Here is a 55,016-nt window from a genome sequence, read left to right as displayed (position 1 = left end):
TCGCCGGCAGCTGCGACGTCTTGACGCAGAGCAGCACGTAATCGACCTGGCCGATGTCGTCCGGGTCGTCCGACGCCCGAACGCCGGGCACGGACCAGTCGGTCGATCCGTTGGTGACGCGCAGTCCCGCTCGCCTGAGCGCAGCGAGGTTCTCGCCGCGGGCCAGGAAGCGCACGTCGTGCCCTGCCGCGGCGAGCCGGCCGCCGAAATAGCCGCCTACTGCGCCGGCTCCCACCACCGCAATGCTCGGGCCGCGTGGTTCCGTCATCGGGGCAGCCTCTCTCCCACTCGGACCGGGAGGGCTTGCAGGCCCCGGCTGAGCGAGCTGTCCGCGACCCAGGCGACCTTCTCCTGAGGCACCGCGAGGTCGAGCCCTGGCAGCCGGCGCAGCAGCGTGGAGAAGGCGACCTGGCCCTGGATCCGGGCCAGCGGGGCGCCGATGCAGAAGTGCGCGCCGTGGCCGAAGGACAGGTGGCGGTTCGGTGACCGGGTGACGTCGAAACGCTCCGGGTCGTCGTACACGTCGGGATCGTGACCCGCGGCGGACAGCGACAGGTGGACGAAGCTCCCCTTGGGGATGTCGACCCCCCCGAGGTGCATGTCCTCCGCGGCGGTCCGCAGCGAGGCCCAGCCGGCCGACCCTTCGAAGCGGAGGATCTCCTCGATCGCCGAGGGGATCAGCTCAGGGTCGGCGCGGAGCATGTCGAGCTGCTCGGGATGGCGGAGCAGCAGTGCCGTTCCGTTGCCGATCATGTTGGCCACCGTCTTGTGCCCGGCGATGATCAGCAGGAGGAGCGTGGACAGCAGCTCCTGGTCGCTGTACGAGCCCTCGTCCCTGGCCCGTATGATCAGGCTCAGCAGGTCGTCCCGCAGGTCCTTGCGGCGCTCGGCCGCGAGCTTGGTGAAGTAGTCCGAGAACTCCTCGCTCGCCGCCTTCAGTTCCCCGCTTCCGGTGCACGGACCCTGGCTGAGGACATGGCTCCACCGCAGGAACAGCGGCCTGTCCTCGACCGGTATCCCGAGGTACTCGCAGATGACGGTGAGCGGCAGCGGCAGCGCGAAGTCGGTCAGCAGGTCGACCTCGCCGGAGTCCGGGAAGGCGTCGATGAGATCGTTGACGATTTCCTCGATGCGCGGGCGGAGCCGTGCGACCGTGCCCGGCAGGAATGCGCGGCGGATGGGTTCCTTCAGCCGGGTGTGCCGGGGCCCGTCGGCGAACCCCAGGTTGCCGACCACGAGGAGGCTGTTGTCCACGGCCTTTTCCCGGAACTCGGCGGGGAGGTTCTCGACCTGCTTGGACAGCCGCGAGTCACCGAGTGCTTCCTCGACGACCTTGTTCGAGAGGACCGCGTACGCCTGGGCGCCGGGCGGAACGTTGATCCGGTGAACCGGACACTTGGAGCGGAGCTCCGCCGTGTTTCCGTGCGGAGAGGGTCCGGGATTGGTGAAGAACTCGGTGGGAATGACGTCCGGCATCTCGACTCCTAGGCTCCGCTGCCACCGGCTACGGCCGGCACTATCCAGATGACGTCGTCGTTCGCCACGGTCGTTTCGAGGCCCGCGAGCTCCCTGATGTCGCTGTCGTTCCGATAGACGTTGACGTAGCGCTTCACCGACCCTTCCTTGTCCATGAGTCGGTCGAGGACACCGGGACACTCCCGGTCCAGACCGACGAGCACCTCCCGGACGCTGTCACCCTCGACCGGCAGCTTCTTCCGTCCGCCGGTCAGCACGTGGAACGCTGCGGGCAGTTTGACATCGGCCATGATTCATACCTCCACGTTGAATTCGTCACGGATCGTCGCCGGAATCTGTATGGAAAGCCTGTCGCATTCCTCCGGTCCGGGCCTCCAGCCCGCTACCTGGTGCGCGATGCCACCACCGCTCTGATGGACGTACCAGATCACATTCACGGGCCAGCACGATTGACCGAAGAGGTAGTCGTCCATCTGCGTCGGATGCGCACTCAGCTCCTGGTACCGCTCGTGCGGCGGGCCGATTTCATGCCAGTTCGGATGTGAATGGATGGACCCCATCAGGTCCAGGCCTTTCGCAGACTGATGCTTGATCGCCTGCAGGACGCCCTTGTCGTCGGACCAGAATCCTCGCTTCGGGTTCCTGTACACATCACCGAACTGCGGGGCGATGGCGCCTTCGAATTCCGACATGACGCTCTCGTCGCTGTCGCGGACGTTCGGCACGAACTCGATGTCGCTGATCGTTATTTCGTCACCGTTCGCCTGCCCGAACAGCAGACCTGACGCACGCGGCAGATGGCTGGGTACTCCGTCGGTGTCGCGACTGTCCAGACACTTTTGGTATTCCTGCACAGCATCGCTGAGGAAACGTCTGGCAGGTTCGGTTTCAAATCGGACGGTCGCCGGCAGATCGCCGAACAGATCCTTTTCCATGCCTGTCACCTGCGCCTCACCCTCCGTTTGCCTCGGTGTCCCGTCGAACGGGACTGGAACCAAGCGTGTGCCGAGATCCTCGAAGGAATCTCAAAGGTGCCTGGAGGGGCGCTCGAGGAAAGGGAGACCCCGGCCCGGTGTCTCACCGGGCCGGGGGGCTGCTTCAGTAGTGACTGTTCATGGCGCTACGGACCTCGGCGAGCGTGGCGTCGGCCACCGCTCGCGCCCGCTCGTTGCCTTCGCGCAGCGTCTGGCGGAGGAAGGCGCGGTCCTGCGCGTACTCGGCCCGGCGGGCCCTGATCGGGGCCAGGTACTCATTGACCGCCTCGGTCACGGTCTTCTTCAGCGCGGCGGCTCCCGCGGAGCCGATGTCGTCGGCCACCTGCTGGGGGGTTCGGTTCTGACAGAGGGCTGCCAACAGGAGGAGGGAGGACACCTCGGGGCGGGTGGCCGGGTCGTAAGTGATGTGGCGCTCGGCGTCGGTCTTGGCGCCCTTGAGCAGGCGGGCGGTCTCGTCGGCGTCGGCGGACAGGCTGACGGCATTGCCGCGGCTCTTGCTCATCTTGGTGCCGTCCGTGCCGAGCAGGAGCGGTGCGCTCGACAGGAGGGCATCGGGCTGGGGGAAAACGGCGGTGCCGTTGCCGTAGCGGTCGTTGAAGCGGCGGGCGATCGTGCGGGTGAGTTCGAGGTGCGGGAGCTGGTCCTGGCCGACGGGGACCAGATTGCCCTTGCAGAAGAGGATGTCGGCGGCCTGGTGGACGGGGTAGGTGAACATGAGGCCGCTGACGGCGGACTGCCGCGAGTGGGTGATCTCGTCCTTGACGGTGGGGTTGCGGTTGAGCTCGGCGACCGAGACGAGGCTGAGGAAGGGCAGCATCAGCTGGTTGAGGGCGGGGATGGCGCTGTGCGTGAAGATCGTGGTGCGTGCCGGGTCCACGCCGATGGCGAGGTAGTCCAGGACGAGTTCCTCGACGTGCTCGGTCAGGTTGTCCGCCACATCGCGGTCGGTCAGGACCTGGTAGTCCGCGATGATCACGAACATCTCCACGCCCAGGTTCTGGAGACGTACGCGGTTGTGCAGTGTGCCGAAGTAGTGCCCCAGGTGCAGGCGGCCGGTGGGGCGGTCGCCGGTCAGCACGCGGAACTGTCCGGGATCCTTGAGGATCAGCTCTTCGAGCGCCGCGCTGCGGGCCTGCGCGGCAGATGTCCCGAGCGTGTCGGCGGGGGTGCCTGCGGCGGAGGCTTCGGGGCTCACGGTCACGGGGGTGGTGTTCACAAGGTCTCCTGGTGGTTGGTCTCACCGTCAAGGTGGCCCGAACCCTGGCTCCAGGGACTCAAAAGGCCATCCATCCGACGGCCCGGTCATGCGTGAAAGGCGGCCGCTCCTACCCGGAGCGCCACCAGCTCAGACATGACGAACGATGCATGCGCCCATCATAGGGTCAGCCCCCTTGAGCCAGAGGGCAGTTCGGCTCGAAGAGCCCCGCGTGTCTGCCCGTCCGGCCCCGGCCGCGACACCCCGTACGGCAGGGCCGAATTCGACGGCCGCATCGGCCAACCATGGTGTCTTGGGGTTCAGGCGCGAGTGCCTGCGAAGAGTTCGAGGTGGGCGCAGTTGGGGCAGCGGAAGGCGTCTATCTGCCAGGTGGGCTTCCCCCACCGCTTGGCGCCGCCGAAGGGACCCCGCTCCAAGGCGCCGGCGATCCAGCGGGCGTAACCGCGGGAGTTCTGGCCGGCGTCCTCGACGAAGCCGGGTTCCAGGCCGGTCGTGCCGCAATGGGTGCACCGCAGGTTGTTGCTCATCCGCGGAGTTTAGACACCCCCCAAAGGAGGCCGACTCGTGAGGAGGCCACAGATGTGAGAATCCCGCCGCAATCTCATCGAGGCGAGGGTGCGGCGGGATCTCCTTGGCGTCAGCCGGCGTGGACGTGGGGGCGGCGGGAGCGGTCCGGTTCGGCCTCTCGGATGACCTCGCGGGTGACGGGGGCGACCTCGCCCTGGCCGAAGAGGAAGAGCCGGAGGAAGTTGGCCATCGGGTTGCCCTCGGTCCACTCGAAGTAGATGTGGGGGCGCTGCCCGGTCTCGTCACGGACGTACAGGAGGAAGGCGGCCAGCGCGTTGGGGATGCTGGAGCTCTCCAGGGTCAGGACGCGGTAGCGATCGTGCAGGACCTCGCCACGCACGCGGAGCCCGGATTCGAACTCGGACGCGTCCAGGACGGTGACCTCGACGAACATGACGTCGTCTTCGGACGGGATGTCGTTGTCGGCGCGGATCTGCTGCTTCTTCTGCCGGTACTCGTCGAGGTCCCGGCTGTCGGGCTCGTTCGCGATGAAGCGGATCGTGCGGTTGGCGGTGTCCCGGATGAAACGTTCCGCCATGTCGTCGAGCTCCACGTGCGTGACGCGCAGTTCGAAGACTCGGGCGAGGCGGGACAGCAGGGAGAGGGCCATGATGCCCGCGATGAAGCAGGCGCCGATCTTCACGCCGTCGGGGCGTTCGACGACGTTGATCGCGGTGGTGTAGAGCAGCACGGCGGAGATCGCGGCGAAGGCGACGGTCCAGCCGCGCTGGCCGGCGCGGCGGGCCGCGATGGTGACGGCGACGCCGGCGGAGGTGAAGAGCACGAGGACACCGGTGGCGTATGCGCCGCCCTGGGCGTCGACGTCGGCGTTGAACAGCCAGGTGACGAGGAAGGCTATGAGGGTGAACACGATCACCATCGGCCGCAGGGCGCGGGCCCAGTGCGGGGCCATGCCGTAGCGGGGCAGGTAGCGCGGCATCAGGTTGAGCAGGCCGGCCATGGCCGAGGAGCCCGCGAACCACAGGATCAGGATGGTCGCCTTCTTGGTGTCGCGGATCCGGCCGGCGGGATTGGCTTCGGTGTCGTCCGGGTCTCCTTGGACGTGCGGCATGACCGCGACACCAGTCTCGAACCCGGACATGCCGAGGGCGAGCTTGGGGAAGACGAGGAGGGCGATGGCGACCATCATGATCGGGTTGCCGTGCTCGGCGGTCAGCGCCTGCGTCCAGTCGCCGATGACGTGCGGCTCGGAGAGCACCTGCCACAGGCCGACCGCGATGACGACGACGTTCAGCGAAGCCGATAAATTCTGCACGCGCGGGGCGCAATCCTGACGCGTCCTTAACGCGTCCGCGGACGGGGACGCGGGCGCGGAACCGGACGCGGACGCGAAACCGGAAGCTGGGAGCCCGGCCGGGTCCTCCGCTGGGATCAGTCCCGGGCGGAGCCCTTCGGTGCGGTGCGGGCGGCGGCGTGCTCGGGGGGGTTGGGGGGTTCCCCGCGGCGGACCGAGCCGGGGGCGCGGGCGGCCGCGTGGTCGGCGACGGCGGCGGAGGTCAGCTGCCACGGAACGCTGGTCACCATCACTCCGGGGGTGAAGAGCAGTCGGCTCTTGAGCCAGAGGGCGGACTGGTTGTGGAGGAGGTTCTCCCACCAGTGACCGACGACGTACTCGGGGATGAAGACCGCGACGACGTCGCGGGGGCCGGCCCGCCGCATGGAGCGTACGTACTCCACGACGGGCTTGGTGATTTCGCGGTAGGGGGATTCGAGGACCTTCAGCGGTACTTCGATCTCGAAGTCCTCCCACTGCCTGCGCAGGCGGTCCAGGCTCTCGCGGTCCACGGCGACGGTGAGGGCCTCCAGCTGGTCCGGCCGGAAGGCACGGGCGTAGGCCAGGGCCCGCAGGGTCGGCTTGTGGACGGTGGAGACCAGGACGATCGCAAGTACGCGGGACGGCAGCTTGCCCTCGGCGCGGGGGTCGGTGACGGCGAGTTCGGCGGCGGTTTGGTCGTAGTGGCGGCGGATGCCGCGCATCATCAGCCACAGCAGGACCGCGGCGAGCACGGCCAGCCAGGCGCCCTGGGTGAACTTGGTGGCGAGCACGATCACCAGGACAAGGCCGGTGATGCAGGCGCCGGTGGCGTTGATGACGCGGGCCAGCTGGTGGCGGCGGCGCACGGCCGGGTCGGTCTCGGTGCGCAGTTCGCGGTTCCAGTGCCGGACCATGCCGGTCTGGGAGAGCGTGAAGGAGGTGAAGACGCCGAGGATATAGAGGTGGATGAGGCTGGTGACGTTGGCCTTGTATCCCCACAGCAGCAGGCCGGCGACGATGGCCAGGGCGAGGATGCCGTTGGAGAACGCGAGCCGGTCCCCGCGGTTGTGCAGCTGGCGCGGCAGGTAGCGGTGCTGGGCGAGGATCGAGGCGAGCAGCGGGAAGCCGTTGAAGGCGGTGTTCGCGGCCAGGATGAGGACCAGGGCGGTGACGGCCTGGATGAAGTAGAAGCCGACGCTGTCGGTGCCGCCGAAGACGGCTGCGGCCAGCTGGGCGATGACGGTGCGCTGGGTGTAGCTCTCACAGCCGGTCAGACCGGTGAGCCGGCAGGCGTCCTCGGCGATGTGCACCTTGGCGGTGATCGCGAGCGTGGTGACACCGACGAACATGGTGATCGCGATGATGCCCATCGCGGCCATGGTGGCCGCCGCGTTCTTCGACTTGGGCTTGCGGAAGGCCGGTACCCCGTTGGAGATCGCCTCCACACCCGTCAGGGCCGTACAGCCGCTGGAGAACGCGCGCAGCACGAGCATGACCAGGGCCAGGCCCATCAGATCCGCGTCGCCCTCCTCCGGGGTGATGCCGTACGCGGCACTCTCGGCCAATGGCGCGTCGCCGAGGAGATAGCGCAGCAGACCGGTGCCGACCATGACCAGTACGCCGCCGATGAACAGGTACGTGGGGGCGGCGAAGGCCTGCCCCGACTCGCGCACGCCGCGCAGGTTCATCGCCGTCAGCAGGGCCACGAAGCCGAGCGCCATTACGACCCTGTAGTCGGCCAGCGAGGGCAGCGCCGAGATGATGTTGTCCACGCCGGAGGCGACCGAGACGGCCACGGTCATCACGTAGTCGACCAGCAGCGAGGCGGCGACCACCAGGCCGGACGAAGGCCCGAGGTTGGTCGAGGCCACCTCGTACGAACCGCCCCCGCTCGGGTAGGCGTTGACCACCTGGCGGTACGACAGGACCACCACGGTCATCAGCGCGACGACCGCGGCCGCGATCCACGGTGTGAAGTGGAGATACGCCAGGCCGCCGAGGGTGAGGACCAGCAGGATCTCCTGCGTGGCGTACGCAACCGAGGACAGCGGGTCCGAGGCGAAGATCGGCAGCGCGAGACGCTTGGGCAGCAGCGTCTCGCCCAGTTCCTCGCTGCGCATGGCCCGTCCGATGACGAGGCGCTTGAGGATCTCGGTCACGTTCGGCACGGTGTGACCGTAACCCCGCCATCTGAAGATCAGCAGTGAAGCGGGCATTCGGCGTAGCGGGCGCCGAGACCGCGTTCACGGCACGTCAGGATCACATCGAGATCCGCGGCAGCGGCCCGCCGTGTCCCTAGCCAAGGTCTCCGGTCTGGAGTAAGAGCGACCAGACGGCGTAACGACGGCGAGTCACAATCCGTCACCCGACTTACCTTCGTGAGGAGGCCCAGGGAGGCACTGATGACCGATCATCCGAACATCGCCGTGTTCCACCGTGTCATGACCGCATTCTCGGCGGGCGACATGGATGCGTTGGCCGAGTTGTTCCATCCCGACGTGGTGTGGCATGTCGGGGGCAGGAACCCCCTGGCGGGCGAGTATCGAGGACGCGAGGAAACGTTCGCCCGGTTCGGGCGCGAGTTCGAGTTGACGGGTGGCACCTACCGCCCGGAGCTCCACGACGTACTCGCCAACGATGACCACACGGTCGCCCTGCTCCACGTCACGGCGTCACGCGAGGGGAAGAGGCTTGACATGGACTACGCCCTCGTCCTCCACATCGACGACGGCCGGATCACCGAGGGCTGGGTGGTGACGACCGACCCGGCGGCGCACGACGAATTCTGGTCGTAGCGGTTCGGTCAGCCATGACGGCAGCGTAGCCACCGAGGTCGGATCCGGCTTCGAGGCCATCCACGACGGCAGCCTCGAAGCCCTGCTCAAGGCCGCGCCGACGCCACTGACGCGCCCCCGGTTCGATGCCTGGGAACGCATGGTCTACCTCCACCACGCGCCCCGCCGTCACCGGCCGGCCGCCACGCGGCATCGCCGTACGCCCGCCCACGCACGGAGACGGCGCGGCACTGGCCGCCCTCGGTCCCTAACGTCGAGTCATGCGTCCAGTCGTGCGCGGATGAACAGGGGCCATCGCCCAGTGGCGGCATCGAAGACGCCACCATGGCCACACATGGCACCACACGGCGCCACATGGCGCCACAATGACTTGCAATGGCGCCATGATGGTGCCACTATGACTCCCATGGACCTGACCCCCTACGTCGATCACCTCCGCAGTGAGCTCGCGGTCGCCGCGAGCGCCGGCGGGGACGAAGCACGCGCCCTGGCCGAGCGGCTGACCGCGCCTCTGGAGTCGGCCGCCCGGCTGACCCTCCTGAACGCGCTCTCTGCCGCCTCGGACGAGATCACCCGCGAACTGGCACCAGGCTCGGTGGACGTGCGGCTGCGGGGGCTCGACCCCGAGTTCGTCGTGACGGCGCCACCCGCCCCGGAGGCGCCCGGCGAGGGGGCGGCCCAGGTGACGGCCGCGGTGGCACCATCAGTGGCACCGATGGCGCCAATCGCCGCCGACGGCGACGAGGGGGGCACGGCCCGCATCAACTTCCGGCTGCCGGCACACCTCAAGGCCCGGGTGGAGGACGCGGCCGGCCAGGAGGGCCTGTCCGTGAACGCCTGGCTCGTACGGGCGGTGGCCATCGCCCTGGAGCCGGGCGGCGGCGGACCGGCCCAGCCGGCCACCCGTGCCCCGCGCCACGGCCAGGGCTACCGGGGCTGGGTCCGCTAGCCGGAGCCCCTCACTCCCTCACCACGCACTGCCGCCCCACCTGCGGAAACACACTCCAGAGTCAAGAGGACGGGACAGCCATGCCTTCTTACGAAACCCCCGAACCCATCACCGCGGTCCTCGAGTTCGAGGTCGGCAACGTCCGGATCACCGCGAGCAAGCGCCAGGACACGGTCATCGAGGTGCTGCCGAGCAATGGCACCGATGACGCCGACGTACGGGTGGTCCAGCAGACGAACGTCACATACGCCAACGGCACGCTCACCGTCAAGGGACCCAAGAAGCGTGGCTTGTTCGGCAAGCACGGATCGATCGACGTGACCGTCGAACTTCCCGCCGGATCGCACATCCGCAGCACCTCCCCCATGGGTGACTACATCTGCGAGGGACCGCTCGGCGAGTGCCGCGTCAAGACCTCGCTCGGCGACATCCGGCTCGACGAGGCGGGCAGCACGAACCTGCGCACCAGCCACGGCGACATCCGCGTCGACCGGGCGGAAGGCAACGCCGAGATCTACGGCGCTGGCCGGATCGACATGGGCGAGATCGTGGGAGCCGCCACCGTCAAGAACGGCAACGGCGAGACCACGATCGGCGAGATCACCGGTGACCTGAAGGTCAACTCCTCCAACGGCCGCATCACCGTCGGCGTCGCTCACGCCTCGGTCGAGGCCAAGTCCGCCAACGGCGCCATCAGCGTCAACGACGTGGCCCGGGGCGTGATCCAGCTTCAGACCGCCGTCGGCGACCTGGAGATCGGCATCCGCGAGTCCACCGCGGCCTGGCTGGACGTCAACTCCAAGTTCGGCACGGTCCGCAACGCGCTCGGGGCCGCCGAAGGCCCCGGCGCCTCCGACCAGACCGTCGAGATCCATGCCCGTACCGGCGTCGGCGACATCGTGATCCGTCGCGCCTGACCTCCCCGGAAGGGAGAGCGGAACCCATGACCGCGATACCGGCTGCCAAAGCCACCGCAACGGCCCCGCCCGCCATCTCCGCCCTCGGCCTGCGCAAGTCGTACGGCGACAAGGTCGTCCTGAACGGCATCGACCTGAGCATCTCCGAGGGCACGATCTTCGCCCTCCTGGGCCCCAACGGAGCCGGCAAGACCACCACCGTCGAGATCCTGTCGACGCTCATCGCGCCCGACGCCGGGCAGGCACGGGTCGCCGGCCACGACCTCGCCGAGCGGCCCGACGGCGTACGCGCCGCCATCGGTGTCACCGGCCAGTTCGCCGCCGTCGACAGCCTGCTCACCGCGGAGGAGAACCTGCTCCTCATGGCAGACCTCCAGCATCTGCCCCGGCGCGAGGGCCGCCGCCGGGCGGCGGAGCTCCTGGAACGCTTCGAGCTCTCCGAGGCCGCCCGCAAGCCCGTCTCCACCTTCTCCGGCGGCATGCGCCGCAAACTCGACCTGGCGATGACCCTGGTCGGCGACCCGAGGATCATCTTCCTCGACGAACCGACCACCGGCCTCGATCCCCGTAGCCGCCGCACCATGTGGGAGATCATCCGCGGGCTCGTCGCCGACGACGGGGTCACCATCTTCCTCACCACGCAGTACCTGGAAGAAGCCGACCAGCTCGCCGACCGCATCGCCGTCCTCGACCGGGGACGGCTGGTCGCCGAAGGCACCGCGGACGAGCTCAAGCGTCTCATCCCCGGCGGCCACATCCAGCTGGGCTTCTCGGACCTCGCCGAACTCGACGTCGCCGCCCGCCGCTTCGGCGCCGCGGCACGCGACCCCGAGGAACTCACGCTGCGCATCCCCAGCGACGGCAGCATCCCGACCCTGCGGGCCGTGCTCGACGTCCTCGACGACGCGGCGATCCGGGCCGAGTCGCTGACCGTGCACACCCCCGACCTCGACGACGTGTTCCTCAGGCTCACCGGCCACGGAACCCCCGACACCACCACGGAGATGGCCCGATGAGCACGCTCACGTACGCCGTCAGCGACTCCATGACCATGCTGCGGCGCAACCTCAAGCACGCCCTGCGCTATCCGACGATGACCCTCTCCGTCGTCGCCATGCCGGTGATGATGCTGCTGCTGTTCAACTACGCCTTCGGAGGCGCCCTCGGCGCCGGCATCTCCGGCGCTCCCACCGGCGGCGGCACGTACATCGACTACGTCGCGCCCGGCATCATCCTCATGGCCGCGACCGCCGGGGCGGTCGCCACGGCCGTCGGCGTCTGCGTCGACATGACCGAGGGGATCGTGAACCGCTTCCGTACGATGTCGATCTCGCGCGCCGCGTTCCTGACCGGGCACGTCGTCGGCAGTGTCATCCAGACACTGGTCGCCATCGCCCTGGTGATCGGCGTCGCGCTCGCCATCGGCTTCCGCCCCGACGCCTCCCCCGTCGAGTGGCTCGCGGCGGTGGGCCTGCTGACCCTGCTCACCCTGGCGCTGACCTGGGTGTCCGCAGGCATCGGCCTGGTGGCCAGGACGCCCGAGTCGGCGAGCAACACGCCCCTGCCGCTGACCTTCCTGCCCTTCCTGGGCAGCGCCATCGTCCCGACCGACTCGATGCCGACCGGCCTGCGCTGGTTCGCCGAGTACCAGCCCTTCACCCCGGTCATCGAGACCCTGCGTGGCCTGCTGATGGGCACGGAGATCGGCAACAGCGGGTACGCCGCGCTCGCCTGGTGCATCGGCCTCACCCTCGTCGGCTACGTCTGGGCGCGTTCTTCCTTCGGCCGTACGGCCAAGCGGTAACGGCCGCTCCTCTCAAGCCACACCACGGGACATCTTGGCTTCGGGCACGGGATCCACCAGTGCCTGGGCCAGCAACTGGCCCGCGTCGAGATGACGGTGGCCCTGCCCGCGCTGCTCGACCGGTTCCCCACGCTGCGCCTTGACGTGCCGGCCGAGGCAGTACCACTGCGGACCAACATGAACATCTACGGCGTGCACCGGTTGCCGGTCACCTGGGACGAGGGCTGATCCCATGGACGTCCGTGTCGACCGCGACCGCGACCGGTGCCTCGGTGCCGGAATGTGCGCCCTGACCGCCCCGGAGGTCTTCGACCAGGACGAGGACGAAGGCCTGGTCGTCCTGCTGAACGCCCGGCCGCCGCAGGAGCACCTCGCGGCAGTCCGCCTCGCTGCCGGAGTGTGCCCGGCCTCGGTCATCACCAGCACGGAGCGGGGATCCTCCACCACCTCGTAGAGTCGGCCTGGCCGTCCTCGTGGCCGCCGCCCTCGCCTTCCTCGGACTGCGCGAGGAAGCGGCCCGCCACCCAGCCCACACCCAAGCCACCGCCCACAACGACGGCCACGCCCACTGACACGAGACCTTGACCCTCGTGTGTTGCAGAGCGTGACGGAGCGGCTCGGGATGCGGTCAGGCGTCGGCGCGGACGAATACGGGCTTGAGGTGTTTCTCGGGCAGCGCTTCCGGAAGCTGCTCCCAGTCCAGGACGTGGGAGACGACCCGCGCGGGGCTTACGGTGCCGGTGCGGGCGAGGTCGAGGGCGTCGGGGATGTGGGCCCGGACGTTGTCGCGGGCGATACGCAGGGTGACGCCGGTGAGGTACATGTCGAGCAGGGGCAGTTCGCCGGGCCGGAAGTGGTTGCCCGCGGACTCGCAGATCCCTTCCGGGGCAAGGGACTTGACGGCGAGGGCGAGCTGGTCGACCCGGCCGGTGGCCTCGACGGCCAGGTCGAAGCCATGCCGGACGGGCTCGATCGCCGATTAAGTCCTGTCGCGAAGGCGGCGGATCGTCAGGCTGGAACACACGGCGCGTAGCGGACGTACAAGCAGGCCTGCGGCGGCGCGGGCGGCAAGCAGCGCAAGAGCGAGCAGTACGAAGGCGGTGCCACCGCCCAGGCCGGGACGATCGGACAGCGCGGTGCCGGCGAGGCTGGTGAACAAGGCGACGACGATCAGCATCGAGGCGAAGACGGTGAGCGGGACCCCAGCGTCCCGAGAGCGGCGGACCCGGACCCGGCGTCGGATTCCCACGCGTCGTGCTCGACGAAGCCGCACAGGACGATCAGCCGGTACGCGACCACCACGGCAAGCGCGATGGTGAAGCTCCCGGCGGGGAATTCCAGGGCGGTCTCGATGAACTCGTGCACTGTTCCCGCCCCTTCGTTCTTGGCTGCCTGTCGGGCCGGGGCGTCGGGGTGGGTGCCGGCGCCGGGGGCGTTTCCGCTTCCCGGCACCGGGACCATCCCCCGTGTCCCCCCGCACCCATCCTGGCAAGAGGGCACAGCCTTCGGCATTGCCGGACAGCGGCAGTCTTCACGGCATCTTGATGCCGAGTGCGGACTGAACGTGATGGTCTGCCACCCTTGACGGCTGTACGTCAAGAACGCGCAAGCAGCGCATCAAATCCAGGAGACTCCGTGGCAGGGCGGGACATACCCGAGGACCATCTCGACGGCTTCGTCCGGATCCTGGCCGAGGTCTGCGAGACCGGCCGTCGACTCACCCGCGAAGAACTGGAGTCGCGCCGGGCGGTGGGCGAGAGGGCTGCCGAGGCCGGATTCGGGCTGCGGGCACTGGTCCGACAGCACCTGTCGACCACCCGTACCGCCTGCCCCGACTTGCCCCGCGCACCCCTCGACCGGGTGCTCGCCGCCGTCGAGCAGGTCGTCGACGCCCTCGCCGAAGGGCACGAGCGGGCGCAGTTGGTGGCCGTACGGAAGGAGGAGGCGGCCCGGAGGGAGTTCATCGACGATCTCTTGTACGGCCGCAGCGATCCCGGCCGCCTTGCCGAACGCGCCGAGCGGTTCGGGCTGCTGCTCTCGCACACGCACGCGGTCGCGGTCGCCGAGGGGGCGCAGGCGTACGACGACATCCACCCGGCGGTCCAGCGCGTGGAACGGGCCCTGGTGGGACGCTTCGGGAACCGGCGGATCCTGCTCACCACGAAGGAAGGCCGCCTCATCTGCGTGGCACCGGCCGACCAGGACGACGTCCTCATGTACTTCGCCAAACAGGCGCACGCCGGCACCGACGGCGGCCGGGTGGCCATCGGCCGTCCGCACGCGGGCGCGGGCGGGGTCGTCCATTCCTACGAGGAGGCGCTGAACGCGCTCGAACTGGCCGACCGCATGCACATCGAGGACCCGGTGCTCCGCGCCTCCGATCTGCTGGTGTATCCGGTCCTGACGCGGGACCGGCAAGCCATGGCCGATCTGGTCCTGAGCACGCTGGGGCCGTTGACGCAGGCGCGTGGCGGGGCCGGCCCGATGCTGGAGACGCTGATCGCGTACTTCGACTCCGGCTGCAATGCGACCGAGGCGGCGCGGCGGCTGAGCCTGAGCGTGCGGGCCTTCACCTACCGCCTGGAGCGCATCCACCAGTTCACGGGCGCCAACCCCGCCGACCCGGCCCACCGCTACACGCTCCAGACCGCCGTCATCGGCGCCCGGCTCTTCGACTGGCCTGCCAAGGATCTGTGACACGCCAGCGTGGTGCGGGCGGCCTTGGCGATTGACTCGCGAATCCGTTGCCGGACTCCGGCAACGGCGGGGCCGGATTTCCGGTCATCAAGGTCCTGTCAATGACGCATCAAGAACACATAAGATCGGTTGCGGTGTGCCGGGAAGCCTGGTCGGCGAACAAGGGATAGGTCTCTTTTTCCGATCGGGGGCGTTCGTCATGGTGCTTGTCGCGGTTTTCGGTGTGGCCCTGCTGGTCGCGGTGCTGCTGTCCGGGCTCGCCGCCCGCACGGTCCTTTCCACCTCCTTCCTCTTCCTCGTCGGCGGCGCCCTGGTCAGCGATGGGTTCCTCGGGCTGATCCACATCACCCCGGACAGCGACATCGTCGCCGTCACCGCCGACCTCGCCCTGTTCGCGGTGCTGTTCACCGATGGCATGCACGTCTCCTTCCCCGCCCTGCGCAGCGCCTGGAAGAACCCGGCACGCGCACTGGGGCTGGGGATGCCGCTCGCGTTCGTGTTCATGGCGCTGGTCACGCACTACCTGGTGGGGCTGGACTGGACGACCTCCTTCCTCGTGGGCGCGGTACTCGCGCCGACCGACCCCGTGTTCGCCTCGGCGATCGTCGGGCGCAAGGAGGTCCCGGCCCGGCTGCGGCAGCTGCTGAACGTGGAGAGCGGCATCAACGACGGCCTCGCGCTGCCCGTCGTGCTGCTCCTGATCGCGGCCGCCGGCCCGGCCGCGGGTTCGGCCGGTTCAGCTGCCGGTTCGGCCGAGGCATCGGCGTCGAAGATCGTGCTTGAGCTGGCTCTCGGGCTCGCGTTCGGTGTCGTGCTGCCGCTGCTGGTCAGCGGGCTCGTACGGTTCCGGCTGCTGGGGGCCGAGCCGAAGCTCCAGCCTCTGCTGCCGCTGGCGACCGGCGTGATCCTCTACGCGGCCTGCCACCTCACCCACGCCAACCCCTACCTCGCCGCGTTCTCGGCGGGCGCGGTGCTGGCCTCCGTATCGCCCGAGTCCAAGCACGCGTTCGAGCCGCTCGGGGAAGCCCTCGCCGAGCTGGCCAAGTTCGCGGCCCTACTGGTCTTCGGGGCGCTCCTGACTCCGCGGCTGTTCGGCGACCTGCCGCTCGGCGGGTACGTGGCCGTGATTCTGGCGATCGCGCTGATCCGGCCGGCGTCGCTGCTGCTGTCGCTCATCGGGACGCACTTCGACCGCCGGGAGAAGCTGGCTGCGGCCTGGTTCGGGCCCAAGGGGTTCGCCTCGGTGGTATACGGGCTGCTGGTACTCCAGTCCGGCATCCCGCAGGCCGAGCAGGCCTACACCCTGATCGCGGTGTGCATCGCGTTCTCGATCATCGCGCACAGCAGCACAGACGTTCCGGTCGCCCGTATGTTCCGCGTCAACGACCTGGTCGGCATCCCGGACGCGGACGAGGCTGAGCACCACACCGAACCCCAGGCGAAGGGAACAGCCCATGCGCGCACGTGACCTGGCAGTCCAGTACGAGAGCGTCACCACCGACACCGATGCCCTGGATGCAGCCCGGCTGATGGCCGAGCACCGGCTGCCAGGGCTGCTGGTCCTGGACGGGCGGGGCGCCCCGAAAGCGATCCTGCCCGCCTCCCAGATGATCCGGGTCCTGGTGCCGGAGTACGTCCTCGAGGACCCGACCCTGGCAGCGGTCATCGACGAACGCCATGCCGACGGGCTGTGCGCGGCCCTGCGCGGACGCACCGTCGGCGAGTGCCTGCCGGCCAAGTCCCCGCAGCCACCCGTGGCTGCGCCCGACGACACCGCGCTGGAGGTGGCGACCCTCATGGCGCAGCAGCGCAGCCCGCTGGTCGCCGTGGTCGAGCAGGACAAAGAGGGCCCACGGCTCCTCGGGGTCATCACGGCCACGCATCTCCTCGACCGGCTTCTCGACGTCACTCCGCCGACACCCTGACCCCCGTACGACTGGAGCCCCGTGAACGACTGGCACAGCTGGGCGGCGATCGCCGTCTTCCTCGGCACTTACGCCCTGATCATCAGCGAGAAGATCCACCGGGTCGCCGCCGCCCTCGGCGGCGCCGGCCTGATGCTGGCGATCGGTGCGACCGACGACGTCTCGGCGTTCTACTCCGAGAACTCCGGCGTCGACTGGAACGTCATCTTCCTGCTCCTGGGCATGATGATGATCGTCGGCGTGCTGAAGAAGACCGGCATGTTCGAGTACCTGGCCATCTGGTCCGTCAAGAAGGCCAAGGCCAGGCCCTTCCGGGTCATGGTCATGCTCATCGTCATCACCGCGATGGCCTCGGCCCTGCTCGACAACGTCACCACCGTGCTGCTCGTCGTCCCGGTCACCCTGCTGGTCTGCGAACGCCTGAACCTGCCCGCCGCGCCGTTCCTGATCGCCGAGGTGCTGGCCTCCAACATCGGCGGTGCCTCCACCCTCGTCGGTGACCCGCCGAACATCATCATCGCCAGCCGCGCCGGCCTGACCTTCAACGACTTCCTCGTCCACCTCGCACCCCTGTGCGCGGTGCTCGTGGTCGTCCTCATCGGGCTGTGCCGCTGGCTGTTCCGCAAGTCCTTCGTCTACGACGAGACCTGCGCCGCCGAGATCACGGAACTGGAGGAGAGGGAGGCCATCAAGGACCCACGGCTCCTCGTCCAGGGCCTGATCGTCCTCGCCCTCGTCGTCGCCGGATTCGTCCTCCACCCCGTCCTGCATTACGAACCCAGCATCGTCGCCCTCCTCGGCGCCGGTCTCCTCGTCGCCATCTCCACCGTGGAGACCCGCGATGTGCTGGCCGAGGTCGAATGGCCCACGCTCGCCTTCTTCGCCGGCCTGTTCATCATGATCGGCGGCCTCATCGACACCGGTGTCATCAATGAGGTCTCCGACGCTCTGGCGAGCGCCATCGGCGGCCAGGAGCTGAGCGGCTCCATGCTCATGCTCGGCGCCTCCACCGTGCTCTCCGGGGTGGTCGACAACATCCCGTACGTCGCGACGATGGCTCCCATCACCAGCGACCTCGTCCGGTCGATGGGCGGCGACAGCGACCACGTCATGTGGTGGGCCCTGGCGTTGGGCGCCGACCTCGGCGGCAACGCCACCGCCATCGGCGCTTCCGCCAACGTCGTCGTCCTCGGCATCGCCGAACGTAACCGCCAGCCCATCACCTTCTGGCAGTTCACCAAATACGGCCTGGTCGTCACGGCCGCAACCACCGCCATCGCGGCCCTCTACATCTGGCTGCGCTACTTCGCCCTCGCGTAAGCCACCTCACGAAAGGAACCATCCGTGCAGTACGACGACGATGAGCCGATCTTCAAGCGCAGCAAGTGGTCGAGGCGCTATTACTACAACCCCGCCAACCCGGTGGGACGAGCACTGATCGTCATCAGCCTGCTCTTCGCCGGAACCATACTGTTGCTCATGGCCAACCGGGCGGGCCCCTTCAAACCGGAGCCCACGCCCGAGCCGTGGAATCCCCCCGCCTACGACTACTCCTGGCCGTCTCCGTCCACGACTCCCGCATCGCCGTAGGCGACGTCTTGGCTCCAGGACCTACCGATCGTCAGGGTGGCCCTCAGGTCTCAGGACCCTGAGGTACGCACTCGTCCGCGCCCGAGCAGCTCTGCCAGGCCACGGCGCGTGGCGGCCAGGACCAAGCGGTCCTGGGGCTTGAGGACGTAGCCGGGGTGGAGGTCCCACACGAGGGCGGGCTGCTGCGCGGCATCGTCGCCGCCCGGGGCCATCGCGAGGTCCGGGCGGCGATCGTCCGGGGACGTGGTGTCCAGGGCGATGACCCGCCAGGCGCCGGGACGGACGGACTCGGCGATGGTGCGGCCCTCCAGTGCCGAATGCCCCGCCACTTCGACGGCCGCGAACAGCAGCACCTTGCACCCCGCGGCCCCGAAGTCGTCAGTTTGATCTCGGTGTGGCAGACCACCTGATCCAGCCCCAGGGCCCGGACGGCCCGTACGGCCGTGTCCGCGGCCTCCCGGGCCAGGGGGCGTTGATGCCCGCGGGGAACATGTGGCCGGTCTCGATGAAGGCCGGCGCCCCGCCGATGCTCTTGTCCGTGATCCCGACCACGTGCGTCGTACCGCCGTACGAGACGGTCTCGACGCTGACCTCGGGACCGTCGAGGAGCTCCTCGATCAGGACGACAGGTGTTCGCTCCTGCTCCCGGGCGTTGACGGGGAAGTCGGCCAACGCCTGGCAGGCTTCGCCCAGTTCACGCTCGTCGCCGACCTCCCGGACCAGCATCCCCGCGCACAGGTCCACCGGCTTGACGACCAGCGGGTGGCCGATCACCAGGGCAGCGGCCTCCGCCTCCGCGATGTCCGCGCAGAGCGCGAAACGCGGGCCGGGCACCCCGGCCGCCGCCAGCACCTGGCGAGTCGCGTCCTTGCGGCAAGCGGCCTCGACCGCCTCCGGCGCGACACCGGGCAGACCCAGCCGTTCGGCGACGCGAGCCACCACCGGCAGGTAGTAGTCGCAGGAGGAGACCACGCCGTCGAAGCCGAGCCCCCTGCAGCCGCTCCAGGTGCGGCAGCAGCGCGTCCGCGTCATTGGTGTCCCTTCGGCGGTGCCGGCCTGAGCCATGACACAGCAGGAGGGGAGGGCGGGGGTGCTCGGAGCACCCCCGCCCTCCCCTCCTGCTGTGTCAGGCCGATGCGCGTGGTCAGCGGCCGGCGTACGGCAGCAGGGCCATCTCTCGTGCGTTCTTGATCGCGGCGGCGAGCTTTCGCTGCTGCTGGGCCGTGATCCGCGTGACGCGCCGGCTGCGGATCTTGCCGCGGTCGGAGATGAACTTGCGCAGCAGGTCGGTGTCCTTGTAGTCGATGTACGTAATCCCGGCTACGTCGAGCGGGTTGGGGCGGGACTTGACGGGCTTGCGGGGCTCGTGGCGTCGGGCCATGGATGCTTCTCCTTGGATGAACGTTTCCGTCACGGTTTTGCCTGCGCTGTAGGGCTCAGGCCGGGTCGAGGAGGGAGTCGAAGGCGGCGGGTAGGCGCTTCCAGGCTTCGCGCCCGGAGGTGTATTCCGCGTCCGTCAGCAGACAGGAGTCGAGGAGTCGTTCCAGCCCGTCGCGGTCGAGGCCCGGCGAGGTGAAGACGAGGTGCTGGCAGCAGTCGCCGTGGTCGGGATGCCAGTCGAGCGCGGCCGCCGCCCTGCGCATCGGCGGGACCATCTCCCAGGCGGCGTCGGGCAGGGACGCCAGCCACGGGCCGGCGCTCTCCACGCACAGCGCACCGCCCGCCGCGTCCCACGCGAGCAGGGTGTCAGGGCGATCGGCGAGCCAGAAGCGCCCGCGGCTGCGGGCGGCGGCGCAGCACAGGTTCTCCAGCGCCCGGTACAGCCGTTCGGGGTGGAAGGGGCGGTGGCGGCGCCAGACGAGTGTGGTGACGCCCGCCTCGTCCGCTTCCTGGGGCAGGAGCGCGCAGGCCGGATGCTGGGCGGCCGCAGCCACCTCGACGTCGAAGCCGTCGAACGCGACCTGCGCGAGCTCGCCGGAACCGACGGGCACGCGACGGGCGGTGGGGTGCAGCTGCGCGAGGAGGGCGTGGTCCTCCTCGTCGGCGTCGTCGTCGCTGTCCACGACGGCGACGACGGGCGCGTACTCCAGCTGGCGGGCCCAAGTGTCACCGACGGTCCGCTGATCGGTGGGAGCCGCGGCAAGCCCGGCCTCGGCCAGGTCGTCGCCGTTGGCGAGGTAGGGCAGTACGAGCGCGGGGTCCACGGCGGTGATCACGTTCGTCAGCGTCAGGGCCTCTCCGCCGTGCCCGGCGATCACCTCCGCCATGGCCTTCGGCTCGACCGAATCCCACAGCTCGACCACGGCCAGCCGGGTCAGGCCGCTGCCGGCCAGCCGCTCCAGTTCCGGAACGAGGTCTTCGCGCAGTGCACAGCACGCGCAGTCGTTGACCAACGGCGTCTCACCGTGCGAGAGGTCGCCGGAGGCGTCGCGGACGAGGCGGCGGACGGCGCCGTCGGCGGCCCCTGTGAGGTCGTGGTGGAGCGCCACACTCCCGGGGACGGCCCGCAGGAGGTGGTCGACGACCTGCCTGCGGGCATCGGCATGAATGCCGGCGACGATCACGACGGGGAGCTTGTGCTCTTCCTCCATCACCGGGCTCCGTAACGGCGCTCGAATCGCTCGACGCGGCCGGCGGTGTCCAGAACCCGGGCGGTGCCTGTGTAGAAGGGGTGGCTGGCGGAGGAGATCTCCACGTCCACGACCGGGTAGGTGTTGCCGTCCTCCCATTCGACGGTCTTGTCGCTGGTCATCGTGGAGCGGGTGAGGAACGCGGTGCCGGAGGCGGAATCGCGGAACACGACGGGGCCGTAGGCGGGGTGGATGCCGGGCTTCATGGCAGGGACCTCTCGAAGGGCTCGGGGAAGGGGAAGGGGAAGGGGCAGGGCAGGGCAGGGCTCAGCGCTCTTCGCGGAAGTCGACGTGGCGGCGCAGGACGGGGTCGTACTTGCGCAGCACCAGCCGGTCGGGGTTGTTCCGCCGGTTCTTGCGGGTGACGTAGGTGAATCCGGTGCCCTCGGTGGAGCGGAGCTTGATGATCGGGCGGAGTTCGTTGCGTGCCATGCGGCTAGTATATGACAATGGTTTCCATTTCCAATACGGTCGACCGCACCGAGAGGCGATACCACCCATGTCAGCCCACTGCCAACTGACCGGCGCCAAGCCGGGATTCGGCAACACCATCTCCCACTCCCACCGGCGCACCTCGCGCCGCTTCGACCCGAACACCCAGCGCAGGCGCTACTGGCTGCCCAGCGAAGGCCGCCACATCCGCCTGACCCTGAGCACCAAGGCGATCAAGACCGTGGACGCCATCGGCATCGAGGCGGCCGTGGCCCGGATCCGCGCACGAGGGGGGAAGGCCTGATGGCGAAGAAAAGCAAGATCGCGCAGAACGAGAAGCGCAAGGCGACCGTCGAGCGGTACGCCGCGCGTCGGGCCGAACTGAAGGAGACCATCCGCCGCCCGTCCTCCACGGCAGCCGAACGGGAGACCGCGCTGGCCGAGCTCCGCCGACAGCCGCGCGACGCCAGCGCCACGCGGGTACGCAACCGCGACAGCACGGACGGCCGCCCCCGCGGCTACCTGCGCAAGTTCGGGCTCTCCCGGGTACGGGCACGACAGCAGGCGCACGCGGGATTCCTGCCCGGAGTAACCAAGTCCTCCTGGTAACCGGGGTAACCGAACGATCTCGCCCACGGCGACCGCCTCGCGCTGCTGCGCGAGGCGGTCTTCGGGCACGTCGGCACGGCCCCACCGAAGGAACGTCTAATGACATTCATTTTCATGTAGAGTCCTCCCGTCACCCCTCACCACCGATTCAGGAGGACCCCCGTGGCCGTACCCAAGCGGAAGCTGTCCCGTAGCAACACCCGCCACCGCCGCGCGCAGTGGAAGGCCACCACCCCGCAGCTCGTACCGATCACGGTCGACGGCTCCGTGTACCAGGTCCCCCAGCGCCTGGTGAAGGCGTACGAACGCGGCCTGCTCCGCCCCGAGAGCTGATCCGGCATGACGAACGACGCACGACTGCCCGTAACGGTCCTCTCCGGATTCCTGGGCGCGGGCAAGACCACCCTGCTCAATCACGTCCTGACCAATCGCGAGGGCCTGCGGGTCGCCGTGATCGTCAACGACATGAGCGAGATCAATATCGACGCCGCGCTCGTGCGCGGCGGCGAAGCCGCCCTGTCGCGGACCGAGGAACGCCTGGTCGAGATGACCAACGGCTGCATCTGCTGCACCCTGCGCGACGATCTCCTGGAAGAGGTCGACCGCCTCGCCCGCGAGGACCGCTTCGACTACCTCCTCATCGAGTCGAGCGGCATCTCCGAACCGATGCCGGTCGCCGCCACCTTCGCCTTCCCCCGCAACGACGGCGCCACGCTCGGCGACCTTGCCCGCCTCGACACCATGGTCACCGTGGTCGACGCCGCCAATTTCCTCCCCGAACTCACAGGTGGGGACGGCCTCGCGGAACGCGGCCTGGACCAGTACGAGGACGACGAGCGCACCGTCAGCGACCTGCTCATGGACCAGATCGAATTCGCCGACGTCATCGTCCTCAACAAGCTCGACCTCGTCGGCAGCGGAACGGCCGTCCGCCTGCGGGCGGCGCTCAGCCGGCTCAACCCGGCCGCCCGCATCGTGCCCGCCACCCGCGGGCGCGTACAGCTCGGCGACGTCCTCGGCACCGGCCTCTTCGACCTCGAACGCGCCCAGCAGGCACCTGGCTGGGTCATGGAACTCAACGGCGACCATGTGCCGGAGACCGAGGAATACGGCATCTCCAGCATCGTCTTCCGCTCCGACCGGCCCTTCCACCCAGGCCGCCTGTGGACGTTCGTCACCAAGGGCATGGACAGCGGCACCTACGGCCAGATCCTGCGATCCAAGGGCTTCTTCTGGCTGGCCAGCCGCCCGACCGTGACCGGGCTGTGGTCCCAGGCCGGGGCCGTCGCACGCTTCGAACCCTCCGGAGCCCGCACCCCGTACGACCTCCAGGGCCAGGAACTGGTCTTCATCGGCACCGGCCTGCGCCCCGAAGCCCTGCGGGCCGCGCTCACCGCATGCCTGCTGGCCGAGGGGGAATCCGCACCCTCGCACGACCCGTTCCCCACCTGGGAGACGTACGGCATCGACGCCACCTGCGAACACGAGGAGCCGGCACTCGCCGGGGCGCAGGCTTGACCATCCCCGCAGCGCGGTGGTCAAGTGTCTCAACCCCGGCCCTCCCCAGCCGCCTCCTGGGAGGGCCGGGAAGTTGCACCGCCGCTCGGCCGGGCCGCCTACCCAGTGCCACGGCACTAGCCTTCAGTGCACACGTCCACGTTCCATTCGTGCGGCAGTGCCTCATCGCAGAAGACGCAGACAAAGTCCTCCTCCCGCACAATGTTGAGGTGACGGCAGGCCGGACAGCGACGGAACACCACCTCGTGGGTGAAGCCGACGGGGTGCTCGATCCCGGCTGCGTCCAAGGCGTCTGCGACGGCCGGCCACGAGCTGAGGTCCGGGCAATATCCGGTCGACTGGTTGCTGACCTCGCTGACCATCCACTGCCCGGACTCCTCTCGGAAGCTCATCTCCCCGGCCCCCAGAACCGTTCCTCCACCGGCACACACCACGTGCTCGCTCCGGCGCGGCGCCAGCCGCAGCACACCGGCGGCGTCGATGACGAACGTGACAGGCGAGACCGCCTCCCCGGCGAGCCGCGTCTACCGCCGCCCGTTCGAAGAGGAGAACCTGGAGGCGAACGCGGGACGGCATCCCCCGGCATCTACGAGCGCCCCGCGGACTTGATCAGCTCCGGGCGCAACTGACGGACGGAGGAGCAGTGGAGCCGACCCTTTTGGTCGCCGCGATCGTCCTGGCAGGCCTCGTGATCAGGACGGCGCTCGCGGAGCTCAGGGAACCCGGCAGCGCCAGGTACCAGTGGGCGTTCCTCAGCGATGCCCGCGCCCTTTGGACCGGCGCCGTCATCGGGCTCGTACTCGGCTTGCTGGGATGGCAGCACGCCGGCGGTGAAGGCATCGTCTGGGCGGCCATCGCCGCGCTCCTGGCCGCTTTCGTCGCGGGCAGCGGCCGAGGCTCACGTTGAGCCCTCCTCCGGTTCGACCGGCGCGAAAGCGTACGCAGGGCAACGGTGATCACGATGGGCGACGTTATGTGATCGTGAACAAATACACTGTCGTCAGCGCTCATGAGACAGTCGTAGTGTCTGCGCGGCCCTGCGTCACCGGCCGGGCACCGCCAGGGGGTGCCGCCGCTGAGCGCCGTCACTCGTAGACACCGACCGGCAGCCGATCCGCACCGATATGACCGATGAGGGGGCCTTGAGTGGGAACTGCAAGCACCGAGCCGGAGTCCCGCCAGCCTGTGATGGCGGACGTGGCGCGGGTCGCCGGCGTGTCCCACCAGACCGTGTCGCGGGTGCTGAACGGGGCACCGCACGTCCGGCCCGACACCCGGGACCGGGTGCTCGCCGCCATCCGGGAACTGGACTACCGCCCCAACTCGGCAGCCCGCGCACTGGTCACCCGGCGCTCCCAGACCCTCGGCGTCGTCAGTTTCGGCAGCGCCCTCTACGGGCCCGCGTCGATGCTGGACGGGATCGAGCAGGCCGCGCGCAGTGCGGGGTACTTCGTCAGCGTCGCGAGCCTGCGTTCGCTGGACAGCCGCTCGGTCCAGGAGGCGGTGGACCGGCTCCGCGACCAGGGTGTGGAGGGCATCGTCGTCATCGCGCCGCAGATCTCGGCGGTGAGCGCGGTGGCCAAGCTGTCCAGCGCGGTGCCCGTGGTCGCCGTCGGGTCGGGCAGCCAGTCCCGGGTACCGATGGTCGCCGTCGACAACGAGTCGGGCGCGCTGGCCGCCACCCGGCATCTGCTCGACCTCGGGCACGCCACGGTGCACCACGTCGCCGGCCCCTCCGGCTGGCTGGAGACCAAGACCCGGCAGGACGGCTGGCGCAGGGCCCTGGAGGCCCGCGGTGCCGAGGTGCCGCCGGTGCAGAGCGGCGACTGGAGCGCGCGGTCCGGATACGAGGCCGGTCTGCGGATCGCTGAGGATCCGCTGGTCACCGCGGTGTTCTGCGCCAACGACCACATGGCTCTCGGCCTGCTCCGGGCGTTCCATGAGGCGGGCCGGGCGATCCCGGGCGACATCAGTGTGGTCGGGTTCGACGACATTCCGGAGGCCGCGTACTTCGCGCCGCCGCTGACCACCGTGCGTCAGGACTTCGGTGAGTTGGGGCGCCGCGCTCTTGAGCTGCTGGTGGAGGAGCTGGCCGGCGTTGACCATGCCCGCAGCCATGTGCTGATCTCGCCGGAGATGGTGCTGCGCCGCAGCGCGGGCCCGGCGGCTCGCCGGTAGCCGGCTGCGCGCGGACGCACCGAGCGACGCTCTGACACGAGGCAAGTCGCGGGCCGTCGACCTGGGTTGGGGCCCGACCCGCGCCGCCGCCCAGGGTCGGGCTGGGACGGCGCGGGAACGTGGTCAAGATTGGGTAACGGCGCGCCGGGCCCCTTGTCCGCTGAATTGTGAGCGCTAACAATCACACTCAAGCGAAACGGCAACCGCAACGGCACGGCCACATCCCGTTCACACGGACCACTGCGGACCGCACCGCCGCCTGCACCACGCCACACCGGGGGCCCACCGCCCCCGGTGGTGTCCAACCGCCTCCCGCGCCCGCCGGCCGGCTCCACTGTCGATCGACCTGCGGTCAGTCGGCCTCCGGTCGACCCGTACGCAGTCGATCCGTCCGCGCCAGGAGCGGCCTCCCCACCCCGAGAGGAATCCCAAGATGTCCAAGAGAGCTGCGGCGACCCTGGTCGCCGGCGCGATGGTCGCCGTTCTGTCCGCCTGCGGTACCGGGAGCGGCGGCTCGACCGACGGCAAGGGCTCCGGCCACAAGCTCACCGTGGGCTTCTCGCAGGTCGGCGCGGAGAGCGGGTGGCGCACGGCCAACACCAAGTCCGTGCAGGACGCGGCCAAGAAGGCCGGGATCACGCTCAAGTTCTCCGATGCCCAGCAGAAGCAGGAGAACCAGATCAAGGCCATCCGCTCGTTCATCCAGCAGAAGGTGGACGTGATCGCCTTCTCGCCGGTGGTCGAGTCGGGCTGGGACACCGTACTCAAGGAGGCCAAGGCCGCCCACATCCCGGTCGTCCTGACGGACCGCGCGGTCGACTCCGAGGACGAGTCGCTCTATGCCACCTTCCTCGGTTCGGACTTCGTCGAGGAGGGCAAGAAGGCCGGCGACTGGCTGGTGAAGGAGTACCAGGGCAAGAGCGACGCGGTGAACATCGTGGAGTTGCAGGGCACCACCGGCTCCGCCCCCGCCAACGACCGCAAGTCCGGCTTCGCCGACGTCATCAAGACCGACGCCAAGTTCAAGATCACGGCCTCCCAGACCGGTGACTTCACACGCGCCAAGGGCAAGGAGGTCATGCAGGCCTTCCTGAAGTCCCAGCCGAAGATCGACGTGCTCTACGCGCACAACGACGACATGACCCTCGGCGCCATCCAGGCCATCGAGGAGGCCGGCAAGAAGCCCGGCACAGACATCAAGATCATCTCGGTGGACGGCGTCAAGGACGCCTTCACCGCGATGAGCCAGGGCAAGATCAACGTCCTCGTCGAGTGCAACCCCCTCCTCGGCGACCAGCTGATGGAGCTGGTCAAGAAGGTCGACGCCGGTGAGCAGGTGCCGCGCCGGATCAAGACCGAGGAGGGCGTCTTCACCCAGGACCAGGCTGCGGCCGCCCTGCCGAACCGCCAGTACTGACCGGCCCGGTGACCAGGGGCTGCTCGGCCCGCCCCGAGCCGGGCGCCCCGGGTCCCGACCATGAGAGGAGGGGCGGATGCCTGCGCACCACGAGCAGCGACCGGTCCTGGAAGTGCACGGGATCCGCAAGGAGTTCCCGGGCGTGGTGGCACTGGACGGGGTCGACTTCCGGCTCTTCCCCGGCGAAGTGCACGCGCTGATGGGTGAGAACGGCGCCGGCAAGTCCACCCTGATCAAGGTTCTCACCGGCGTCTACGAGCCGGACGGGGGCGAGGTCGTGCTGAACGGTCGGCCCGTGCGCATCGCCGGCCCGCCGCAGGCGCAGCAGGCCGGGATCAGCACGGTGTACCAAGAGGTGAACCTCTGTCCGAACCTGTCGGTGGCGGAGAACATCCTCATCGGCCGGGAACCGCGCCGGTTCGGCCTCATCCACTGGTCCGAGCTCCGCTCCCGTGCGGCACGCCTGGTCGCCGACCTCGATCTCGATATCGACGTCACCGCCCCGCTGAACAGCTACTCGATCGCCGTTCAGCAGTTGGTCGCGATCGTCCGCGCGATGGACGTCTCGGCCAAGGTGCTGATCCTGGACGAGCCGACCTCCAGCCTCGACCGCGACGAGGTGCGGCAACTCTTCACCGTGATACGCCGATTGCGCGGCCAGGGGGTGGCGATCCTCTTCGTCTCCCACTTCCTGGACCAGATCTACGAGATCTGCGACCGGATGACCATCCTGCGCAACGGCAGGCTGGAGGGCGAGTACGCGACTAGCGAGCTCAGCCAGGCCGACCTGGTCGCCCGCATGATCGGCGGTGAACTGGCGAGCCTGGAAGAGCTGTCGGGCCGCCACGAAACCGCCACCCGGACCAGCACCCAGACCGCCTCCCAGACCGGCACCACCCCGTTCCTGCGGGCCGAGGGCCTGGCTCGCAGCGGCGCGATCGAGCCGTACGACCTGGCCATCCGGCCCGGTGAAGTCGTCGGCCTGGCCGGCCTGTTGGGGTCAGGGCGGACGGAAGCGGCCCGCCTGCTGTTCGGCGCCGACCGCAGCACCCAGGGCTCGGTGCGGATCGAGGACGCCGCCGCCACGCTGCGCACCCCGGGCGCCGCGATCTCGTACGGGATCGCCTTCTGCTCGGAGGACCGTAAGAACGAGGGACTGGTCGGCGAGTTGACGGTGCGCGAGAACATCATCCTGGCCCTCCAGGCGGCCCGCGGCTGGGCGCGTCCGCTCCCCCGCGCCAAGCAGGACGAGATCGCGCTGCGCTGGATCCAATCGCTGGACATCCGCCCGGACAACCCCGAGGCGCTGGTGCGCGATCTCAGCGGAGGAAACCAGCAGAAGGTGCTGCTGGCACGCTGGCTGCTCACCGACCCGAAGCTGTTGATCCTGGACGAGCCGACCCGGGGCATCGACATCGGCGCCAAGGCCGAGATCCAGAAGCTGGTGGCCGAGTTGGCCCAGGAGGGCATGTCGGTGCTGTTCATCTCGGCCGAGCTGGAGGAAGTGCTGCGGCTCAGTCACCGGGTGGCCGTGCTGCGGGACCGCCGGCTGGTCGCCGAGCTGCCGAACGACGGCTCGCTCACCCCCGAGCGCATCATGGCGACGATCGCGAGCGGAGCCCGGTCATGACCAAGCACCGCCTCTTCTGGCCCGCCGTGGTGCTCGCGGCCCTGCTGCTGGCCAACGTGGTGTTCACTCCGGACTTCTTCGCCGTCCGGATCAAGGGCGGGCACCTGTACGGGAGTCTGATCGACATCCTGCACTTCGGCGCCCCACTGATCCTCGTGGCGCTGGGCATGACGCTGGTCATCGCGACCAGTGGCATCGACCTCTCGGTCGGCTCCACCGTCGCCATCGCGGGCGCGCTGGCCTGCCTCCACATCAGTGAGGCGGCCGACCCGGCGAGCCCCGGCACGGTGTTCGGTGCGGTTGCGATCGCGCTGGCGGTAGCCCTCGTCCTGGGGGTGGCCAACGGCGTACTGGTGGCCAGGGTCGGTGTCCAGCCGATCATCGCCACTCTCATCCTGATGGTGGCCGGGCGCGGCGTCGCCCAGCTGGTGACGGACGGCCAGATCGTCACCGTCACCAGTGAGCCCTACAAGCTGATCGGCGGCGGCTACTGGCTGACCATGCCGTTCGCGATCCTGCTCGCGGGCGCGGTCGTCCTGCTGACCTGGCTCCTGACCCGCCGTACCGCGCTCGGACTGCTGCTGGAGTCGGTCGGCGGCAACCCGGTGGCCAGCCGCCTGGTCGGCATCCGGGCGATGGGCCTGATCGGCCTGGTGTACGTGTTCAGCGCACTGTGCGCCGCGGTCGCGGGGCTCATGATCAGCTCGAACGTCTCCAGTGCGGACGGCAACAACGCCGGGCTCTGGATCGAGCTGGACGCCATCCTGGCCGTGGTGGTCGGCGGCACCTCACTGACCGGCGGGCGTTTCTCGCTCGGCGGTACGGTGATCGGCGCGCTGATCATCCAGACCCTGTCCACCACCGTCTACACCATCGGCATCCCACCGGAGACCACCTTGGTCTTCAAAGCCTTCGTGGTGATCGTGGTCTGCCTGATCCAGTCACCCGCCTTCCGGGCCAAGGCCGCCCGCCGGCGGGCCCGGTCCGGGCGCGGCACGAGTCCGCAGCCGGTGACGCCCGAGCACATGGAGGTGGGGGCGTGAGCGCGATCGCGGCGGCCCGTGGCCGCGCGTACATCCCACTGCTGGTCACGTCGGCCCTGCTGGTCTCGATGTTCGGCGCCGGTTCCGTCCAGTACGAGGGCTTCTTCTCCGGGCAGGTGCTGCTCAACCTGCTCATCGACAACGCCTTCCTGCTGGTGGTCGCGGTCGGGATGACCTTCGTGGTGCTGACCGGGGGGATCGACCTGTCGGTCGGCGCGATGGTCGCCCTGTCGACGATGATCTCGGCCTGGCTGGTGGAACAGCACGGCTGGCCGCCACTGCTGGTGATCCCGCTGGTCCTGGCGGTGGGGACGGGCGCCGGGCTCGCGATGGGGTGGGTGATCCACTCGTTCGAGATCCAGCCGTTCATCGTGACGCTCGCCGGGATGTTCCTGGCCCGCGGCCTCTGCTACACGATCAGCATCGACTCGATCTCCCTCACCGACCCGACCTATACGGCCTTCGCCCAGACGAGGATTCCACTGCCCGGTGACCTGTTCGTCTCGCCGAGCGTGCTGATCGCGGTGGCCGTGCTGGTGATCGCCTTCGTGGTCCTGCACCACACCCGGCTGGGCCGGAAGGTGTACGCGCTGGGCGGCAGCGAGCAATCGGCCCTGTTGATGGGCCTGCCGGTCCGGCGGACGAAGATCACCGTCTACGCGGTCAGCGGCTTCTGCTCGGCGCTCGGAGGGGTGCTGCTGACCTTCTACATGCTCTCCGGCTACGGGCTGCACGCGGTGGGCCTGGAGCTGGACGCCATCGCCGCCGTGGTGATCGGCGGGACGCTGCTGACCGGAGGCTCGGGGTACCTGCTCGGCACCGCGCTGGGAGTGCTGGTACTGGGCCTGATCCAGACCGTCATCAGCTTCCAGGGCACGCTCAGCTCGTGGTGGACCAGGATCGTGGTCGGCGCCCTGCTGTTCGCCTTCATCCTGCTCCAGCGTCTGATCGCCGGCCGCCGGAAGGTCTGATTCCCTGGCGGGCGGCACGCCCTTGACATGCCAATTGTTAACGCTAACAATCACCCGACGGTGCCCTGCGGCGCCCCTTCGCCCTCCTGGGGCTCCGTACGAAGGATGTGAAGTGACCGTGACTCCTCCCACCCAGACCACGGAGAGCTATGTCGTCGGTGTCGACTTCGGCACTCTCTCCGGCCGGGCCGTGGTGGTCCGCGTACGCGACGGTGAGGAGCTCGCCGCCGCCGTCCACGCGTACCCGCACGGCGTCATCGAGCACGAACTCCCCACCACCGGCCGGCCCCTGCCGCCCGACTGGGCCCTCCAGCACCCCGATGACTGGCGCGAGGTGCTGCGTACCGCCGTCCCCGCCGCAGTGGCCGCGAGCGGCATAGACCCGGCCGCCGTCATCGGCATCGCCACCGACTTCACCGCCTGCACCGTCCTCCCCGTACGGGCCGACGGCACCCCGCTCGCCGAGACCGCCCTGGGCGTGCGCCCGCACGCCTGGCCCAAGCTCTGGAAGCACCACGCCGCCCAGAGCCAGGCCGACCGGATCAACCACCTCGCCCACCAGCGCGGCGAGAAGTGGATCTCCCGGTACGGCGGCAGGATCTCCGCCGAGTGGCAGTACGCCAAGGCGCTCCAAGTGCTGGAGGAGGACCCGGCGACCTACGCCGCCACCGAGCGCTGGATCGAGGCCGCCGACTGGATCGTCTGGCAGCTCGCAGGCGTCGAGACCCGCAACACCTGCACGGCGGGATACAAGGGCATCCACCAGGACGGCCAGTACCCCAGCGAGGACTACCTCGCCGCCCTGCACCCCGGCTTCGCCGACTTCGCGCGTACCCGGCTGGAGCATCCGCTGTCGCCGCTGGGCACGCGGGCCGGCTCCCTCACCGCCGAGGCGGCCGCCTGGACGGGACTGCCCGAGGGCATCGCCGTCGCCGCCGGCAACGTCGACGCCCACGTGGCGGCCCCCGCCGCCCAGGCCGTCGAGAACGGGCAGCTCCTCGCCATCATGGGCACTTCCACCTGCCACGTCGTGAACGGCCCCGTCCTCGCCGACGTCCCCGGCATCTGCGGAGTCGTCGACGGCGGCATCGTCGAGGGCGCCTACGGGTACGAGGCGGGGCAGAGCGCGGTCGGTGACATCTTCGCCTGGTGGCTGCGCCAGGGCGTGCCGGCCGACTACCGGGGCGAGGCCGCGGCCACCGGCGAGGACCTGCACCAGCTGCTGTCCCGCAAGATCGCCGACCAGCCCGTCGGCGGCCACGGCCTGGTCGCCCTCGACTGGATGAACGGCAACCGCTCCACCCTGGTCGACCACCACCTCTCCGGCGTCATCGTCGGCCTCACCCTCGCCACCCGCCCCGAGGAGATCTACCGAGCCCTGCTGGAGGCCACCGCCTTCGGCACCCGCACCATCGTCGACGCCCTGGAGCAGGGCGGCGTCCCCGTCACCGAGTTCATCGTGACCGGCGGGCTGAAGAAGAACCCCCTGCTCATGCAGATCTACGCCGATGTGCTGCGCCGCCCCGTCTCCCTCGCCGAGTCCGCCCAGGGCCCGGCCCTCGGCTCGGCCATCCACGCCGCCGTCGCCGCCGGAGCCCACCCGGACGTACGCACCGCGACCGCGGCCATGGGCCGGGTACGGCGCGGCGCCTACCAGCCGGACACCGCGCGCGCCGACGCGTACGACTCCCTCTACTCCGAGTACCGCGCCCTGCACGACCACTTCGGCACCGGGCCCGACAAGCTCCTCCACCGTCTTCGCGCCATCCGCAACGCGGCGCTCACCGCCCGGCACGCCGACCCGGAGGCCGCCCCGGTCGCGGCCCAGAAGAGCGAGGTCTGACCATGAGTTCACCGATCGATCTGCTGCGCCGCCAGGTCAGCGACCTCCACCAGGAGCTGGTCCGCTACGACCTCGTCGTCTGGACGGCCGGCAACGTCTCGGCCCGCGTCCCCGGCGAGGACCTGCTGGTGATCAAGCCGAGCGGCGTCTCGTACGACGAGCTGACGCCCGGGAACATGATCCTTTGCGACCTGGACGGCAAGGTCGTCGAGGGCGACCAGTCCCCGTCCTCGGACACCGCCGCGCACGCCTACGTCTACCGCCACATGCCCGAGGTCGGCGGAGTGGTCCACACCCACTCGACGTACGCGAGCGCCTGGGCCGCGCGCGCTGAGGCGGTGCCCTGCGTACTGACCGCCATGGCCGACGAGTTCGGCGCCGAGATCCCCGTCGGCCCGTTCGCCCTGATCGGCGACGACTCCATCGGCCGGGGCATCGTCGAGACCCTCCGGGGCCACCGCTCGCCGGCCGTCCTGATGAAGAGCCACGGCGTCTTCACCATCGGCAAGGACGCCAGGGCCGCCGTCAAGGCCGCCGTGATGTGCGAGGACGTCGCCCGCACCGTCCACATCTCCCGCCAGCTCGGCGAGCCCCTGCCGATAGCGCAGGACGACATCGACCGCCTCAACCACCGCTACCAGAACGTGTACGGCCAGCAGCCCGCTGCCCGCTAAGGAGACACACGCCCCCATGAAGGCACTGAAGGCACTAGAGGGCCGCGAAGTCTGGTTCCTGACAGGCAGTCAGGGACTGTACGGCGAAGAGACCTTGCGTCAGGTCGCCGAGCAGTCCCGCCGGATCGCCGACGCACTCGGCGACTGCGACATCCCGGTGAACATCGTCTGGAAGCCCGTACTCACCGACGCCGGCGCGATCCGGCGGGTCTGCCTCGACGCCAACGCCGACGACGCCTGCATCGGCCTGATCGCCTGGATGCACACCTTCTCCCCGGCGAAGATGTGGATCGCGGGCCTGGACGCACTGCGCAAGCCGCTGCTCCACCTGCACACCCAGGCCAACGTCGCACTGCCATGGGCGTCGATCGACATGGACTTCATGAACCTGAACCAAGCGGCCCACGGGGACCGCGAGTTCGGCTACATTCAGTCCCGGATCGGCGTCGCCCGCAAGACCGTCGCCGGACACGTCAGCGACCCCTCGGTCGCCGCCCGGATCGCCTCCTGGGCCCGGGCCGCGGCCGGCCGCGCCGAGCTGCGGAGCCTCAGGCTGGCGCGCTTCGGCGACAACATGCGCGACGTCGCCGTGACCGAGGGCGACAAGGTCGAGGCCCAGCTCCGCTTCGGCGTCTCGGTCAACACCTACGGCGTCAACGACCTGGTCGAGGCCGTCGACGCGGCCACCGACGCCGACGTGACCGAACTGGTCAAGGAGTACGAGGACACCTACCGCCTCGCGCCCGAGCTCCGCGCGGACGGGGACCGGCACGACTCACTGCGCTACGCCGCGCGGATCGAACTCGGCCTGCGCGGCTTCCTGGCGGACGGCGGCTTCAACGCCTTCACGACCAACTTCGAAGACCTCGGCGGCCTTCGCCAGCTGCCCGGCCTGGCGGTACAGCGGCTGATGGCCGACGGCTACGGGTTCGGCGGCGAGGGCGACTGGAAGACCTCCGTCCTGCTGCGCACGCTCAAGGTGATGTCCGCCGGGCTGCCGGGGGGCACGTCCTTCATGGAGGACTACACCTACCACCTGGAGCCGGGGCGGGAGTTGATCCTCGGCGCGCACATGCTGGAGGTCTGCCCGACCATCGCATCGGACGTGCCGTCCTGCGAGGTCCACCCGTTGGGCATCGGCGGCCGCGAGGACCCGGTCCGCCTCGTCTTCGACGCCCGGACCGGTCCCGCGGTCGTCGTCGGGCTCGCCGACATGGGCGACCGGTTCCGCCTCGTGGCCAACGAGATCGACGTGGTCGAGCCCGTCGAGCCGCTGCCCAACCTCCCCGTCGCGCGGGCGGTCTGGCAGCCGCGACCGAACCTGCGCACCTCGACCGAGGCCTGGCTGACCGCCGGCGCGCCCCACCACACCGTGCTGTCCAGCGCGATCGGGTCCGAGGAGCTGGGTGACCTCGCCGACATCCTCGCCACCGAGCTGCTGGTCATCGACGCGGACACCACGATCCGTCAGTTCACCAAGGAGATCCGCTGGAACCAGGCGTACCACCGGCTGGCCCAGGGCTTCTGACGCCATCCATTTGACGGGCGGCGTCCGGGCTGTCGCCGCCGCAGGCGCCGCCCTCCCCGTCCCCCGAATCGGAGTGACGCAAAGCCATGACCGACGCGCCCACCCGCCTCGACGGCGGATCGCTGACGATCCGCCGTGAGCCGTACGCGACCCTCCCGGACGGGCGAGTCGTCGACCGCTGGGTCTTCGGCGCCGAGCGCGCCGTCACGGCGGAGTGCTCAGCCTCGGTGCCCGGCTCCAGGCTCTGTACGCCCCGGACCGGGACGGGCAGCGCGCCGACATCGTGCTGGGCGTGGCGGGCGTGGCGGACATGCTCGGCGAGGCGAAGTACTTCGGGGCCACGATCGGGCGCTACGCGAACCGCATCGCGGGCGGTGAACTGCCCGTCGACGGAGCCGTCCACCGGCTCCTGACCCAAGCGAACGGCAACACCCTGCACGGCGGCCCCGAAGGCTTCGACGCGCGCGTCTGGGACGCCACCGAGATACGCGAGCCGGACCGCGTCGGCGTCCGCCTCACACTGCACAGCCCGGACGGCGACCAGGGCTTCCCCGGCGGACTGAGCCTCAGCGTGACCTACCTGCTGGACGGCGCCGGATCGCTCACCGTCGCGTACGCGGCCACCACCGACGCGCCCACGGTGGTCAACCTGACCAACCACGCCTACTTCAACCTGGCCGGCGAGGGCAGCGGGTCGATCCTCGACCACGTACTCCAGATCCGGGCGGACCAGTACACGCCCGTGGACGGCCAGCTGATCCCGTACGGCCCGCACTTCCCGGTCGAGGGCACCCCGTTCGACCTCACCGAGCCGCGCGAGGTGGGCGAGCGGATCACGGCCGGCCACCCGCAGCTGCGACTGGCCGGCGGCGGCTTCGACCACAACTGGGTGCTCCGCCCGCACCCAGGCGTGGGCCCCCGCCCGGTGGCGGTGCTGCGGCACCCGGCGAGCGGGCGGCGGCTGGAGTGCCTGACCACCGAGCCCGGTCTGCAGATCTACACCGGGCAGCTCTTCGACGGCTCGGTGACGGGCCCCGGCGGGGCAGCCTACGGAGCCTTCGCCGGCATCGCGCTGGAGACCCAGCACTTCCCCGACTCCCCGCACCACCCCGCTTACCGTTCCTAAGGACTGAGCGGGAGTGAGTCCTGTTGCCAGGACCTGTGCTCAGCCGCGTGCCCCGGACGGTCTTGGGCACACTGGTTCCCCGCGTTCGCTCCGCATCCGGTCCCGGCGGATCGTGTCCGCGGTCCGGGGATGTGGGGGCGGGGTTCCTCACGTCCAAGGGTTTCCGGTCGGGCCTGGACGGTCCGATGCCCACGACGATCGCTCTGGTCGTCGTGGGGCGGTGCCGTCCGTCGCCTGATCGGGTGCCCTTGGGCGCGCCTGCCGATCGCGATGCTCGCGGCATCGTGACGGGTGGTCTTACGGTTCTTGCTGGTGAGGTGCTTTTGCCAGTGCTGGGCTCCCCACTTGGAGGTGTAGGCCGGGTCCACGGCGATGATGGCGATGCAGGTCTGGTCGGCCATGGAGGTCAGGCGAGCGCGCAGCTTCCCGGTGGGGATGCCGGAGATCAGCTGCCGGAAGCGCTTCTTGCGGCCGTGCTTCTCGCGGGTCTTCTCCGCGGCGAAGTCCAGGTCTTCGACCGCGATCGCTGTGACGCCGCAGGTCTTGGCCCAGTGCAGCAGCCCGGTCAGGGCATGGCGGACCTGGGCGTCGCGGTGGCCGGCGGTGCCGGTGAGGTCGAAGTGGAAGCGGCGCGGTGCACCGGTCGGGTTGCCGTGCCGGTCGAGGCGCCAGGCGGCGAGGTGGTCGGCGTTGGTGTCGACGCCGATCACACCGTGCGCGAGGGCCGATTCGATCGGGATGCTCTGGGTGGGCGGGTATTGCCAGGAGGCGGTCAGGTACCAGCGGTCCCGACCGGTGTCGTAGTGGATGCGGTAGGCGACGGCCCGGTTGGCTTCCACACGGTCGGCCCACTCCGCGCCCCGATGGGGGAAGCTGGAGGCGGACGTCACCAACCTGGCGGACTCGCAGTTCCGCACCGTGCCCGGGCTGTCCGGCAGCGGCACCGTCTCGCTGGAGTCCGCCAACTTCCCCGGCTACTACCTGCACAGCAGGAACGGCGCGGTCTGGGTCGAGAGGAACGACGGCACGACCGCCTTCAAGGACAGTGCCAGCTTCTACCAGCGCGCCGGCCTCGCGGACCCGGCGGGCGTCTCCTACGAGTCGTACGGCACGGCGGGCCAGTACCTTCTGCACTACGACTTCCAGCTCGACGTACAGCCCGTCGGCACGACCCTGGCCAAGGGCGACGCCACCTTCCACCAGCAGTGACAACCGGGTCCGGCCGCACCCCCGCGGGGCGCGGCCGGACCCGGGCGGAACAGGCTCAGGAACCGGCCTTGCGCTTGTTGTAGACGTCGAATCCGACCGCGGCCAGCAGCACCAGGCCCTTGATGACCTGCTGGTAGTCGGTGCCGATGCCGACCAGCGACATGCCGTTGTTGAGCACGCCGAGCACCAGGCCGCCGATGATGGCGCCGAGCACGGTGCCGACGCCGCCGGAGGCCGAGGCGCCACCGATGAACGCGGCGGCGATCGCCTCCAGTTCGAAGTTGATGCCGGCCTGCGGCGTGCCCGCGTTGAGGCGCGCCGCGAAGACCATGCCGGCCAGCGCGGCCAGCACGCCCATGTTGACGAAGGCGAGGAAGACGACCCGCTTGCTCTTGACGCCGGACAGCTTCGCCGCGGCCTCGTTGCCGCCGATCGCGTAGGTGTGGCGGCCCAGGACGGAGTTGCGCATGAGGTAGCCGAAGGCGACCAGCAGCACGCCCAGGATCAGCAGCACGATCGGGAAGCCGTGGTAGCTCGCCAGCAGCAGGGTGAACACCAGCACCGCGGCGGCGACGGCGCCCAGCTTGGCCAGGAAGAAGCCCAGCGGGAGCAGCTCCAGGCCGTAGCGGGCGGCCTGCCGGCGGCCCCTGACCTCCTGGAGGACGGCCACCACGAGCACGGCGAGCCCCAGCAGCAGGGTGAGGTTGTGGTAGTCGGTCCGCGGGCCGACCTCCGGGAGGAAGCCGCTGCTGATCTCCTGGAAGCCCTTGGGGAAGGGCGCCACCGACTGGCCCTGCAACACGATCTGCGTCCCGCCGCGGAACAGCAGCATGCCGGCCAGCGTGACGATGAAGGACGGGATGCCGACGTACGCGATCCAGAACCCCTGCCAGGCACCGGCGGCCGCGCCGATCAGCAGGGCGGCGGCCAGCGCGAGCGGCCACGGCACGTCGTGCCTGACCATCATCACGGCCGCGGCGGCGCCGACGAAGGCGGCCAGCGAGCCGACGGAGAGGTCGATGTGCCCGGCGATGATCACGATCATCATGCCGATGGCCAGGATCAGGATGTAGCTGTTCTGCTGGATCAGATTCGTGACGTTGAGCGGCTGGAGCAGGATGCCGTCGGTCCATATCTGGAACACCGCGACGATCAGCGCCAGCGCGACCAGCATGCCGTACTGGCGTATGTTGCCGCGCAGCGCCCGCACCAGCAGGGGGCCGACGCCGCCACGGCCTCCGGGCTTGGCGGGCAGGGCCGTCTTGAGGTCCGTGCTGCCCGGAGTGTCCGTGGTGTCCGTGGTCTCTGTCTGGGCCATGCCTTACACCTGCTCGTTCTCGGTCGCAGCGCTCACGGTCATGAGGCGCATGAGTGATTCCTGGGTCGCGTCCCCGCGGTCAACCTCACCGGTGAGCCGGCCCTCGGTCATCGTGTAGATGCGGTCGCACATGCCGAGCAGCTCGGGGAGTTCGGAGGAGATGATCAGAACTGCCTTACCCTCGGCCGCGAGTTCGGCGATCACCGTGTAGATCTCGGCCTTGGCGCCGATGTCGATGCCCCGGGTGGGTTCGTCGAGGATCAGTACGTCGGGCTCGGAGAAGATCCACTTGCTGAGGACGACCTTCTGCTGGTTGCCTCCGCTGAGTTTCCCGGTCTCCGCGAACACCGAGGGCGCCTTGATGTTCATGGTCGTGCGGAAGGACTCGGCGACTCGGGTCTCCTCGTGCTCGTTGACCCAGCCGCGCCGTGCGACCTTGCCGAGCGCGCTCAGCGAGATGTTGCGGCTGATGTCGTCCATAAGGTTCAGTCCGAGGTGTTTGCGGTCCTCGGTGACGTACGCGATGCCGTGGCCGATCGCCTCCGGGACGGTGCGGGTGCGGATCTCCTTGCCGTCCAGCAGGACCCGGCCCCCCGCATAGCGCCCGTACGAGCGGCCGAAGACGCTCATCGCGAGCTCGGTGCGGCCCGCCCCCATCAGGCCGGCGATACCGACGATCTCGCCGCGCCGCACCTCCAGCGACACGCCGTCGACGACCTTGCGCTGATGGTCGATCGGATGGTGGACGGTCCATTCCTCGACGGCGAAGGCGACCTCGCCCACCTCGGGGGTGCGCTCCGGGTAGCGGTGCTCCAGATCGCGGCCGACCATGCCCCGGATGATCCGGTCCTCGGAGATGCCCTGGGCGTCGACCGCGATGGTCTCGATGGTCCGGCCGTCGCGCAGGATGGTGACGGAGTCGGCGACCTGGGCGATCTCGCCCAGCTTGTGCGAGATGAGGATGCAGGAGATCCCCTGGGCCTTGAGCTCCAGGATGAGGTCGAGCAGCTTGCGGCTGTCCTCGCCGTTCAGGGCGGCCGTGGGCTCGTCCAGGATCAGCAGCTTGACCTCCTTGGCGAGCGCCTTGGCGATCTCGATCAGCTGCTGCTTGCCCACGCCGATGTCGGCGACCCGCGTGTGCGGGCTCTCGTCCAGGCCGACCCGCCGCAGCAGCGACTTGGCGTGGGTGAGCGTCTTGTTCCAGCTGATGACGCCGCGGGTGGCGTGCTCGTTGCCGAGGAAGATGTTCTCGGCGATGGAGAGGTACGGCACCAGGGCGAGCTCCTGGTGGATGATCACGATGCCGCGTTGTTCGCTGGCCCGGATGTCCTTGAAGGCGCAGGGCTCGCCCTGGAAGAGGATCTCACCCTCGTAGGAGCCGTGCGGGTGGACCCCGCTGAGCACCTTCATCAGGGTGGACTTTCCGGCGCCGTTCTCACCGCAGACGGCGTGGACCTCTCCGGGGGCGACGCTCAGGTTGACGTCGGAGAGCGCTTTGACACCGGGGAAGGACTTGCTGATCGAACGCATCTCGAGGACGGGTCCGGCCATGATGGTGCATCCGTTCGACAGGGGCGGTACGGGCGGGGGCCTGTCAGGTCGGCCTCCCCGCCCGCACGCGCCCGGCTCTGGTGCGGCCCTGGGTGCGGGCCCGAGGGCTACTTGAGCTGGTCGGCGGTGTACTGCCCGCCGTCGACCAGCACCTTCTGGTAGTTCTCCTTGTCGACGCTGACCGGCTGCAGCAGGTAGGCCGGGACGACCTTGACCCCGTTCTCGTACTGCTTGGTGTCGTTGACCTCGGGCTTGCCGCCGGTGAGCAGGGCGTCGCCCATCTGCACCGCGACCTTGGCCAGCTCACGGGTGTCCTTGTAGACGGTCTGCGTCTGCTCGCCGGTGATGATGGACTTCACCGAGGCCAGCTCGGCGTCCTGGCCGGTGACGATCGGCAGGGCCTTGCCCGAGCCGCCGTAGCCGACACCCTTGAGGGAGGACAGGATGCCGATGGAGATGCCGTCGTAGGGGGAGAGGACCGCGTCGACCCGGGCGGAGGTGTACGACTTGCTCAGCAGGTTGTCCATCCGGGACTGGGCGACACCGCCGTCCCAGCGCAGGGTGGCGACCTGGTTGAAGCCGGTCTGACCGCTCTGGACGACCAGCTTCCGCTGGTCGACGTAGGGCTGGAGCACGCTCATCGCGCCCTGGAAGAAGAAGGTGGCGTTGTTATCGTCCGGCGAGCCGGCGAACAGCTCGACGTTGAACGGGCCCTTGCCGCTCGCGAGGCCCAGCTTGTCGACGATGTAAGTGCCCTGCAGGACACCGACCTTGAAGTTGTCGAAGGTCGCGTAGTAGTCGACGTCCCCGGTGCCACGGATCAAGCGGTCGTACGAGATCACCGGGATCTTCGCGTCGGCGGCCTTGTGGAGGACGTTCGTCAGCGAGGAGCCGTCGATGGCGGCGACCACCAGCAGCTTGGCGCCCTTCGTGATCATGTTCTCGATCTGCGAGACCTGGTTCTCGACGACGTTGTCGCCGTACTGCAGGTCGGTCTTGTAGCCCTTGGCCTGGAACTGCTTGACCATGTTGTCGCCGTCGTTGATCCAGCGCTCCGACGACTTGGTGGGCATCGCGATACCGACGAGACCGCCCTTGGCGGCACCGCCGCCCGCGCCGTCGCCCACGCCGTCGCCCACGCCGTTGGCGCTCTGTCCGCAGGCCGTCAGGGCCAATGTGAGGCCCGCAGCAGCGAGGCCCGTCAAAACCTTCCGCACTATTCCTCCAGGGGTATGCCGCGATCGGCGCGACCTCGGCAGGGGCCTCGGTTCGGGTCGAGCGGGGGTCGAGCGCCGGCCCAGGGCGGGAGGGGGCCGGTTCGCTCGGGGGTCGATACGGCCGACCGGGCTGCGGGGCGAGTGAACCCCGCTGGAGGCCCGGGTGGGTGCCGCTCTGGGCTGACGTCACATGAGTGTTAACGCTCACAGAAACTGCGTCAAGGGTCCGGTGGAGATCATCCTTGGGTATGGCGCGGGTGTGGCCGGGGGGCGCGGCGGTGGGCTTGACGGATGAATTGTTAACGCTAACAATCAGCGAGCTGTAACGGAGCGTCCGGTGCGTAAGGCATTCCCGAGCCGTTCAGGCCGCCGTCCCTGCCCCCGGGGGTAATACGGGTGCTTGTGGGCGAACCTGCGCTGCGATTCGTGCGCGGCGGACAGGGTCCGAGCCGGTCGGTCGGCAAGCTTTCGGTCGGCGCCGGTTCTGGCGGAACGCTGCGAACCGATCAGGGGTCCCATGTCCACAGAGGAGAACAAGCGGCTGGTCCGGCGCTTCTACGAGGAGATCGACAAGGGCAACCTGGATGCCATGGACGACCTCGTCGCCGAGGACTACGAGGACCACTCGCCCCCGCCGCTTCCTGTATCCGCTGTCGGCCGCGAGCGCCTCAAGCAGACGTTCCGCATGTTCTGGGAGGCCACACCCGGAACGCACGAGATCGAGGAGCAGATCGCGGAAGGCGACAAGGTCGTCACGCGTCTGACGGCCCGTGGCGTCCACGAGGGTGACCTGCCCGGCATCCGCGCCACCGGCAATTCCCTCACGATGACGGCGACGGTCGTTCACCGCATCGAGAACGGCAGGCTCGTGGAGAAGTGGTCGAACAAGGACGATCTCGGGTTGCTCCAGCAGCTCGGTGTCATCCCACCGCCCGACGCCGCCCCGCAGTAGCCCGGCCGCGACCGGGCCGGCCGGCCCGGCGCCCCGGGAACAGACCGAGGCGAACGCCCCGGGCGATCGTCCCATCGACCCTGTCCGCGCGATCCTGGCGGACACCACCCTCACCCCGTCGGGGATGACGTGGCCTGGCCCTGGCTCCGCCGGCGTGAGCGCGGCCGGCAGCTCGCGGGAGAGGCGGAGACGGCGGTGGCCGTGCTCCAGCAGTTCACCCGCCGCGGTCCCGGTCACGGCCCGGCTTCCGGCCGTACCGCGATGCGGCCGCAGCTGCTCGGCGACCGGCCCGGACAGCGTGGTCACGGCGGCTCCGATGCCGGTGGTGCCCAGCTCGCTGGTCCACACCGATGCCAGAGCCGGCGCCGCCGCGCCGAAGCCCACCGCCCCCGAGGTAGGCCGGACAGCCGCGCGGCCGTTCCCCGTACGAGCAACACCGGCATGCCGCCCCCTACACGTCCCGCCGTCGGTCCCCGTTCTCACCCGCGCGCGCCGATTCGGTCCCCCGGGCCGCGGAGCGGTTTCCGGGCCACCTCGCCGGCTGCATCCCGGACGCCCCGAGCACCCTGGACACCCTGGATCGGCATGCGGCGGCTCCGGAGGAGGCCGGCCGCGCGGGCGGGGCTGGAGGAGCGGGGGTGAGTCGGCGAAGATGTCACTGTCACCCGTCACCGTCGGGGTGCGCGCGAGCGAGCGAGGAGCGTCCTGCCGATGTCCAGTTCCGGTTCCCGCAGGCGGCCGCCGACGATCTCCGACGTCGCCCAGGCCGCCTCGGTGTCGCGGACGACCGTGTCCCACGCCCTTCGCGATCGTCGTCGAGCCCGGCGAGGACGACGCGGCGGTCGCGCAGCTGCGTGAGCGGGACCTGCCTTACGTCGCACTCGGCCGCGAGGTGGCGACGGGTACGGACGCCCCGTACGTCGACCTGCGCGGCGGCCTGGTCGCCGAGCTGCTCCTGGAGCACCTGCGCGAACAGGGGGCCCGCCACCCGGCGCTCGTCATCGGCGCCGGCACCCGCCACTCCACCGTCGACGCCCGCGCCGCGTACGAACGCGCCGCCGCCGAGCGGGGCTGGGCTCCCCTCGTCGCCACCGCTGCGGAGGAAGGCGGCGAACAGGCCGGCTACGACCGCTGCGCGGCACTGCTGGCCGACCATCCCGAGATCGACGCCGTCTGCGCGCTCGTGGAGGCCTTCGCAGTGGGCGCCGTCCGCGCGATCCGGGACAGCGGCCGGCGGGTCCCGGACGACGTGATGGTGGTCACCCGGTACGACGGGCCGCGGGCCCGTACCTGCGAACCGCCGCTCACGGCGGTCGACCTCCAGCTGGACCGGGCAGCCACCGACGCGGTGGAACTGCTCCTCGCCCGCCTGCGCGACGAGGACACCGCCGTCGCGGGCACGCCGGCGACGGCGGCGCCCGAGCCCCGCGTCATCGTGCGGGCCTCGTCCCTGCGTGTTACGGCATCACGATGAGCACCATGCCGGAGACGAGGGCGAAGACCAGGACGAGCGGGCGCATCCTCGCGGCGTCGACACGGTGGTGCGCCAGTCGGCTCAGCCACGCCTCGACGGCCAGGGCGGGCAGCAGCAGCGCGGCCCAGCCCAGTTGCGCCGGGCTGCCCTGGCCGGTCCCGCTCCCGCGACGGCCACGCCGTCGATGGTCATCGTGAACTCGGTCAAGGTGTGTCCTCGTGTCCAGCCGACAAGGGGTTCGTCGGGTGCGAAATATGACGTCGTGCTCATGACGTCGTACTGGGGCATGCAAGGCCGGAGCACGCGCTCGGGCCGTTGACCGGCCGGCCCGGCTCGCCCTGGGGCCCGGTCACTTGGTGGCGAGGCTCGGTTCCGCCACGGCCGCGGTCTTGCGGCTCTGCACGCTCACGAGCGTCAGGAGGAATGCCAGCAAGGTGATGCCGGCGGCCGGAATCCCCAGCCACACCGGGGAGATCCACTTCTGGAAGAGCCCGCCGAGTGCTCCGCCCAGGGCGATGCCCAGGTAGATGGCGGAGGAGTTGAGCCCGAGCAGTACGGGCGTCGCGGCGGGTGCGTGGGCGACGAGACGGTGCTGCTGGAGGACGGTCGGTACGCCCACGAGCACACCCCACACCGCCGCCCAGACGAAGGTGGTGGCGAGGTTCTCGATGGCCGGGCGGGCGAGCAGCAGAACGACGGTGAAGACCAGGAGGCTGCCCAGCAGGAGCCGCTGCGCCGGGTAGCGGTCGGACAGACGGCCGGCCAGCAGGTTGCCGCCCAGCACCCCGATCCCGTACACGAACAGCACCCAGGTGAGCGTGGTCTCCGAGCCGCCGGTGGTCTCCTCGAGAGCGGCTCCGACGTACGTGTACAGGAGGTACGCGCCGGTCAGGACAGCATGGTGACGGTCAGGGTGCCGAGCACCCAGCGCTCCTTGAGCGGTTCGAGCCGGGCGCGGAACGTCGTGGACGGGAGCGTGATCTTCGGCAGGGCGAAGGCGACGCCGAGAGCCGCCACGACGCCCAGCCCGGCGACGGCCCACAGGGTCACGTGCCAGTCGCTGCTGCCGATGAGGGTGCCGAGGGGAAGGCCCACCGCGCTCGACAGCGTCAGTCCGCCCAGTACGAAGGCCAGTGCCCGGCCGCGCTGTTCGGGCGGGCTGACCACGGCTGCGGCGCTCGATGAGGTGGAGGTGATGATGCCGGCGCCGGCCGCGGTGATGATGCGGGCCGTCATGACGGTGGCGTAGGTGGTGCCGAGCGCCGTGGCGACGTTGCCGATGGCGAAGACGACGAGGGCGATCATCAGCGCCTTGCGGCGGTCCATGGAGCTGGTGGCCCAGCCGAGGACGGGAGCGGCGATGGAGAGGGTCAGCGCGAAGGCGGTGACCAGCTGTCCCGCCTGGGGGACGCTGACTTGGAGATCGTCGGCGATGGAGGGGAGGAGTCCGGCGATGACGAACCCGTCGGTGCCGACGGCGAACGTCGCGAGCGCCAGAGGGAATAACCGCTTGTACACGATGCGCTCTTTCCGCTGCTGAGGGTGAGGGGATGGCCTCGAGAGTGGCAAAGTAGCAAACAGGTGGATGGTTGTCCACGTATCCAACTGTGGGCTACCGTGGGGCCATGACGTCACAGACAGGCCGGCGATGCGCGAGGTAACCCAGCCGGCGGCCGCGGAGATCAAGCTCGTCGAGGTCTTTCACGCCCTCGCGGACCCGGTACGCCTGCAGATCGTCGCCCAGCTGGCCGAGAAGGGCAGGGACAGCTGCTCCGGCGTGGGTGAGAGCATCGACCTCCACAGGACGACGATGTCCCACCACTACCGGGTACTCCGCGAGTCGGGGGTGACCTGGACCGAGATGGAGGGCCGGACCCGATACGTCAGCCTGCGGCGCAAGGATCTCGACGCCCGTTTCCCCGGCCTGCTCGACGCCGTACTGGCCCAACTACTTTGATCCACCGGCTGGTTGACCGTCCCGGATGAGGTCTGCGGCGCGCTCGCCGAGCATGACGCAGGGGGCGTGGGTGTGACCGCGCGGGACGTTCGGCAGTACGGAGGCGTCCACTACCCTCAGCGCGTCGACTCCGCGCACCCGCAGATGGGCATCGACCACGGCCAGGTCGTCTTCCCCGCCCCCCATCCGGCAGGTCCCGACGGGGTGGAACAGCGTACTGGCCTGGGCCCGCACGAGCGCCGCCAGCGCACTGTCGCTCAATCCCCGCGCCCAAGGAGCCCACGGACCGCTCACCAGAGGCCTCAGCGCCTCGGTGCCGAAGATCCGTTCGGCGAAACGAGCTCCGGCCATCAGCCTGCGTACGTCGGCCCCGGCCGACAGGTACCGCGGGTCGATCCGGGGCGGGCTGGTGGGATCGGCGTCGGTGAGCGTGAGGCGGCCCCGGCTCTCCGGCTGGAGCAGGACCACCGCGGCGGTGAGGCCGTCGGCCCCCGAGGGCTCGTCCTCGGTGAAGGCGACGGGCGCCCAGATCAGTTCGAGGTCGGGGGCGCCCGGCCCGCCGTCGGCCCGGAAGAACGCGACGGCTTCGGCAACGTTGGAAGTGAGCGGACCGAGCCGCTCCTCCTCGTACCGCCGGCGGGCCGCGGGCGTGTCCGCGTGCGCCAGACGGACCGGTTCGACCGCCTTCATCACGATGTCGAGAGCGATGTGGTCCTGCAGGTTCCGGCCCACCCCGGGCAGGTGGATCCGCGGCTCGATGCCCACTTCGCGCAGCGCCTGCGCGTCCCCGATGCCGGAGAGCATCAGCAGCTGAGGGGAGTTGACGGCGCCCGCGCACAGGATGACCTCGCGCAGCGCCGTCAACCGCCCGTCGGCGAACTCCACGCCGGTCGCCCGTCCGCCCTCCAGAAGCACACGGTGGACCTGTTTCCCGGTGAAGACGGTCAGGTTGGGCCGGTTCGCCGCAGGACGCAGATAGCCGTCGGCCGTGCTCCACCGCGCGCCGCGCCACTGGTTCAGCGGGGTGACGGCGCTGCCGGTGTGGTCGGGTCCGCCGAGGCCGCCCGGCACCGGTTTCAGCCCCAGCTCCTCGCACGCCCGCAGGAAGTGGGCGGTCGTGGGGTCGGGGTCCCGTGGCGGTGAGATCCGAAGCGGGCCGGCGTCGCCGTACGTCGTCCCGTCCTCGGGCGGGCCGGTCCAGCGCTCGGCCTTGCGGAAGTACGGCCGTACGGCGTCCCACGACCACTGGGGGCCTGCCGCGCGGCCCCACTCGTCGTAGTCGAGGCGGTGGCCGGGTATCCACATCTGGAAGTTCGTCGAGGACGATCCGCCGAGCACCTTGCCGCGCGGCCAGTCGATCCGTCTGTCGTCCAGGCCGGGCTGGGCCGTCGTCCGGTAGCCCCAGTCGTGGGACGAACCCAGCAGCGCCATGGAGCCCATGGGGATCCGGAAGTCCGGGTCGGTGTCGGGCCCGCCGGCCTCCACGAGCGCGACGCGCACCGCGGGATCCTCGGACAGCCGGGCGGCGAGCACGGAGCCCGCCGAACCCGCGCCCACGATCACATGGTCGAACTCCTGGATCCCGGTCACGTCCGCTCCTGGTTCAGCAGAACGCGCAGCTCACGGTGCCCGTTGGAGACGAACGACTCCATCGGCCGGACCGGGGCCGCCAGGCTCATGTCCGGGAAGCGCGCGAAGACCGCGGGCAGGGCGAGCGTGACCTCCAGGTTGGCCAGCGGGGCACCGATGCAGCGGTGGGCTCCGTGGCCGAAGGAGATGTGCTCGCGGCGCGTGGAGCGGGTGATGTCGAAAGTGTCCGAGGACTCGCCGTGGACGGCGGGGTCCCGGCCGGCAGCCGTGTAGGAGATGACCAGCGCATCGCCCTTGGCGATCGTCAGGCCCTCCAGCTCGATGTCCTCGACGGCGAAGCGCATGGGCAGATTGGCGATCGGCGCCTCGTACCGCAGCGTCTCCTCGATCACGTCCTCCCACGCCGCCCGGCCCTCCCTGACGAGGCGCAGCTGGTCCGGGTGAGTCAGCAGACAGTGGATGGCGTGGTCGATCAGGTTGACCGTCGTCTCGTGGCCGGCTCCGATCATCAGCAGGATGGTGTCGACCAGCTCGAGCTCGCTGAGTCCCGCCGACTCCTCGCCGTCCCGCGCCGTGATCAGAGCGCTCACCAGGTCGTCACCGGGCGTCTCGCGCTTGTGTGCGACCAGCTCGCCGATCAGCGCGTACAGCGCTCGCTCGTTGGCGAGCACGTCCTCCAGGGAGGCGGAGGTGAGGAACATGTCCCCGACCATGCGGAACAGATCGTCGCGCATCCGGTCGGGGATGCCGAGCAGCTCACCGATCACACGGATGGCCAGTGGGTAGGCGAACCCGGCGCGGATGTCCACCGCTTCGCCCTGCGAGGTCGCTGCGACACGGTCCAGGAGCTCGGTCACGATCGCTTCGATACGTGGCCGCAGGACGGCGGTGCGGCGCGCGGTGAAGGCCTTGGCGACGAGCCTGCGCAGCCGGGTGTGGTCGGCTCCGTAGGAGTTGAGCATGTTGCGCTCGGACACCCACTGGGCCAGCGGCCAGGTCGCGGCGAGCTCGCCCTCGCCCTTCTCCCAGGCCGGCCAGTGCAGGTTGGCGTCCCTGGAGACCCGGTCGTCGATGAGCAGCTGGGTGGACAGGGCGTGGTCGGTCACCATCCAGGCGGCCACTCCCCCGGGCAGCTCCGCCCGGACCACCGGACCCCGCTCGCGAAGTCGCCGGCCTTCGCCCTGGATGTCGCTGCCGGTGCCGTCGACATGGAACGGGCACGTATTCGTATCAATGGTCATCGGGGCACTCCCCCATTACCTGCGCTGCGGCGCGCAGCCCTGATTCGATCGCTCCGTCGACCCAGCCGCTCCAGCCGCTGGCGATGTCACTGCTGGCGAAGGCCAGTCGGCCCACGGGGCGCTGGATGGCGCGCAGGGTCCGGGTGAGCTGGCCAGGCTGTTTGAAGGTCCAACCACCCCGGGCGTACGGGTCGTTGCCCCAGTCGTGACCCTTGGCGGCCAGGACCTGGGCGCTCGGGTCGAACCGCTGCACGGCGGCCTGGAGCTGCTGCCGGTTCGACACGTCGAGTCCCGGGTCGATGCTGAAGCCGTACGCGAGGTACCCCTCGCCCAGGGCGTGGGAGGGCACGATGGTCGAGAGGGGTGTCCCCTCTTCGCCGCGGGCGTAGGCCAGGCCGTGGTCGCCGCGTATGTGCAGCCAGACCTTCTTGGCCGTGGGCGCGCCGATGGTCGCGGCGGAGGCGCCGCGGTACTGCTCGGGCAGGACGGGCGAGAAGGCGATGTCCTTCCAGACGTTGACCGGGACGGCCACGACGACCTTGGCCGCCTGGTGGGTGGCGCCGCCGCGCGTGGTCACCCGCACCCGGTCGCCCGTGTCCGTGACGGAGGCGACGGGCGAGTTGAGGACCAGGTCCGCGCCGGCGTCGGCGAGCATCGCCCGGATGAGGCCGGCCGTGCCCTGGACGAGGCGGTAGGAGTACACGCCGGCGAACTTCTGGTAGTTCCAGTCGGAGAGGGCCCACCACTGGGCCATCTGCGTCAGCGCTCCTCGGGCCGACCCTCCGGAAAAGTGGATGGTCTGCCGGGTGACCTTGCCGGTCTTCAGATCGGTGCGGTGCCGGTGGATCTTCACTGCCTGGACCAGGTACGGGAAGTCCAGGCCGAGTCCAGTGACGGTGAGTGCGCGTATCGAGCGGGTTTCGCGGCGGCCGTGCCCGTGCTCGCGGTCGTATCGGCGGGCGGTCACCGCCTTCCACGGCAGGGCTCTGACGGCCGCGTGGAGAGTCGGCTGGTTGCCCTTGACCACCATCAGGTAGTGGGCGTTCTTCTCCTCCACCAGCCATCTCGCGTGCTCGCGCTGAGTGTGGAGGGCGCAGCTCACACACCCCGACACCCCCGTGCCCGCACCCATGCACTGAACTGGTCACTCTGGCGTCGTCGCCGCCAAGCGGTGGCCCGTCACTGCCACTACCGTCGCCGCGGGCACTCCTTCGAGGGGCCAGCGGGCAGAATCCGTCCGTGATGCAACCCTGCCCGCTACACTCCCACCGCTCGACGTTTCCCCAGGTCAAGCCACGAAATGCTGCTGGAGTACTAGGGCCGGTTCAGGTAGGTGAGGACGGCGCGGACGCGGCGGTTGGTGTCGTCGTCGGTGATGCCGAGCTTGCCGAACATGGAGGTGGTGTACTTGCCGATGGCGCTGTCGCTGAGGAAGAGGCGGCGGCCGATGGCCTGGTTGGACAGTTCCTCGGCCATGAGGCCCAGCACGGAGTACTCGCGTTCGGTGAAAGGGCCGCCGTGCATCGTCATCGCTGTTCTGCTGAGCGCCATGGTTGGCGAAAGCGCCAGCAGAAGCACTCGTTGCGACAACCGGCACAACGGTGGAGGGCCTTGGCCGGGCACTTTCCCCGCCCGGACGGTCAGGAAGGGCGCGGACCAACGCCGTAGAGGAGGGTGTTGACGATGCTGGTCGCGAGCGCGTCGGGGTCGGGTTCGCGATCGCCGTCGGTGGCGGCTTCCCCTCCGTGCAGAGCCTCGCCGATGAGGGCGTAGAAGACGCGGCGCACCCATTCCAGGTCGGCGTCCGGGGCGATCACGCCGTCGGCCTGGATCCGGCCGAGCAGTTCGGCGCAGCGGTGCGCGATCTCCTCGTGCGTGCGCGCGGCCTGCTCGCTCTGGGCCACGGCCGGCCCGAGGGCGAAGCCCCAGGCCCCCTTGATCCGCAGCACGTTGGCGGTGGCGCGGTGCAGTGCGACCAGCGGAGGCGCGGTCTCGGGGTGTCCGTCCTCGATGGCCTCCGCGAGTTTCGATGCCGCCTCGACGGCCAGGGCGTCGACCAGAGCCTGCCGGTTGGCGAACCGCCGGTGGACGGTGGTCCGGGTGACTCCGGCCGCCTCCGCAACCTGCTCCATGGACGCGGCCGGATTCTCGGCCAGGACGCGCTCCGCGGCCGCCAGGATCGCGCGGACGCTTCGTTCGGCGTCGGCCCGCAACGGGCGGCCCACCGTCTTGCTCATGTCATACCTCCAGCCCTGTCGTACACGGAGACGTTACAGCGAGGGCGCGAGTCCTTCAGTAAATGACACAGCGATGTTGCAGATTGCGGAGTATCAGCTACTCTGATGTCACAGATGATGGGGCGTCGGTTCGGTCTGATCCAGGCTGCCCGTCCCGCGTCTCCACGAGAGCACGAGAAAAGGAGCACCACTGTGCACACCACTGCTCTGATCACCGGCGCGTCCTCCGGCATCGGTGCGGAATTCGCCGCGCAGCTCGCCGCGCGTGGCCACGACCTCGTCCTGGTCGCCCGCTCCGCCGACCGCCTGGCCGCCCTCGCCGACCGGCTCGGCGAGGCCCACGGGGTGAACGCCCACGTCCTGGTCCAGGACCTGGCCGAGCCGAACGCCGCCCACCACATCGGCGCCGAGCTGGCCGACCGCGGCCTGACCGTGGACATGCTGGTCAACAACGCCGGATTCGGCACCTGCGGCCGGTTCGAGGACATCGACGGGCAGCGCGACCACGACCAGCTGATGGTCAACATCGTCTCGCTCGTCGACCTCACCCATGAACTGCTGCCCGGCATGCTCGCGCGCGGCAGGGGCTCGGTGATCAATGTGGCGTCCACCGCCGCCTTCCAGCCGACGCCGTACTTCGCCGTCTACGGAGCCTCCAAGACCTTCGTGCTCAACTTCAGCCTCGCGCTCCGCCAGGAGTACCGACGGCGCGGCATCCGCGTGCTCGCGCTCTGCCCGGGGCCGGTTGAGACCGGTTTCTTCGACGTCATCGGGACCCGGAAGGCCGCCGTGACCGGGGCGTTCAGCCTGCCCGAGCCGGTGGTCCGGTCCGCCCTGCGCGCCCTCGACGCCGACCGGGCCTACATCACACCGGGCCTGAGCAATGCGGTGAACGCCCACCTGGCGCCCCGTCGGCCGCGCACGCTGGTCGCGGCGATCGCCGAGCGTCTCTCGCGCGGAGTCCGGGACGCGCACAAGACCCCGCAGCGGACGGCGGCGTAACGCATCACCGACCGGACGGCGTCGCCGCCAGGTTTCTGCGACGGGGCGATGGGATGGGATGGGACATCCCGTACGCCGCAGTCAGGGCTAATTCATAGTCCGGTTAATCATGTCCCGTTGCAGGTAAGGGGCAGTCCGAGCAGGTCGAGCGGGTGGGTGAAGGGTGCGTAGGAGACCTCTCGGAGTCCTGCGGCGATGCCGTGGTGGCCGGCGTCGCGGAGGGTGTTGATCGCGAGGTTCCGTAGCGTGGCCATGTTCTCCGGTCCGTGTCCGGTCCGGATCTTGGAGGCGTCCTCGGCGAACGTCGTGTCTCTGACGTGGTGGACGGCCTCGATGCCCCATTGTGCCCTGGCGATACGGCTGATGAGCTGAGGCGATGCCTCTGACGACGTCATGTCGGTGATGGCGTGGATGGTCTGCCGGGTGACCTTGCCGGTCTTCAGATCGGTGCGGTGCCGGTGGATCTTCACTGCCTGGACCAGGTACGGGAAGTCCAGGCCGAGTCCAGTGACGGTGAGTGCGCGTATCGAGCGGGTTTCGCGGCGGCCGTGCCCGTGCTCGCGGTCGTATCGGCGGGCGGTCACCGCCTTCCACGGCAGGGCTCTGACGGCCGCGTGGAGAGTCGGCTGGTTGCCCTTGACCACCATCAGGTAGTGGGCGTTCTTCTCCTCCACCAGCCATCTCGCGTGCTCGCGCTGAGTGTGGAGGGCGTCGGCGGTTATCACCGTGCCGGTCAGGTCGAACGGGGCCAGCAGGGCGGTGAACGCGGTGATTTCGTTGGTCTTGTCCGGTACTCGGAGTTGGCTGATGGTGAGGCCGGCGGCCGTGACGGCGGACAGGAGGTGGGCCGCCGGGGCGGTATCGGTGCGTGAGCCGCGGGCACTCTTGCCGTCCACCGCGACCGACTCCGTGCCGGCCGGGCCGTGTCCGAGGAGGTCGGCGAGGCCGCCGGGACACACCAGGACCAGCACCCGGCGCACGGTCGAGGGCGAGGCCGCACGGCGCACGCCAAGGGGACCCCGTGCGTGAAACCCCAGGCGGGAGAGGGTGTCCTGGGGTGCGTGGCTGGCCCACTGCCCGATAGCGAGATAGGAGCGGGCGCCGGCCAGGACCGCACACGCGGCGGTCAGTAACACCGAGGCCAGGGTATGACGCCGTCCCCGCCGCTCACGCGGATCGGGCAGGACGGCCAGCCGGGCTGCCATGCCGGGAAGTTCACGATGTTCACGCGAGGGCGACTTGATCAGACAGACGGTGGCAGACTGACGGCACATCGAAGCTCCGATGATCGGGCGACTTGGAGGTCCCCTTGATCATCGGAGCTTCGTTGCGTGCGGAACTGTCGTAGTGAAAGTTCGTCACATCCCTGTGACCTGCTGCTTCTCCCAGCAGCCAAGACTATGAATCAGCCCTGCCGGAACACCAGGGGGGCCGCGGGAAGGAACAACGGCCGGTGGAGGCCGCGGGTGAGGACTTTTTGGAGGACGAGGCCGTCGAGCCCCCAGGCGCCCGAGTGGTTGGCGACGATGACCGCTGGCCATTCGGCCGGAACGTTCTCCAACCCCAGGACGTCCAGCCGGAAGTAGTCCTCGACGGGCCAGTCGAGGAGCCGGTCCCAGGCCGTCTCACCCGCCTCGCCGAGCAGCCCCTTCACGAACCTGAGCTCGACGCCGGCCACGTGGATCACACCGGTCACGCTTTCCGACATAAATGATCCTCGCTCTCATGTTTCGAATCATCAAGAAGGCGAATTCAGACGGGATTCGAGTAAATACCCTGCCGTGGTACCTATTTGAGCACCCGGCGGCCGTGCGCCACCATGCTGCAATGGCCGTGATACCGCAAATGAGAGGTGCCGTGACCACTTCCGCGCAGGAATCCGTCCTCGACGTGATCAGCGAACTGCTTGTCGAGCAGGGCTGATGCATTCTCGGCTGGCGAGATGAGCGGTTCACCCGAACATGGCAGTAGTTAGTCGGTTTGCCCAACTGGAAATGACGAACGCGACTCCTGATGAACAAGGTTCTCGAAGCCATAGATCATGAACAGGGGTCGCGTTGGCGTGCCATCTTCCCTGATCGACGCGCTCGCACGCCACCGCGAGGACGTCGGCCTCCCATGCCCGCTTGCTGACCTGCGGACGCTGGCCCAGGTGCTGGACGCGGTGCCCGATCCGCGCCGGGTCCGCGGCCGCCGGTACCGGATCGGCTCTTTGCTCGCGCTGTGCCTGGTTGCTGTCCTCGGCGGCGCCAGATCGGTGACCGCCATCGCCCGCTTCGCAGCTGACGGCAGCTCTGAGCTGCGCGAACGCCTGAGCCTTACCTCCACCACCCCGAACACCACCACCCTCGGGCGGCTGCTGGCCCGCCTGGACGGCGACGCCTTGGACGACGCCGTAGGTGCCTGGCTCGGCCGATACGCCACCGACCCCGTTGACGAACCCGGCGACACCCTGCGCGGTCTTGCCGTCGACGGCAAAGCCGTGCGCGGCTCATCACGCACCACAGATCACACCCCGAGCACGCCACTGCCGTGTGAACTCATCAGCCCTGGAACGCATTTTCGGCCATCTACATATTCGGACGAAGTTCCCCTTTGCCTGGACGCGATGCGTTGCGTCGCCGTCCTACTGTCAGCAGGTAGATGGACTCATGTGTTTGTCGAAACCCGGAACCTTGTACACGTCGGCCCGCGCTTACTGTGCTCCTGGCACTGGTCCTCGGTCCCATCGCCCGCATTGAGGGCCTCAATGCTGATGCCCTCGGCTTGTGAGGGGAGTAACATCGCCATGCTGACCCGCTGCTCGACCACTCCCTTGTCGTTGGGCCTGAGTTGACTCGAGTAGTCGTCGACCCCGTCTTGGACGGGGGTGGCCAGGTCCGCCCTTACGGCGGTTACAGAAACCTCGATGGTTGCATCGCTCTGGACGCCGTCGGCTTTTACGTTGAAACTCAGTTTCAGATTGGACCGAGGGCCGTCGACTTTGACGTCGGTGATCGTGGGTCGCCCATTACCCCCAGCAGCATCGGCCGCGCCTAGAACTGCCACACTCAAAGCCACCATGTAGAAGACAACCCCGAGTACTAGTACGGCGGTCTCCCATAGATTGCCCCGCCGTGTGGGGTGGACGAGCAGAGCCACGATGCTGCACACAATGGCCAGGATGGCACAGAGCGAGGCCACATAAATGGGCAACGAATCGTTGTTGAGCGCGACAAACACAATGTCACTACTGAGCCCAAGTGCGGTCATGACCCCGGCGACAGTTACGAGGGCGCCAGCCAGGATCTTGGCCACGTCGTCCAGGCGCTTACCGATCCTGGCTTGGGTCTCTTCGGGAGTCGGGGCAGGTCCGCCGTCGCCGTCCATCCTTTGCACCTTTCTCACAGCCGCCCTCCTTGTCAAAAATCCAGGCAGCGCAGGGCACCACGCCACTGATCCCTAGACGAGTCATTCCGATGT

The 55,016-nt window shown here is 69.4% G+C and carries 58 protein-coding genes and 9 pseudogenes (1 of these 67 running past the window's edge); 35 read left to right on the top strand and 32 right to left on the bottom strand.

Features of this window, described 5'->3' with window-relative positions:
- The 8 genes and pseudogenes from J7I97_RS09245 to J7I97_RS09210 form a co-directional block, all read right to left on the bottom strand.
- Positions 1-268 carry the start of a 2-dehydropantoate 2-reductase gene (locus tag J7I97_RS09245; protein WP_214932640.1) on the bottom strand. It extends 680 nt beyond the left edge of the window, so the window shows 268 of its 948 coding nt (coding positions 1-268); it begins with the start codon at positions 266-268; its stop codon lies beyond the left edge, outside the window.
- Positions 265-1,476, bottom strand: a complete 1,212-nt coding sequence (locus tag J7I97_RS09240; protein WP_214932638.1) for a cytochrome P450 — start codon at positions 1,474-1,476, stop codon at positions 265-267. The genes J7I97_RS09245 and J7I97_RS09240 overlap by 4 nt, the downstream gene beginning before the upstream one ends.
- Before the next feature lie 8 nt (positions 1,477-1,484).
- The gene (locus tag J7I97_RS09235) at positions 1,485-1,766 is read right to left on the bottom strand and encodes a MoaD/ThiS family protein (protein ID WP_214932636.1); all 282 of its coding nucleotides are present in this window, start codon (positions 1,764-1,766) and stop codon (positions 1,485-1,487) included.
- 3 nt (positions 1,767-1,769) lie between these two features.
- Positions 1,770-2,411: a hypothetical protein gene (locus J7I97_RS09230; protein WP_214932634.1), complete on the bottom strand. Its 642-nt coding sequence runs from the start codon at positions 2,409-2,411 to the stop codon at positions 1,770-1,772.
- A gap of 163 nt (positions 2,412-2,574) precedes the next feature.
- A complete protein-coding gene (gene trpS / locus J7I97_RS09225; protein ID WP_374103665.1) occupies positions 2,575-3,666 on the bottom strand; it encodes a tryptophan--tRNA ligase in 1,092 nt (363 codons plus the stop codon).
- Between the two features lie 320 nt (positions 3,667-3,986).
- A complete protein-coding gene (locus J7I97_RS09220) occupies positions 3,987-4,214 on the bottom strand; it encodes a hypothetical protein (protein ID WP_214932630.1) in 228 nt (75 codons plus the stop codon).
- 110 nt (positions 4,215-4,324) lie between these two features.
- Positions 4,325-5,509 (bottom strand): annotated as a pseudogene (locus J7I97_RS09215) (amino acid transporter); the annotation flags it as partial.
- A 137-nt stretch (positions 5,510-5,646) separates the two neighbouring features.
- Positions 5,647-7,650 (bottom strand): APC family permease, encoded by a 2,004-nt coding sequence (locus J7I97_RS09210; RefSeq protein WP_251058633.1) that lies wholly within the window; start codon positions 7,648-7,650, stop codon positions 5,647-5,649.
- 282 nt (positions 7,651-7,932) lie between these two features.
- On the opposite strand from J7I97_RS09210, the gene J7I97_RS09205 reads away from it, so the two are divergent.
- The 7 genes and pseudogenes from J7I97_RS09205 to J7I97_RS09175 all read left to right on the top strand — a co-directional run bounded on the left by J7I97_RS09205 (position 7,933) and on the right by J7I97_RS09175 (position 12,449).
- Positions 7,933-8,325 carry a nuclear transport factor 2 family protein gene (locus tag J7I97_RS09205; RefSeq protein WP_214932627.1) on the top strand — a complete coding sequence of 131 codons (393 nt, stop codon included), beginning with the start codon at positions 7,933-7,935 and terminating at the stop codon, positions 8,323-8,325.
- Between the two features lie 406 nt (positions 8,326-8,731).
- Complete coding sequence (locus J7I97_RS09200) at positions 8,732-9,274, top strand: hypothetical protein (RefSeq protein WP_214932626.1); 543 nt, start codon at positions 8,732-8,734, stop codon at positions 9,272-9,274.
- A gap of 80 nt (positions 9,275-9,354) precedes the next feature.
- Positions 9,355-10,191, top strand: a complete 837-nt coding sequence (locus J7I97_RS09195; RefSeq protein WP_214932625.1) for a DUF4097 family beta strand repeat-containing protein — start codon at positions 9,355-9,357, stop codon at positions 10,189-10,191.
- A 26-nt stretch (positions 10,192-10,217) separates the two neighbouring features.
- Entirely contained in the window at positions 10,218-11,207 is a 990-nt protein-coding gene (locus J7I97_RS09190) for an ATP-binding cassette domain-containing protein (RefSeq protein WP_214932624.1), read from the top strand.
- Complete coding sequence (locus tag J7I97_RS09185) at positions 11,204-11,995, top strand: ABC transporter permease (RefSeq protein ID WP_214932623.1); 792 nt, start codon at positions 11,204-11,206, stop codon at positions 11,993-11,995. The genes J7I97_RS09190 and J7I97_RS09185 overlap by 4 nt, the downstream gene beginning before the upstream one ends.
- A gap of 9 nt (positions 11,996-12,004) precedes the next feature.
- Positions 12,005-12,223, top strand: a pseudogene (locus tag J7I97_RS09180) (cytochrome P450); the annotation flags it as partial.
- Positions 12,224-12,227: 4 nt separating this feature from the next.
- Positions 12,228-12,449, top strand: coding sequence for a ferredoxin (locus tag J7I97_RS09175; protein ID WP_214932622.1), 222 nt, complete (start codon positions 12,228-12,230; stop codon positions 12,447-12,449).
- Positions 12,450-12,623: 174 nt separating this feature from the next.
- Here J7I97_RS09175 and J7I97_RS09170 read toward each other — a convergent pair.
- The 3 genes and pseudogenes from J7I97_RS09170 to J7I97_RS09165 all read right to left on the bottom strand — a co-directional run.
- A pseudogene (locus J7I97_RS09170) lies at positions 12,624-12,968 on the bottom strand (dehydrogenase); the annotation flags it as partial.
- A gap of 6 nt (positions 12,969-12,974) precedes the next feature.
- Positions 12,975-13,172: a hypothetical protein gene (locus tag J7I97_RS40205; RefSeq protein WP_374103659.1), complete on the bottom strand. Its 198-nt coding sequence runs from the start codon at positions 13,170-13,172 to the stop codon at positions 12,975-12,977.
- A complete protein-coding gene (locus J7I97_RS09165; RefSeq protein WP_214932620.1) occupies positions 13,166-13,447 on the bottom strand; it encodes a hypothetical protein in 282 nt (93 codons plus the stop codon). The genes J7I97_RS40205 and J7I97_RS09165 overlap by 7 nt, the downstream gene beginning before the upstream one ends.
- A 183-nt stretch (positions 13,448-13,630) precedes the next feature.
- Here J7I97_RS09165 and J7I97_RS09160 point away from each other — a divergent pair, with 183 nt between their 5' ends.
- From J7I97_RS09160 to J7I97_RS09140, 5 genes are all read left to right on the top strand, one after another.
- The gene (locus J7I97_RS09160; RefSeq protein WP_214932618.1) at positions 13,631-14,692 is read left to right on the top strand and encodes a helix-turn-helix domain-containing protein; all 1,062 of its coding nucleotides are present in this window, start codon (positions 13,631-13,633) and stop codon (positions 14,690-14,692) included.
- 199 nt (positions 14,693-14,891) lie between these two features.
- Positions 14,892-16,160 carry a sodium:proton antiporter gene (locus J7I97_RS09155; protein WP_214932616.1) on the top strand — a complete coding sequence of 423 codons (1,269 nt, stop codon included), beginning with the start codon at positions 14,892-14,894 and terminating at the stop codon, positions 16,158-16,160.
- Positions 16,147-16,617 (top strand): CBS domain-containing protein, encoded by a 471-nt coding sequence (locus J7I97_RS09150; protein ID WP_214932614.1) that lies wholly within the window; start codon positions 16,147-16,149, stop codon positions 16,615-16,617. The genes J7I97_RS09155 and J7I97_RS09150 overlap by 14 nt, the downstream gene beginning before the upstream one ends.
- 21 nt (positions 16,618-16,638) lie before the next feature.
- Complete coding sequence (locus tag J7I97_RS09145) at positions 16,639-17,937, top strand: SLC13 family permease (RefSeq protein WP_214932612.1); 1,299 nt, start codon at positions 16,639-16,641, stop codon at positions 17,935-17,937.
- A 24-nt stretch (positions 17,938-17,961) separates the two neighbouring features.
- Positions 17,962-18,207 (top strand): hypothetical protein, encoded by a 246-nt coding sequence (locus J7I97_RS09140; RefSeq protein WP_214932611.1) that lies wholly within the window; start codon positions 17,962-17,964, stop codon positions 18,205-18,207.
- Between the two features lie 50 nt (positions 18,208-18,257).
- On the opposite strand, the gene J7I97_RS09135 is transcribed toward J7I97_RS09140, so the two are convergent.
- The 6 genes and pseudogenes from J7I97_RS09135 to rpmG all read right to left on the bottom strand — a co-directional run bounded on the left by J7I97_RS09135 (position 18,258) and on the right by rpmG (position 21,269).
- Positions 18,258-18,560, bottom strand: a complete 303-nt coding sequence (locus J7I97_RS09135; protein WP_214932767.1) for a hypothetical protein — start codon at positions 18,558-18,560, stop codon at positions 18,258-18,260.
- An 8-nt stretch (positions 18,561-18,568) separates the two neighbouring features.
- Positions 18,569-19,246: pseudogene (locus J7I97_RS09130) on the bottom strand (acetyl-CoA carboxylase biotin carboxylase subunit family protein); the annotation flags it as partial.
- Positions 19,247-19,351: 105 nt separating this feature from the next.
- A complete protein-coding gene (gene rpsR / locus J7I97_RS09125; protein ID WP_214932610.1) occupies positions 19,352-19,588 on the bottom strand; it encodes a 30S ribosomal protein S18 in 237 nt (78 codons plus the stop codon).
- Between the two features lie 55 nt (positions 19,589-19,643).
- Positions 19,644-20,798 (bottom strand): GTP-binding protein, encoded by a 1,155-nt coding sequence (locus tag J7I97_RS09120; RefSeq protein WP_214932607.1) that lies wholly within the window; start codon positions 20,796-20,798, stop codon positions 19,644-19,646.
- Complete coding sequence (locus tag J7I97_RS09115) at positions 20,798-21,043, bottom strand: type B 50S ribosomal protein L31 (RefSeq protein WP_214932605.1); 246 nt, start codon at positions 21,041-21,043, stop codon at positions 20,798-20,800. Before J7I97_RS09115 ends, J7I97_RS09120 begins: the two co-directional genes overlap by 1 nt.
- Before the next feature lie 61 nt (positions 21,044-21,104).
- Positions 21,105-21,269 carry a 50S ribosomal protein L33 gene (gene rpmG / locus J7I97_RS09110; RefSeq protein ID WP_214932603.1) on the bottom strand — a complete coding sequence of 55 codons (165 nt, stop codon included), beginning with the start codon at positions 21,267-21,269 and terminating at the stop codon, positions 21,105-21,107.
- A gap of 67 nt (positions 21,270-21,336) precedes the next feature.
- Between rpmG and rpmB the strand changes: the two genes are divergently transcribed.
- From rpmB to J7I97_RS09090, 4 genes are all read left to right on the top strand, one after another.
- Positions 21,337-21,573 carry a 50S ribosomal protein L28 gene (gene rpmB, locus J7I97_RS09105; RefSeq protein WP_214932601.1) on the top strand — a complete coding sequence of 79 codons (237 nt, stop codon included), beginning with the start codon at positions 21,337-21,339 and terminating at the stop codon, positions 21,571-21,573.
- Complete coding sequence (gene rpsN, locus J7I97_RS09100) at positions 21,573-21,878, top strand: 30S ribosomal protein S14 (protein ID WP_214932599.1); 306 nt, start codon at positions 21,573-21,575, stop codon at positions 21,876-21,878. The genes rpmB and rpsN overlap by 1 nt, the downstream gene beginning before the upstream one ends.
- A 162-nt stretch (positions 21,879-22,040) precedes the next feature.
- Positions 22,041-22,211 carry a 50S ribosomal protein L32 gene (gene rpmF / locus J7I97_RS09095; RefSeq protein ID WP_214932597.1) on the top strand — a complete coding sequence of 57 codons (171 nt, stop codon included), beginning with the start codon at positions 22,041-22,043 and terminating at the stop codon, positions 22,209-22,211.
- 6 nt (positions 22,212-22,217) lie between these two features.
- Positions 22,218-23,396, top strand: coding sequence for a GTP-binding protein (locus tag J7I97_RS09090; protein ID WP_214932595.1), 1,179 nt, complete (start codon positions 22,218-22,220; stop codon positions 23,394-23,396).
- A gap of 116 nt (positions 23,397-23,512) precedes the next feature.
- Here J7I97_RS09090 and J7I97_RS40200 read toward each other — a convergent pair.
- A pseudogene (locus tag J7I97_RS40200) lies at positions 23,513-23,911 on the bottom strand (hypothetical protein); the annotation flags it as partial.
- Here J7I97_RS40200 and J7I97_RS39510 point away from each other — a divergent pair.
- From J7I97_RS39510 to J7I97_RS09035, 11 genes are all read left to right on the top strand, one after another.
- Positions 23,877-24,005, top strand: coding sequence for a hypothetical protein (locus J7I97_RS39510; protein WP_285441171.1), 129 nt, complete (start codon positions 23,877-23,879; stop codon positions 24,003-24,005). The pseudogene J7I97_RS40200 and the gene J7I97_RS39510 sit on opposite strands and share 35 nt — an antisense overlap.
- 34 nt (positions 24,006-24,039) lie before the next feature.
- On the top strand, positions 24,040-24,303 hold the full coding sequence (locus J7I97_RS09080; protein ID WP_214932592.1) for a hypothetical protein: 264 nt from the start codon (positions 24,040-24,042) through the stop codon (positions 24,301-24,303).
- A 281-nt stretch (positions 24,304-24,584) separates the two neighbouring features.
- The gene (locus J7I97_RS09075; RefSeq protein WP_214932756.1) at positions 24,585-25,574 is read left to right on the top strand and encodes a LacI family DNA-binding transcriptional regulator; all 990 of its coding nucleotides are present in this window, start codon (positions 24,585-24,587) and stop codon (positions 25,572-25,574) included.
- Between the two features lie 433 nt (positions 25,575-26,007).
- Entirely contained in the window at positions 26,008-26,991 is a 984-nt protein-coding gene (locus J7I97_RS09070) for an ABC transporter substrate-binding protein (RefSeq protein WP_214932590.1), read from the top strand.
- Positions 26,992-27,067: 76 nt separating this feature from the next.
- Entirely contained in the window at positions 27,068-28,621 is a 1,554-nt protein-coding gene (locus tag J7I97_RS09065; RefSeq protein ID WP_214932588.1) for a sugar ABC transporter ATP-binding protein, read from the top strand.
- Positions 28,618-29,664 carry an ABC transporter permease gene (locus tag J7I97_RS09060; protein ID WP_214932586.1) on the top strand — a complete coding sequence of 349 codons (1,047 nt, stop codon included), beginning with the start codon at positions 28,618-28,620 and terminating at the stop codon, positions 29,662-29,664. Before J7I97_RS09065 ends, J7I97_RS09060 begins: the two co-directional genes overlap by 4 nt.
- Complete coding sequence (gene yjfF / locus J7I97_RS09055) at positions 29,661-30,635, top strand: galactofuranose ABC transporter, permease protein YjfF (RefSeq protein WP_214932584.1); 975 nt, start codon at positions 29,661-29,663, stop codon at positions 30,633-30,635. Before J7I97_RS09060 ends, yjfF begins: the two co-directional genes overlap by 4 nt.
- A gap of 112 nt (positions 30,636-30,747) precedes the next feature.
- Positions 30,748-32,478, top strand: a complete 1,731-nt coding sequence (locus J7I97_RS09050; RefSeq protein WP_214932582.1) for a ribulokinase — start codon at positions 30,748-30,750, stop codon at positions 32,476-32,478.
- A gap of 2 nt (positions 32,479-32,480) precedes the next feature.
- Positions 32,481-33,152 (top strand): L-ribulose-5-phosphate 4-epimerase, encoded by a 672-nt coding sequence (locus tag J7I97_RS09045; protein WP_214932580.1) that lies wholly within the window; start codon positions 32,481-32,483, stop codon positions 33,150-33,152.
- A 16-nt stretch (positions 33,153-33,168) separates the two neighbouring features.
- Positions 33,169-34,680 (top strand): L-arabinose isomerase, encoded by a 1,512-nt coding sequence (gene araA, locus J7I97_RS09040; protein WP_214932578.1) that lies wholly within the window; start codon positions 33,169-33,171, stop codon positions 34,678-34,680.
- Between the two features lie 214 nt (positions 34,681-34,894).
- Positions 34,895-35,806: an aldose epimerase family protein gene (locus J7I97_RS09035; RefSeq protein WP_308369377.1), complete on the top strand. Its 912-nt coding sequence runs from the start codon at positions 34,895-34,897 to the stop codon at positions 35,804-35,806.
- On the opposite strand, the pseudogene J7I97_RS09030 reads toward J7I97_RS09035, so the two are convergent.
- Positions 35,803-36,678 (bottom strand): annotated as a pseudogene (locus tag J7I97_RS09030) (IS200/IS605 family accessory protein TnpB-related protein); the annotation flags it as partial. The gene J7I97_RS09035 and the pseudogene J7I97_RS09030 sit on opposite strands and share 4 nt — an antisense overlap.
- Positions 36,679-36,724: 46 nt before the next feature.
- Between J7I97_RS09030 and J7I97_RS09025 the strand changes: the two are divergent.
- The gene (locus tag J7I97_RS09025) at positions 36,725-37,015 is read left to right on the top strand and encodes an AbfB domain-containing protein (RefSeq protein WP_308369378.1); all 291 of its coding nucleotides are present in this window, start codon (positions 36,725-36,727) and stop codon (positions 37,013-37,015) included.
- Positions 37,016-37,070: 55 nt separating this feature from the next.
- Here J7I97_RS09025 and mmsB read toward each other — a convergent pair whose 3' ends face one another.
- From mmsB to chvE, 3 genes are all read right to left on the bottom strand, one after another.
- Positions 37,071-38,333 (bottom strand): multiple monosaccharide ABC transporter permease, encoded by a 1,263-nt coding sequence (gene mmsB, locus J7I97_RS09020; protein WP_214932574.1) that lies wholly within the window; start codon positions 38,331-38,333, stop codon positions 37,071-37,073.
- A 3-nt stretch (positions 38,334-38,336) separates the two neighbouring features.
- Positions 38,337-39,884, bottom strand: a complete 1,548-nt coding sequence (gene mmsA / locus J7I97_RS09015; protein WP_214932572.1) for a multiple monosaccharide ABC transporter ATP-binding protein — start codon at positions 39,882-39,884, stop codon at positions 38,337-38,339.
- A gap of 107 nt (positions 39,885-39,991) precedes the next feature.
- Positions 39,992-41,101 (bottom strand): multiple monosaccharide ABC transporter substrate-binding protein, encoded by a 1,110-nt coding sequence (chvE, locus tag J7I97_RS09010; protein ID WP_308369379.1) that lies wholly within the window; start codon positions 41,099-41,101, stop codon positions 39,992-39,994.
- A 517-nt stretch (positions 41,102-41,618) separates the two neighbouring features.
- On the opposite strand from chvE, the gene J7I97_RS09005 reads away from it, so the two are divergent.
- The 3 genes and pseudogenes from J7I97_RS09005 to J7I97_RS09000 all read left to right on the top strand — a co-directional run.
- Complete coding sequence (locus tag J7I97_RS09005) at positions 41,619-42,053, top strand: ester cyclase (protein WP_214932570.1); 435 nt, start codon at positions 41,619-41,621, stop codon at positions 42,051-42,053.
- Between the two features lie 711 nt (positions 42,054-42,764).
- Complete coding sequence (locus J7I97_RS38270; protein ID WP_251058629.1) at positions 42,765-42,911, top strand: LacI family DNA-binding transcriptional regulator; 147 nt, start codon at positions 42,765-42,767, stop codon at positions 42,909-42,911.
- Positions 42,859-43,527, top strand: a pseudogene (locus J7I97_RS09000) (substrate-binding domain-containing protein); the annotation flags it as partial. The gene J7I97_RS38270 and the pseudogene J7I97_RS09000, both read left to right, overlap by 53 nt.
- Positions 43,528-43,876: 349 nt before the next feature.
- Here the strand turns inward: J7I97_RS09000 and J7I97_RS38265 are convergent.
- Positions 43,877-44,401, bottom strand: coding sequence for an MFS transporter (locus J7I97_RS38265; RefSeq protein ID WP_251058627.1), 525 nt, complete (start codon positions 44,399-44,401; stop codon positions 43,877-43,879).
- Between the two features lie 14 nt (positions 44,402-44,415).
- A complete protein-coding gene (locus J7I97_RS38260) occupies positions 44,416-45,045 on the bottom strand; it encodes an MFS transporter (RefSeq protein ID WP_308369381.1) in 630 nt (209 codons plus the stop codon).
- A gap of 130 nt (positions 45,046-45,175) precedes the next feature.
- On the opposite strand from J7I97_RS38260, the gene J7I97_RS08990 reads away from it, so the two are divergent.
- Positions 45,176-45,484, top strand: coding sequence for a helix-turn-helix transcriptional regulator (locus J7I97_RS08990; RefSeq protein ID WP_214932568.1), 309 nt, complete (start codon positions 45,176-45,178; stop codon positions 45,482-45,484).
- Here the strand turns inward: J7I97_RS08990 and J7I97_RS39850 are convergent.
- The 5 genes and pseudogenes from J7I97_RS39850 to J7I97_RS08965 all read right to left on the bottom strand — a co-directional run bounded on the left by J7I97_RS39850 (position 45,476) and on the right by J7I97_RS08965 (position 50,552).
- Complete coding sequence (locus tag J7I97_RS39850) at positions 45,476-47,074, bottom strand: GMC family oxidoreductase N-terminal domain-containing protein (protein ID WP_308369382.1); 1,599 nt, start codon at positions 47,072-47,074, stop codon at positions 45,476-45,478. The two genes, J7I97_RS08990 and J7I97_RS39850, sit on opposite strands and share 9 nt — an antisense overlap.
- A complete protein-coding gene (locus J7I97_RS08980) occupies positions 47,071-48,315 on the bottom strand; it encodes a cytochrome P450 (protein WP_214932566.1) in 1,245 nt (414 codons plus the stop codon). The genes J7I97_RS39850 and J7I97_RS08980 overlap by 4 nt, the downstream gene beginning before the upstream one ends.
- Positions 48,305-49,417 (bottom strand): FAD-dependent oxidoreductase, encoded by a 1,113-nt coding sequence (locus J7I97_RS08975; protein ID WP_214932564.1) that lies wholly within the window; start codon positions 49,415-49,417, stop codon positions 48,305-48,307. Before J7I97_RS08975 ends, J7I97_RS08980 begins: the two co-directional genes overlap by 11 nt.
- A gap of 212 nt (positions 49,418-49,629) precedes the next feature.
- Positions 49,630-49,821, bottom strand: a pseudogene (locus tag J7I97_RS08970) (response regulator transcription factor); the annotation flags it as partial.
- Between the two features lie 134 nt (positions 49,822-49,955).
- The gene (locus J7I97_RS08965) at positions 49,956-50,552 is read right to left on the bottom strand and encodes a TetR/AcrR family transcriptional regulator (protein ID WP_214932561.1); all 597 of its coding nucleotides are present in this window, start codon (positions 50,550-50,552) and stop codon (positions 49,956-49,958) included.
- Positions 50,553-50,744: 192 nt separating this feature from the next.
- Between J7I97_RS08965 and J7I97_RS08960 the strand changes: the two genes are divergently transcribed.
- Positions 50,745-51,554 (top strand): SDR family oxidoreductase, encoded by an 810-nt coding sequence (locus tag J7I97_RS08960; RefSeq protein ID WP_214932559.1) that lies wholly within the window; start codon positions 50,745-50,747, stop codon positions 51,552-51,554.
- 107 nt (positions 51,555-51,661) lie between these two features.
- On the opposite strand, the gene J7I97_RS08955 is transcribed toward J7I97_RS08960, so the two are convergent.
- Together J7I97_RS08955 and J7I97_RS40195 are read right to left on the bottom strand one after the other, a co-directional pair.
- Positions 51,662-52,759, bottom strand: coding sequence for an ISAs1 family transposase (locus J7I97_RS08955; RefSeq protein WP_251051587.1), 1,098 nt, complete (start codon positions 52,757-52,759; stop codon positions 51,662-51,664).
- A 200-nt stretch (positions 52,760-52,959) separates the two neighbouring features.
- Complete coding sequence (locus J7I97_RS40195; protein WP_214932557.1) at positions 52,960-53,262, bottom strand: 1-acyl-sn-glycerol-3-phosphate acyltransferase; 303 nt, start codon at positions 53,260-53,262, stop codon at positions 52,960-52,962.
- A gap of 17 nt (positions 53,263-53,279) precedes the next feature.
- On the opposite strand from J7I97_RS40195, the gene J7I97_RS08945 reads away from it, so the two are divergent.
- Complete coding sequence (locus J7I97_RS08945; RefSeq protein WP_214932555.1) at positions 53,280-53,477, top strand: hypothetical protein; 198 nt, start codon at positions 53,280-53,282, stop codon at positions 53,475-53,477.
- A 118-nt stretch (positions 53,478-53,595) separates the two neighbouring features.
- Positions 53,596-53,952, top strand: a pseudogene (locus J7I97_RS40190) (transposase family protein); the annotation flags it as partial.
- Between the two features lie 251 nt (positions 53,953-54,203).
- Here the strand turns inward: J7I97_RS40190 and J7I97_RS38250 are convergent.
- Positions 54,204-54,923, bottom strand: coding sequence for a hypothetical protein (locus J7I97_RS38250; RefSeq protein WP_251058619.1), 720 nt, complete (start codon positions 54,921-54,923; stop codon positions 54,204-54,206).
- Positions 54,924-55,016 lie beyond the last annotated feature (93 nt).

This window comes from Streptomyces sp. ISL-87 (assembly GCF_018614095.1).
Lineage (GTDB): Bacteria > Actinomycetota > Actinomycetes > Streptomycetales > Streptomycetaceae > Streptomyces.
Note: the sequence above shows the minus strand (reverse complement) of the source record. Positions and strands in the feature narration are given on the sequence as shown.

Bases quoted from the DNA above. Each gene is read 5' to 3' on its own strand.
- J7I97_RS09240 (WP_214932638.1), bottom strand. From the start codon at position 1,476: ATGCCGGACGTCATTCCCACCGAGTTCTTCACCAATCCCGGACCCTCT.
- J7I97_RS09235 (WP_214932636.1), bottom strand. From the start codon at position 1,766: ATGGCCGATGTCAAACTGCCCGCAGCGTTCCACGTGCTGACCGGCGGA.
- J7I97_RS09230 (WP_214932634.1), bottom strand. From the start codon at position 2,411: ATGGAAAAGGATCTGTTCGGCGATCTGCCGGCGACCGTCCGATTTGAA.
- J7I97_RS09220 (WP_214932630.1), bottom strand. From the start codon at position 4,214: ATGAGCAACAACCTGCGGTGCACCCATTGCGGCACGACCGGCCTGGAA.
- J7I97_RS09210 (WP_251058633.1), bottom strand. From the start codon at position 7,650: ATGCGCAGCGAGGAACTGGGCGAGACGCTGCTGCCCAAGCGTCTCGCG.
- J7I97_RS09205 (WP_214932627.1), top strand. From the start codon at position 7,933: ATGACCGATCATCCGAACATCGCCGTGTTCCACCGTGTCATGACCGCA.
- J7I97_RS09200 (WP_214932626.1), top strand. From the start codon at position 8,732: ATGGACCTGACCCCCTACGTCGATCACCTCCGCAGTGAGCTCGCGGTC.
- J7I97_RS09195 (WP_214932625.1), top strand. From the start codon at position 9,355: ATGCCTTCTTACGAAACCCCCGAACCCATCACCGCGGTCCTCGAGTTC.
- J7I97_RS09190 (WP_214932624.1), top strand. From the start codon at position 10,218: ATGACCGCGATACCGGCTGCCAAAGCCACCGCAACGGCCCCGCCCGCC.
- J7I97_RS09185 (WP_214932623.1), top strand. From the start codon at position 11,204: ATGAGCACGCTCACGTACGCCGTCAGCGACTCCATGACCATGCTGCGG.
- J7I97_RS09175 (WP_214932622.1), top strand. From the start codon at position 12,228: ATGGACGTCCGTGTCGACCGCGACCGCGACCGGTGCCTCGGTGCCGGA.
- J7I97_RS40205 (WP_374103659.1), bottom strand. From the start codon at position 13,172: ATGCTGATCGTCGTCGCCTTGTTCACCAGCCTCGCCGGCACCGCGCTG.
- J7I97_RS09155 (WP_214932616.1), top strand. From the start codon at position 14,892: ATGGTGCTTGTCGCGGTTTTCGGTGTGGCCCTGCTGGTCGCGGTGCTG.
- J7I97_RS09150 (WP_214932614.1), top strand. From the start codon at position 16,147: ATGCGCGCACGTGACCTGGCAGTCCAGTACGAGAGCGTCACCACCGAC.
- rpsR (WP_214932610.1), bottom strand. From the start codon at position 19,588: ATGGCCCGACGCCACGAGCCCCGCAAGCCCGTCAAGTCCCGCCCCAAC.
- J7I97_RS09120 (WP_214932607.1), bottom strand. From the start codon at position 20,798: ATGGAGGAAGAGCACAAGCTCCCCGTCGTGATCGTCGCCGGCATTCAT.
- J7I97_RS09115 (WP_214932605.1), bottom strand. From the start codon at position 21,043: ATGAAGCCCGGCATCCACCCCGCCTACGGCCCCGTCGTGTTCCGCGAT.
- rpmG (WP_214932603.1), bottom strand. From the start codon at position 21,269: ATGGCACGCAACGAACTCCGCCCGATCATCAAGCTCCGCTCCACCGAG.
- rpmB (WP_214932601.1), top strand. From the start codon at position 21,337: ATGTCAGCCCACTGCCAACTGACCGGCGCCAAGCCGGGATTCGGCAAC.
- rpsN (WP_214932599.1), top strand. From the start codon at position 21,573: ATGGCGAAGAAAAGCAAGATCGCGCAGAACGAGAAGCGCAAGGCGACC.
- J7I97_RS09090 (WP_214932595.1), top strand. From the start codon at position 22,218: ATGACGAACGACGCACGACTGCCCGTAACGGTCCTCTCCGGATTCCTG.
- J7I97_RS39510 (WP_285441171.1), top strand. From the start codon at position 23,877: ATGACGAACGTGACAGGCGAGACCGCCTCCCCGGCGAGCCGCGTCTAC.
- J7I97_RS09075 (WP_214932756.1), top strand. From the start codon at position 24,585: ATGGCGGACGTGGCGCGGGTCGCCGGCGTGTCCCACCAGACCGTGTCG.
- J7I97_RS09070 (WP_214932590.1), top strand. From the start codon at position 26,008: ATGTCCAAGAGAGCTGCGGCGACCCTGGTCGCCGGCGCGATGGTCGCC.
- J7I97_RS09065 (WP_214932588.1), top strand. From the start codon at position 27,068: ATGCCTGCGCACCACGAGCAGCGACCGGTCCTGGAAGTGCACGGGATC.
- J7I97_RS09060 (WP_214932586.1), top strand. From the start codon at position 28,618: ATGACCAAGCACCGCCTCTTCTGGCCCGCCGTGGTGCTCGCGGCCCTG.
- J7I97_RS09045 (WP_214932580.1), top strand. From the start codon at position 32,481: ATGAGTTCACCGATCGATCTGCTGCGCCGCCAGGTCAGCGACCTCCAC.
- araA (WP_214932578.1), top strand. From the start codon at position 33,169: ATGAAGGCACTGAAGGCACTAGAGGGCCGCGAAGTCTGGTTCCTGACA.
- mmsB (WP_214932574.1), bottom strand. From the start codon at position 38,333: ATGGCCCAGACAGAGACCACGGACACCACGGACACTCCGGGCAGCACG.
- mmsA (WP_214932572.1), bottom strand. From the start codon at position 39,884: ATGGCCGGACCCGTCCTCGAGATGCGTTCGATCAGCAAGTCCTTCCCC.
- J7I97_RS09005 (WP_214932570.1), top strand. From the start codon at position 41,619: ATGTCCACAGAGGAGAACAAGCGGCTGGTCCGGCGCTTCTACGAGGAG.
- J7I97_RS38270 (WP_251058629.1), top strand. From the start codon at position 42,765: ATGTCCAGTTCCGGTTCCCGCAGGCGGCCGCCGACGATCTCCGACGTC.
- J7I97_RS08990 (WP_214932568.1), top strand. From the start codon at position 45,176: ATGCGCGAGGTAACCCAGCCGGCGGCCGCGGAGATCAAGCTCGTCGAG.
- J7I97_RS08980 (WP_214932566.1), bottom strand. From the start codon at position 48,315: ATGACCATTGATACGAATACGTGCCCGTTCCATGTCGACGGCACCGGC.
- J7I97_RS08965 (WP_214932561.1), bottom strand. From the start codon at position 50,552: ATGAGCAAGACGGTGGGCCGCCCGTTGCGGGCCGACGCCGAACGAAGC.
- J7I97_RS08955 (WP_251051587.1), bottom strand. From the start codon at position 52,759: ATGGCAGCCCGGCTGGCCGTCCTGCCCGATCCGCGTGAGCGGCGGGGA.
- J7I97_RS40195 (WP_214932557.1), bottom strand. From the start codon at position 53,262: ATGTCGGAAAGCGTGACCGGTGTGATCCACGTGGCCGGCGTCGAGCTC.
- J7I97_RS08945 (WP_214932555.1), top strand. From the start codon at position 53,280: ATGTTTCGAATCATCAAGAAGGCGAATTCAGACGGGATTCGAGTAAAT.
- J7I97_RS38250 (WP_251058619.1), bottom strand. From the start codon at position 54,923: ATGGACGGCGACGGCGGACCTGCCCCGACTCCCGAAGAGACCCAAGCC.